This window comes from Acetobacter farinalis (genome assembly GCF_011516935.1).
In the GTDB taxonomy this organism is placed as follows: domain Bacteria; phylum Pseudomonadota; class Alphaproteobacteria; order Acetobacterales; family Acetobacteraceae; genus Acetobacter; species Acetobacter farinalis.
This window is the reverse complement of record NZ_WOTF01000001.1, coordinates 230,687-288,357: the sequence shown is the minus strand read 5'-3', so window position 1 is coordinate 288,357 and position 57,671 is coordinate 230,687. Positions and strand designations below refer to the sequence as shown.

The window sequence follows — 57,671 nt, the reverse complement described above, 5'->3', positions numbered from 1 at the left end:
CGGTGCATAAAATGTCCCGCGGGAACGGAACAGATACCGGTCACGCAGAGCCTGATAGACACGGTCTGTCACCTGAATGGTGCCGCCTTCTGTCACACCCTGCGCCATGAGTTCCGCCAGAGAGACTGTCTGCCCCCACAGGTTGAACACTTTGGGCTCTTCCCCCACAGCCCCGCCAAAAGCCGCACCGTAATCCAGCCCCATGGCGAACACAGGCTCCAGATCCGCCGCAGCCAGAGCCGCCATGAACGTCTCCCGCATGGTCAGCGCGGCATCCGCAACGCGGATGATGGCCGTGGGGTCTTCCTCCTGCGTGCAGCCTGCCATGCAGATCATCCGGTGGCCCGCCACTTCCACCGCGAACAGCCCGCGCTCTCTGGAAATGCGCTGAACATCCGTCGCAAGCTGATTGATCAGATCCAGCAGAGCGTGTGTCTGCGTCTCTCCATCCACCACCGGGTCCGAGAACGTGATCACCAGCACGGCAACGGAGGGATAAATGCCGGATGAGACCGCGCCGCCTGGCGCACGCACCAGCATGTTATCAAAACTCGGTTCGGCGCGGGGGGCTGCGATGGCCATTGCCCCGGGCACCTCATCAGCCGGCAGTGTGAGCGCCCCTCCGGCATCCTGACCGGTTTCAACCAGCCTGATCCCCGCAATGGACGCCATCAGGCTCACAAAATAGACCACATGCGGCACCATGGCCGCATCTTCCAGCACCACCGCCCCCACAATGCCTTTCGGCCCCTGAATGGGGTATACGGCCAGCATGTGTGTCCCGAGTTCACGCATGACGAGGCGCTCAAACTGCGTTGTCCGTTCATCCGTGGCGGCATTGGGCACATTCAGCACATCACCGGATTCAATGCTGCTGAACAGCCCGCCAAGCTCCGTGCGGGACATTTCAAATCCGCCGGAATGCGTATCCTCTTTCTGATCGTACGAATCCTCGCAGATTATGGCGGCCCCGTCATACAGCAGGCGCCAGATGCTGGCCCGCCGGGCATTCGTCACATGCGCAAGCTGCTCTGTCAGCACGAGCGGTTCCGCCGTGGGATCAAACAGGCTGGGCGTGGACGCCACCTGCTGGACCGCGGCACTTTCATGCGCAATCTGCATCCCCTGCTGCGTCAGCTTGCGGGCCATCCGTTCAGACCGCCGCACCTGCCGCACAAGGAAGCCGGCCAGCACCAGAGAGAACACGATGATAATGCCCGCAAACTGAAGGCTCTGCTGGCTGCTCTGCCGGGCAAAGCTTGCAAAATCATTTTCCGGGGCGGACAGCAGGAGGATCCAGCCTTTTGCTGAATTTTTCAGCGGAGAGGCAATGGTGACGTAACGCTTGTTATTCAGCTCAAAACTGTGGGGGCCAAAGCCGCGCACCCGGTAATGATCATACCCACGCGCAAAAACAGGATGCGTTTTGGGGTCCAGCACCATTTTTTCAGAGTCCCATCCTGCCGCTTCCGCCTGCTGCATGATGTTACGCCCGGCAATAACGCGCCCCTTGCTGTCCAGAATAATCGCGTTACCGGTTTTCCCGACCTTCAGGTGGTCAAGAAACGTGCTGAGTTCATTCAGGGAAATATTGGTTGCAAAAACATAGGTATGGCCGTTTGCGCCCTGAAAGCGCAGGGAACTGGTCATGACAAACTGGCGGGACGCCGGGAACAGGTAAGGCTGTGTCCACTGCGTGTCCGTCTGGTCTTCCGTATCAGTATACCAGGGGCGCTTGCGCGGGTCATATCCGGTGGCGTCCGTATATTCCTCGCCGGTTTTTACACCATCATCCGTGAAAAATTCACGATGATAGACCTGCTTGCCATCATGCACCTCAAACGTGGTGCGCTCCTGATTTGTGCCATCCGGCCCACGGGTAATCAGGCGGAAATGGCCTTCTTCATCCCCCAGATAAAAGGACTGCAACTGGGGCACGCTTTGCAGCATGGCCGCGCCGTAGGAATTGAAAACGCGGTCCACCACCTGAGTGGGGGCATGCGCGATCATGCCGCTGGCAATGGTGTTCCCCGCCACGGCCGGCATGATGTAATCCGAGACTTCCTGAGAAATATTGCGCTGCACAGCCCCCAGAAGTTCATGTGTCAGAGCGACAACCCCTGCCCGCGTGGAGCGGTAGGAATGCAGGCCGATGGCGGCAATGGACCCCACAACCAGAATCAGAGCGCCAAACGGCAGAACCAGATGCAGCAGAACACGCCGCACAGAGGCATCGTTCTGCACGGTCGGGTCGACTATTTCTTCAGAAGACACGCCACGTTTTCCCCTGAATGACTGCTCATAAATTCCCACTCCCACAGAACAAGCGCTCATGATGCCTGCCTGAAGAAGCAGGTGCCGCGGCCTCTGTCCGGACAGATGACTGAAATTTAAGGTGCCCAGAACGCCCCGGCTTGTCCAGCCCTGTCACAGCGGCGCGCCTACGCAGGGCTCCCATGCTCACCTAACGGCGCGGAAAAGCCCCGGCTTACAGATCAGCCTCAAACCGGGTGGGAACATTCAACGCCTGCCCAAGGCGGGACAGGCCCCGCCCCACGGTTTCCCCCCGCACGGCCACGCGGGAGGAGACCAGTTTCAGAACCAGTTCCTTGTTCTGCCACAGCAGGGCTGTGCCCTCGAGCAGGACAGCCGTCCCGCCGGAGAGGGAATAGGCCAGACGCAAGGCATGCCCCAGCGCCACGGCACGCCGCCAGGCGGCATCACTCAGCAGCATGCGGGATGTGGAGAGGAATTCGGCATTAAGCTCCGCACCATACCGCACGGCCAGCGCCAGCGCGAGCCAGGCCCGTGCTTCGTGGTCAAACCCCACGCCCTGCACCCGCAGGATACGCCAGTAGGTCTGCTCCGCGCGGTATTCCGGGTGATCGTGGCTCCCCACATCCGAAAGAAAGCAGGCAATGCGCCGCAGATGCTGCTCGGCCGCACTTTCCTTGGAAAACAGGTCCGCCGTCCAGCGGCAGAGCACGTCGGGTAGCGTATTGCTGCGGCCCAGCCGGGCGCACATATCCCGGGCGACCACATCCATCGGGTCCTGCGGCAGGCAATCCGGGGCGACATTCAGCATGTACCACCCCTCCCGCAGGCCATCCACACAGAACACCACGCGCTCGGGCTGCACCCGGCGCAGCAGCCGACGCAGCACGGTGGCCGCGAACGGCACATCATCCAGACGTTTTTTGGGAGCACCGGGCAGGCGCTCCAGACTGCGGCGCTGCGCGTGCAGGAGCCAGCCGGTCATCTCCCGCGCTTCCTCCAAACCCAGCGTATAATAATGCACGATGTTCAGCGGATACTGCATCCGGGCGATATGCAGCCGGGCCAGCGCACGAAAGGCTCCGCCCACAAGATACAGCGTGCCGCCCTTGACCTGCGAAAGCCATTTGACCGCGCCGATATCCTCATCCGCCAGCGTGCGGGCAACGCCGAGATCTCCATTTGCGCGGTCACTCAGGCGAATGACCCCCAGAGGCAGGGTATTGGCATCATGCCGCCCATCTTCGGCAAGGCGGATCAGCTCCAGAGAGCCTCCCCCCACATCCGCCACCAGACCATGCGCGCCGGGAATGCCGCACATGACGCCAATGGCGGAATGATCAGCCTCTTCCTCTCCGCTCAGGATACGGATTGGCACCCCCGGCATGTTCCGCCGCAGGGCTTCCACAAATTCAGGCCCGTTCAACGCATCCCGCACGGCGGCGGTGGCCAGAATTTCAAACGGCTCGGCATTCATGGCCCGGGCAATGGCGTGGAAGCGGCTGAGCACTTCCATGGCCATCTGCACGCCTTCCTCATTCAGGCGGCCCGTTGCCGTCAGGCCGCGCCCCAGACGCAGAACGGCCTTTTCGTTAAAAATCGGCACAGGATTCCGCGAGACGCCCTCGAACACCACGAGGCGCACAGAATTGGAACCAAGGTCAACAACGGCCGAGCGGCGCGGCATATCTATCTGCATGAGCGGCACTCTACTCCTGAAAACCGTTCACGAAAACAGAGAACCTGCCAGAACACGGCATCCCGGTTTTTCACGCGCGCGCCACTGGGCTCAGTCGTCAAACATCAGGGTTTTCGAGGCCGGGAGGGACGCCGGCGCGCGAAGAGGCGTTTCATGCGCGGCAGACCCCCGCCCGGAGAGGGAGGGATATGTCATGAACCAGTCATGCGCGGAGAAGGGCCGGCTGCCCGGAGTGAGCCTGCGCCATGCGCCGCTGGCTTCCAGCCCCCAGGACTGGAGATTGTCCTTGAGGTTAGAGACCATGATCTGCCCCAGCATCTGCGCATGCACGGTGGGGTTGGTAACCGGCACCATGCTCTCCACCCGCCAGTCCATATTGCGTGTCATCCAGTCCGCGGAGGAGAGATAGACCTTCGCATAGCGAGACGGCAGGCGGTGGCCGTTCCCAAACGCGAAGATGCGCGAATGCTCCAGAAAGCGCCCGACAATGGATTTGATGCGGATATTTTCCGAAAGACCCGGCACCCCCGGACGCAGGCAGCAGATGCCACGGATGACACCGATAATCCGCACCCCGGCGCAGGACGCCCGATACAGGCAATCTATCAGGTCAGGGTCCACCAGCGCGTTCATTTTCAGCCAGATGGTGCCCGGACGCCCGGCTTTGACATGAGCCATTTCCTCCTCAATCAACTCCCGCAGCGTGTTGCGGGTGGTGATGGGGGAAAAGGCTATGGCCTCCATTCTGGCGGGCATGGCGTAGCCGGTTACATAATTGAACAGCCGGGCGGAATCCCGCGCCAGTTCCGGCTTGCAGGTGAAGAAGGAAAGGTCCGTATAAATACGGGCTGTGATGGGGTGATAGTTCCCCGTGCCAAAATGCGCGTAAGAGCGCACCTGCGTGCCCTCCCGCCGCACCACAAGGCTGAGCTTGGCGTGGGTCTTCAGGTCCGCAAAGCCGAACACCACCTGCACCCCGGCGGCTTCCAGCGCGCGGGAGAGGCGGATATTGGCTTCCTCATCAAACCGTGCCCGCAGTTCCACCATGGCGGTTACGGATTTCCCCGCCTCGGCCGCCTCGATCAGCGCCTTGACGATGGGGGAGTCGCGCGAGGTGCGGTAGAGTGTTTGCTTGATAGCGATCACATTCGGGTCGAGCGCTGCCTGCCGCAGGAACTGCACCACCACATCAAAGCTTTCAAACGGGTGGTGAACCAGCAGGTCCTTCGCCCGGATGGCGGCGAAACAGTCCCCGTTGAAATCCAGAATCCGTTCGGGAAAACGCGGCGTATAGGGCGGGAACAGCAGATCGGGCCGGTCATCCACAATCAGTTGCTTGAGGTCCACCACCCCGATCATGCCGGAATGGACGGCTATTTCCTCCGGCGGCAGATCCAGACCGGAGGCAATGGCATCCGCCAGTTCCGTCGGCACGCGCTTTTCCATGTCCAGATGAATCACCACGCCACGGCGGCGGCGCTTCAGCGCGCTTTCATAGGACCGGACAAGATCTTCCGCCTCATCCTCAAATTCCACATCGGTATCGCGCACCACCCGCAGCATCCCGCTCTCCCCCACCATCAGGCCGGGGAAAAGCTGGTCCATGCACAGGGTGATCAGATCTTCCAGCCGAATGAAGCGGATGGCCCGGCTGCCTGCCGCATCCCGTGCGGGCAGGCGGATAAACCGCTCAACCTGCGCAGGCAGCAGAATCAGCGCGTTCATCGCAAACGCGCCGTTTTCCACCAGAAGCAGGCGCAGGCCCAGCGCCAGACCCATATTGGGAATAAAGGGCAGCGGGTGTGCAGGATCAACCGCCAGAGGTGTGAGCACCGGAAAAACGCGGTCCATAAAGCAGGCATGCAGCCAGACGCGGTCCGCTTCATCCAGATCGGGCAGCTCACACAGAACCACATCATCTTGCGCCAGAAGATCACGCAGTTCCACCCAGATACGCTGCTGCTCACGCAGGAGCTGGGCGCAGCGTTCACGCACGGCATCAAGCTGCTGGGAGGGGGTCAGGCCATCGGGTGAAAGCGCCACCAGCCCTTCCCGCACCTGCCCGACAAGCCCCGCAACACGCACGGAATAGAACTCATCCAGATTGCTGGCGCTGATGGACAGAAAACGCAGGCGCTCCAGCAGGGGGTTTCGCGGGTTATCCGCCTCCTCCACCACGCGCTGGTTAAAGGCCAGCCAGGAGAGTTCACGGTTGATGAACCGCTCGGGCATCTCCAGCGTCATGCTTTTCTGTGAAGATTTTTTCCGGGTCCGGCCTGAGGCCGGGAGGCGTTTGCGGGCGGGCACGCTGGCACTGGCTGACTGGCCCTTTTTCTTGTCCTGCACCGTCGTCACACCCATTCTCCCTTTTTATCTTGTTCCGTTATCCGCATCAGCCCTTGCGGACAAACGGCCCTGCTTCTTGACGTCAGGCCACCACCATACTGCACAGGCATCTGGCAGGAAAAGAATGGCATATATTACGCTTTTGTGTCTGCCTTAATTGCTGAGACTCATCACGAATATGCAACAGGCCCGCAGGGCATTCCGCCCTGCGAGCCTGTTTTCTGGACCGGATATCCAGCATTCCTGCCATTCAGGCCCCGCGCCAGCCTGGCGGCGGGAGCCTGAAGACCTGACTTCAAAACTCAGAGATGACCCTGAGAAAGTTCATTGGCCAGAGGCTGATTTTTATAAACGACCTTCAGCGCTTCCATAATGGCGGCGGCATCCACCGCCACGGCGCGGTTGGTGCTTTCATCATAATAGAAGTCACCCCCCAGAGAATGGATGTTGCCATCAAAAATCAACCCCACCGCATGGCCTTGGGAATCAATCACCGGAGAGCCTGAATTGCCGCCGATAATGTCGTTGGTTGTGACAAAATCATACGGGGTCTGCATGGCAATATGCGCCTTGGCATCCAGCCACGGCTTTGTCAGCCGGAACGGGTCAGACCCGGTTGCCCGATCATACAGGCCTGAGAAATATGTAAACGCCGGAACAGCTTTCCCGTTTTCATCCCATCCCTTGACCTGCCCGAAGGAAAGGCGCTGCGTAAACGTGGCATCCGGGTAGGAGGACACACCATCCCGCGCGAAGCGGGCCTTGGCCATGGCTTCCGTTGCCTGACGGGAAGGAGCGGCCACCTCATCATCCATCTGCTTGCGCAGGGCGCGGGTTTGCGGTTCCAGACTGCGGGCCAGCACAATCATCGGATCATGCGAGGCGGCAATTGCCTGCACGCCCCCTTTCCACAGGGTCAGGCGCACCTTCGGGTCCGCCAGCTTGGTGCCCTTCACCAGCGTTTCCGCCAGATCATCCGGGGAGGCCTTGCCCAGAACCAGCTTCACCATCTCATCATCCGCGCCCAGCACCTGCCGCAGCTTGCTCAGAGAAAAGGCGAGTTCTGTTTTTTCCAGATCAGGATACACCGGAGCCGTAGAGCCAAGTTCGGCCTCCAGCGCGGGCAGTCTGGCATCATGATAGGCGGTCAGACGCTCCGCATCGGGCTTCTGGCGTTCATTGGCAGCACGCACCAGCAGTTTTGCATACTGGAACAGCTCTCCCTGAAGGCCGAAAGACCCTTCCAGCATCACATACTGTTTGAAAATACGATTTTTTACAGCCAGCGCCTGTGCGTTTTTCGCCCACGGGTCCCCATAGGTTTCCTTGCGTTTGGGGTCTGCGTTGATCCAGTCGCGCAGGTCGGCTTCGCTTTTCGCCTTGGCCTCCAGCAGCTTCGGGTCGGACAGAACAGCCACACGCCCGCGATAGACTTTCAGGCTGTTCTCAATCCCGAAAACACGTTCCTGCGCTTCCTGACGGTGCGCGGCACTTTCCCGGCTATACTGCCACAGGGCACCATCCAGCGCGGAATAATTATCCAGAATGAACGGCACCATCACGTTTCTGGAAAATTCCAGATCAGCCAGAGGCACTTCGCGTTCCGTTGACCCCGGATTACCGGAGGTGAACACAAGCTGCCCCTCTTTCGGCCCGGCGGCATCAAACGGCAGGAACGCCTCAACCCGCGCGGGCTTCCCGTTTTCGTAAACACGCAGGAACGCCATATCCAGATCATAACGCGGGAAATTGAAGTTATCCGGGTCTCCCCCGAAAAACGCCGCGTTCTGGTCCGGTGCCATCACCATGCGGACATCCTGATACCGGCGATACCGATACAGCGCCGTGCGCCCGCCGTGATACAGGCTGATCACATCGCAGCGCCATTTCTTGGCGTCATCCCCTGCGCATTCCTTCTCAATCGCACTTTCCTCAGCCTGACGCGCTGTGGTGTAGGCTGCGCCGTCCTTGCCGCGCAGGGCCTGCTGCATGCGGTCTGTCACATCGGTAATGCGGTCAAGCTGGTCCAGCTCCATGGCAGGGCAGCGCTGCTCATCCGCCGGAGTTTTCGCGCTGTAGCCATCCTGAAAGTAGTTTTTCCCTTTCCCTGAAAGCTGCTGAAGGCATTCGTTCGCGCAGTGGTGGTTTGTCATCACCAGCCCGTCCGCAGAAACGAACGAGGCCGAACAGCCCAGCGCCAGACGGGCCGAAGCCTTGGTCACGCGCTCTGTCCAGGCGGGGGTGGGGGTAAAGCCGTAGCGCTGCTTCATGAGGTCCACAGGCAGGTGGTCCATGGTCCACATGCCTTCATCCGCATGTGCGAACGGAATAGGAGGCAGAAGCACCGGAGCACAGGCCAGCACGGCCAGAGGAAGAAGGGAACGCTTGAAGAAGCCGCTCATGATGTAGAAATCACCTTCAGGTTAGGTGTTACACTATAACAAAAAGACAGCGCACAGTGACCCAGATGCGCCCGCGGAGCAAGACTGATAAAGGCGGTTATCAGACCCTTTATCAGACCCGGCCCCTCCGCCAGCTCTCCCGCCCGGCATACGGCCTCTAAGGAGCCTCTTCCGCCAGCAGGGCTTCCAGCACGCTGGCCGCCAGCGCCCGTGTCACTTTTTCGCCCGAGGCCAGCGCCGTCTGATCCAGCCGGGCGGCCATTTCCCGAATCGCGCCTGCGTTCCGGGGCAGCCGCCGCAGCACCCATTCTGTCACCGGTTGGGCTACCACCATCTGCCGTTCCGCCAGCAGACGCAAAAACAATCGTCTCAGCAAGTCTTCTTCCGCCTGCCCGATCGGCACGGAGGCCGTGGCCCGCAGGCGGCTGGCCAGATCGGGCAGGCGCACCGGCCACCGCGCCGGGGCCGCCCGCCCGGCCATGAGCAGGGCCATCCGCCGCTCCCGCACCAGATTGACCAGATGCAGCAGGTCCGCCTCTTCCCGCACCCTGTCCGCATTATCCAGCGCCAGAGCGCGAAATCCGCCCTCACTGAACAGGTCCGCCACATCCCGCTCATTCAGGCGGCTGCCTTCCACCACAGGCGCGCCATGCCGCGCCGCCCAGACGGAGAGCAGATGCGTCTTGCCTGTTCCACCTTCCCCCCACAGGGCCATGCGGCCTTCCGGCCAGCGCCAGACGGCTTCCGCATCCAGCACCCAGCCACGGGCCGCGGCATTGGAAGGGGCCGCAACAAAATCCGACCGCCCGAATCGGGGGCGGTAGGCGAATGGCAGGGCGATCTGCCCGGAGGTGCCGCCCTCCACTCCCTCCGCCGCCTGCCGTGCGGCTTCATTTGTTTCCATATTCCGTTTCATGCCGCTTTGCGTGTTGCTTCACCTGCCGTAAAGACTGTCCTCAGGGATTCCTACCCTACCCGATCCGTTACATCGACCCCTTTCAGACCAAGAGCACCCGTCATGACGTCTTCTTCCAATTCTTCCTCTTCCCGCCTCACTTATCGGGATTCCGGCGTGGACATCGAAGCAGGAGAAGCCCTGATTGACGCGATCAAACCCGCCGCCAAGGCCACGGATCGCCCCGGCACCATGGGCGGGCTTGGCGGATTCGGCGCGCTGTTCGACCTGAAGGCCGCAGGCTTTAAAGACCCCGTTCTGGTCTCCTGCACCGATGGTGTCGGCACCAAGCTGACACTGGCCATTGAAACCGGCCTGCATGAAACCGTGGGGATCGATCTGGTTGCCATGTGCGTGAACGACCTGATTGTTCAGGGGGCCGAGCCACTTTTCTTCCTGGATTATTTCGCCACGGGCCGCCTCTCTGTTGAAAGCGCCGCCAAGGTTGTGCGCGGCATCGCGCAGGGTTGTGAACAGTCCGGCTGCGCTCTGGTGGGCGGTGAGACAGCGGAAATGCCGGGCATGTATGCGGACGGGCATTATGATCTGGCCGGGTTCTCCGTCGGCGCGGCGGAACGCTCCGCCCTGCTGCCCGCAGGCATTGCGGAAGGCGATACGCTGATTGCCCTGCCCTCCAGCGGTGTGCATTCCAACGGCTATTCTCTGGTGCGCCGTATTGTGGCCGATGCCCATCTGGCATGGACAGACCCGGCTGCCTTCGCACCGGGCAAAAATCTGGGTGAAGCCCTGCTCACGCCCACAAAGCTCTATGTACGCACGGTGCTGGACCTGCACCGCGCGGGCCTGCTGCATGCCGCAGCCCACATTACCGGTGGCGGCCTGCCGGGCAACCTGCCCCGCATTCTGCCCGAAGGGCTGGATGCCGTGATTGACCGGACATGGCCGGTGCCGCCGGTGTTCAACTGGCTGGCCCGCACGGGCGATGTCGCCAATGAGGAAATGCTGCGCGTGTTCAACTGCGGCGTGGGCATGGTGCTGATCACCCCCAAACCGGACGATGTTCTCGCCCGCCTGAAAGATCTGGGGGAAGAAGGCACCGTGATCGGCCATATCGCCAAAGCGGCGGACGCCACAGCCAAGCCCGGCCTGACCATGGTAGCCTCCCCGGATTTTCACGCAGCATGAGCGAGACGCCTAAAACCCCGGTTGCCATTCTGCTCAGCGGCCGGGGCAGTAACGCCACGGCACTGATCGAAGCCTGCAAACAGCCGGATTTCCCCGCCCGTATCTGCCTTGTGCTGAGCAACAAGCCGGACGCGCCGGGGCTGGATATGGCCCGCGCCGCAGGGCTCAGGACACAGGCGATTGATCATCGCCCATTCAAGAAAGACCGCGAGGCGCACGAACGCGCCGTGCATGCGGCTCTGCAGGACGCCGGTGCGCAGGCCGTGTGTCTGGCAGGCTACATGCGGCTGCTCACCCCGTTTCTCACCACGCAGTGGGCCGGGAAAATGCTGAACATCCACCCCAGCCTGCTGCCGCTCTTCCCCGGCCTGCATACGCATGAGCGGGCGCTGGAAGCTGGGGTGCGCATTCATGGCTGCACCGTGCATCTGGTTACGGAAGGTATGGATGAAGGCCCCATTCTGGGGCAGGCGGCCGTGCCGGTTCTGCCGGGGGACACAACCGAGGCGCTCGGCGCACGGGTGCTCCGGCAGGAACACCGGCTCTATCCGGATGTGCTGCGCCGGTATCTGGACAAGAGCGCCGCCCCCACCCCGGCGGATGCCGCCCTGCTGGTTGCCTGATGCACCTGACCTGATCTTCCGGCAGGCCCCGCCTGCCGCTCCACCCCCCGCCACCTTTTGGCCTGACCAGATTGCCTGAACAGATAGTGAGTTGATGACAGCAGAACCCCGCCGCCCCCGTAATACCAGACGCAGTGCATCCCGCAGGGAGAACGCCCCCCAGCCTGCCGACCCCACGCGGGATGTTGCGTTTGATATTCTCTGCGGCGTGGTGGAACACCGGCGCATGCTGGAAAACAGCCTCTCCCGCTCCGCCAATGAGCATGAGGCCCCCGTGCGGGACCGCGCCGCGGCCCACCGTCTGGCAGCGGCCACACTGCGGCATATGGGCACGCTGCGCACTGTGCTTGAACCCTTCCTGCGCAAGGAACCCCCGGAGCCTGTGCGCGTGGCGCTGATGATGGGCTGCGCACAACTGCTGTTTCTTGAAACGCCGCCGCACGCTGCAGTCGGCACCACGGTTTCCCTGCTGCGCCGCCGCAAGCTTGCTCCCTTCGCCGGTCTGGCCAATGCCGTGCTGCGCAAGGTGGCTGATCAGGGCCCGGCCCTGCTGGAGGGGCTGGATCAGGCCCGCCTGAACGTGCCCTCATGGCTGTGGAGCTCCTGGAACGTGCTGGGCAAGGGAACCGCGCGCGCCATTGCAGAAGGTATCAGCCACGAGGCACCGCTCGATATCACCCTGCGCCCCGGTGCCGCTGCCCCTGAAGGCGGCGTGCTCCTGCCCAACGGGTCCATCCGCCTGCCTGCGGGCACCCGCGTGGCCGAGCTTCCGGGCTATGAGGACGGCGCGTTCTGGGTGCAGGATGCGGCCGCCACCCTGCCTGCCCGCCTGCTGGCGGCCCAGCCGGGCGAGCGCGTGGCTGATCTGTGCGCCGCCCCCGGCGGAAAAACCGCACAGCTTGCCGCCGCCGGCGCGGATGTGACGGCTGTGGAGCAGAATGCCGCCCGCATGCTGCGCCTGAAAGAAAACATGGCGCGGCTGGCCTACCCTGTGCACACCGTGCAGGACGATGCCACCACATGGAAGCCCGAGGCGCTGTTTGACGCCATTCTGCTGGACGCCCCCTGCTCCGCCACGGGCACAGCGCGCCGCCACCCCGATGTGCTGTGGGTCAAACGCCCCCGGGATGTCACAGCGCTGACAGCCGGGCAGGACCAGCTTCTGGCCGCGGCAAAATCCATGCTCCGCCCCGGCGGCAGGCTGATTTACGCCGTGTGCTCCCTGCAGGAGGAAGAAGGTCCGGCCCGCGCCCGCGCGGCACAGGAAATGGGCTTGATTCCCTCCCCCTTCACGCCGAAAGAACTCTCCTTCCTGCCGCAGGCGCTCACACCGGAAGGCTGGCTGCGCACCCATCCCGGCATGTGGCTGGATGAAGGCAGCATGGACGGATTTTTCGCCGCCCGCTTCATCCTGCCTGCGTAATAATACCGCCAAGCCACCTCTCCAGAGTTGCGTCGGGCGGCGGGATTGCGGATAACAGCTGTTATGCGCCCTGTAACACGCCCCCTTATTGCTCCGAGCCTCCTTGCCGCTGACTTCGCCCGTCTGGGGGAAGAAGTGGAGGCTATTGCCAAGGCCGGAGCAGACTGGCTCCATCTGGATGTGATGGATGGGCATTTTGTGCCCAACATTTCCTTCGGCCCGCAGGTTGTCAAAGCCCTGCGGCCCTACAGCACGCTGCCGTTTGACGTGCATCTGATGATTGAGCCCGCAGACCCGTATCTGGAAGCCTTCGCCAAGGCCGGGGCGGACCATATCCTGATCCATATCGAGGCCGGGCCGCATTCCCACCGCTCGCTCCAGATCATCCGCGCACTGGGGGCCAAGCCCGGCATTGTGCTGTGCCCGGCTACCCCGCCTGAAGCGGTGAGCGAAATTCTGGACATGGTGGACATCATTCTGGTCATGACCGTGAACCCCGGCTTTGGCGGCCAGAAGTTCCTGACCAGCCAGCTCTCCAAAATCCGCCGCCTGCGGGAGATGATCACGGAAAGTGGCCGCTCCATCCGTCTGGCTGTGGATGGGGGAATAGACCCGCAGACGGCACCGCTGGCGCTGGACGCTGGCGCAGATGTGCTCATAGCCGGGAGCGCCATTTACGCCCAGCCGGACTATGCTGCGGCAATCGAGGCTCTGCGCCCCCCTGTTCTGGCGTGAGTCTTCAGTCCCTTTCCTTCAGAACAGGTTTCTTCCGCCGCTAACAGACATCATTTCACCCCATTTTCGGAGCACCCCCTGCCTGATGCCCCTGCGCCGCTGGACCCGTGATGCCCGTCTGACCTTTGCCATGCGTAACCCGCTGGGCGGTTTTAGCCGTGTGCCTGCCGCACCGGCCCTGACATTACGAGACCTCTGGCCGGGGAACCCCATGGTCGGGGAACGGCTGGTGCGGAACCAGAGTGTGTTTGAAGGCACCGTGCGCCCCCTGCACCACCTCCAGTGGGACAGCCCCGGTTGGCCCGATGCCTACCGGCGCTGGTTGCAAGGCTTTACCTGGCTGCGCGACCTGCGTGAACTGGGTGCGGAATCGGCCCGCATCAAGGCCCGCAGCATGGTGGCCACATGGATCAGCCAGCCCGCGCCGGACCGCCCGGTGGCAGATCCTTCCATTACCGGAACCCGTCTGGCCGCATGGCTCTCCTATTACGAATTTTTCGCAGCCGCGGCGGATGATGATTTCCGGCAGAACCTGATGGCCGCGCTGATCATGGAAGCCCGCTCCATCATGGCGCTCATGCCGGAGGCCGCACAGGGCTGGCGCGCTCTTGCCGCTCTCAAGGGCCTGCTGGCCGTGGCCGTGGCCATTCCGGACCATCAGGAATTTCTCTCCCGCTATCTCAGGCTGATTGATCAGGAGATCGAGCAGCAGTTTCTGGCCGATGGCAGCCACATTACCCGGTGCCCGGAAGACCAGTTTCAGGCCGTGCGGGAACTGGCGGAAATGCTCAGCATTCTCCAGACCGCCCGCCTGCCGCTGCCCACCCGCCTGATGGAAGCGGCAGACCGCGCCGCCCCGGCCCTGCGCGCGATGCGCCATGGAGATGGCGGGCTGATGCTGTTCAATGGCAGCCGGGAGCGTGACCCGCAGTTGATTGAACAGGTGCTCACCCGCGCCTCCCGCAGCCGCGTGGTGGCCTCCAGCCTGCCGGAAAGCGGCTATATGCGCCTGACAAGCGGGCGCACCATGCTGTTTGCCGATGCCGCAGGCCCAGCCCCCGCCGGATATGACAGGACGGCTCATGCGGGCATGCTCTCCTTTGAATTTTCATCCGGCCGGCAGCGGATTATTGTGAATTGCGGTGCCAGTACCCAGCGCGCCTGGGCCGAGGCCCTGCATGTCCCGGCCGCCCATTCCGTGCTGGAGATGGGGGGTGCCGGCCCCCTCCGGCGGGACCAGAACGGCACTATTCTCCGCAGGCCCACCGTCACACGGGCACATGCCTCGCAGGATGGCGCACACTGGCTGCATATGACGCATGATGGCTACACACCTCAGGGCGGGGGCGTGTATTCCCGCCAGATCTATCTGGGGAAAGATGGCCAGACCCTGCGCGGGGAAGATGCCTTGCAAGGCACGGACACCCGTAATTTCTGCGTGCGGTTTCACCTGCACCCCGAGATCACGGTGGAGGAAATCGCCCACGGCTTTCTGCTCTATACGCAGGAAGAAAGCTGGCTGTTTCAGGCCAACGTTCCCGCCTGTGTGGAAGACAGCATCTATCTGGGCAGCGGGCAGCCTGTGCCCTCCCTCCAGATTGTTCTCTACCCGCCAGACCCACCGGCAGAGCCGGAAGCTGATCCTGCCGCGGAAGCCGAGGAGGATGCCGAACGCGACCTCTACACCGAAGCCGATGCGGAGGCTGAAGCCGCTTCACACGCCATGCAGGACTATGGAGAGGGCAGCCCGTATCCTTCTGAACAGCCTGCGGAAGACAACGCCCCATACTCCCCCGACATGCCTCAGCCACAGGACCAGCACCGGACCGAGGGCGCCGAGGCCGGGTATGACAGCTCCTCCGCCCCCGGATATCATGACCCTGCCTCCGGCCTGCCTTACCCGGAAGAGGAAGCCGGGCACACGGCTCCCTCCGGGCCATCTGCGCCACACGCTCACGAAGAAGACGCCTTTGAGCCTTTGCTGCGTGATGCCCCCCCTGCTGATAGCTGGCCCTATCAGACCGCAGGCTCCGCGCAGGCGGATATGGCCGCACGACCCAGCCAGCCGGAACAGGCCGCGCCCACCATGGCGCAGGCCCTGTTTGCCGAGCACGAGCCCTCTGCCGGACAGCACCCCACCCACCAGACTCCACCCGGTCAATCGGCGCAGGGTCAGGTGAGGTCTGGTGAGGCAGGCCCTGCTCACGCCGCGTCTGGTCAGGCCGCAGCAGGCCGCCCCGCCTCTGGCGCGGCATCCAAAACCACACCGGAGGCCGGGCCTCCGCCCAAGCCTGCCATGCGGCCGGTTCGCTGGGCCTTAACCCTGATGACCGAGTAAGGCCGGGCGTGAAAATTCTTGAAATCACGAACGTCGATTTTTCACTGAACCACTTCCTTCTGCCCCTGATGCACGCCCTGCGTGACGAGGGGCACGAGGTCGTAGGGGTCTGTGCCGATGGTCCGCTGGTCGCGCAGCCCCGCCGGGACGGCTTCCGGGTGGAAACGCTGCCGTTCGCACGCTCCTTTTCCCCACCGGCACAGATACGGGCGTTTTGTGCGCTGGTCCGGCTCATCCGGCGGGAAAAGCCCGATATGGTGCATGCCCATATGCCCATCAGCGGTATTCTGGCCCGGCTGGCGGCCAGACTGTGTGGCGTGCCGCGTATTGCCTACACCTGCCATGGCTTTCTGTTCAATCAGCCCGGCTCCCTCTTGCGGCGCGGGCTGGCGCTGGTGCTGGAAGTGCTCTGCGGGCGCATCACGGATGTGTATCTCACCGTCTCGAGCGAGGAAGCACAGGATGCCCGGCTGCTGCACATCGCCCGCAACCCCATTGCCATTGGCAATGGGCGGGACAGCACCCGCTTCCGGCCAGACCCAGCCGCCCGTGCCCGTATCCGGCAGGAGCTGGGCACGGCGGAAGAGACTCCCGTGATTGTCGTGGTCTCCCGGCTGGTGCGGCACAAAGGGTATCCGGAACTGCTGGAGGCCATGCGCCTTGTGCCCGATGCCGAACTCTGGGTGGTGGGAGAACGCCTGACCTCAGACCACGGGGCCACGCTGGATGCCTGCTTTACGGAAGCACAGGCCCATCTTGGCGCACGGCTGAAATGTCTGGGCTACCGGGCGGATACCCCAGCCGTTCTGGCTGCGGCCGATATTTTCACGCTGCCCAGCCATTTTGAAGGGCTGCCCATGTCCATTATCGAAGCGATGATGACTGGCCTGCCGGTGGTCAGCACCGATATCAGCGGCCCGCGTGAACAGGTTATCTCTGGGGAAACCGGATTCCTGGTGCCCCCCGCCACCGTCGCGCCTCTGGCGGAGGCACTGCTGCGACTGGTGCAGGATGCTCCCCTGCGCGCGCAGATGGGACAGGCGGGACGCAGCCGCGCCCTTGCTCTTTTTGAAGAGACACAGAGTATTCAGAAAACCGTCAGGCTGCTCACCGCCACCAGCCCCAACGCCGCGCACACCCTGTAACCATCAGGCATCAGGCATCAGGCATCAGGCATCAGGCATCAGGCATCAGGCATCAGGCATCAGGCACATTCTCACGCGGGCAGGCACATCCGTCCAGCGCGCTGAGGCAGCAGATGTCGGGGGGCTTTGCACCGAGCACCGAGCCCCTACCCCCGTCATCCCGTGCGCAAGACACCGGATGACGCGCGCAAAGTCCTTACTGTGCGGCTACGCCTGCTTTTGCGCTGTCACCGCTCTTGGCGGCGGCCTGATCAGGCTTGTTGAGCATGCGAATGGTCAAGCGTGAGGGAGAGGCCGCGATGCGCGCGCCGCCCCGCGTGTAATCCAGACGGATCCGCACGCCGTTATCATTTTCCATGAGCTGGCCGCTCACACCCCGGCCCACCGTGGCCTCGCCCGAGAGCGCCCAGAATGTGCCCGGAAAATCTTCAATCCGCTGGAGATTATAAACCTTGCCGACACTATCCCCGGAGGAATAGCCCACAGCCGCGGCGGAGGCACCGCTCACAGAGAAGGGGTAGGTGCGGCCGCCATAAGTCAGAACCCCGTGGCCCCACGTATATCCGACACCCAGATCAGCCGAGCTTGTGTGAAATGTAACCGTACCCGTGACTGGCCCAAGTACAGTCTGGGCGCAGGCTGTAAGAGACCATACACCGCAAAGGGCCAGGGCAGTCGCAATGTGAAGGGATGCAGAGCGCATCAAAAGGCTCCTTGCTTCAGGATGGCGGCCGCCAAAGTCCGGGGGATCCAGATGCAGCGCTTTTTCGTCTTGCCATGTTTCACCGAAAGAAGAAACACGGCAAGCCCACAAAGACCGTACCCTTGTTAAAAAGTTTTTCCTTTTTTCTACTCGGCCTTCCACACCGCGTCCTTCAGTTTTTCCACAAAAGCGCCGTGCCGCACCAGTTCATCCTGCGTGGGCTCCACGCGCACCGCGCGGCGGTTTACCGGGCCTTCATACATCACGGACGGGCCGTGGCTACCATCAGCCATCAGCCCCAGCCCGTGCTGGCGGCCGCCCATAAGCTCCACATACACATCAGCCAGCAGCTTGCAGTCCAGCAGCGCGTTATGGGTGGTTCGGGCAGAAAGATCGATCCCGAAGCGGCGGCACAGCGCATCAAGGCTGTTGGGCATGCCGGGAAAGCGCTCCCGCGCCATATCCAGCGTGTCCACCATGCGGGCCATGTCCAGCGGCTGCCGCCCTGCCCGCTTGAGTTCCGCGTTCAGGAACCCGAAATCGAACCGGGCATTATGGGCTATAAGCTGATCATCCCCGATGAACCCCAGAAATTCATCCACAATCTCGGCAAACTTAGGCTTCCCCTCAAGGTCCGCCGCCGTAAAGCCATGCACGCGGGAGGCCTCTTCCGGCACATCCCGTTCCGGGTCAATCAGCACACGGAAGCTCCGGCCTGTTGGCAGGTCACTCACCAGCTCCAGAGCGGCAATCTCAATCACCCTGTCCCCAGTCGCCGGGTCCAGCCCCGTGGTTTCCGTATCAAACAGGATGGATCGTTTCATGCCTTCAGCGCCTTGATCAGAGAGCGGACCTGCCGCTGTGTTGCTCCCAGAGAAACCCCGGTGTCTATCACCGTATCCGCCAGCCGTCTCTTCATGGCATCAGGCATCTGCCGGGCTATCAGCCGCCGGGCTTCCGCCCTGGGCAACCCGCGCCGCCGCGCCACCCGCTCGGCCTGCACACGGGCCGGGGCGGAAACCACCAGAACCTGATCACACACCCGCTGCCCGCCTGTTTCAAACAAGAGCGGAATATCCAGCAGCACACACCGCGCGCCCTGCCGCCGGTTCCGCGCCAGAAAGACAGTCCGCGCGGCCCGCACCATAGGGTGCAGAATGGCCTCAAGCTGGCGCAGCAGGCCCGGCTGCTCAAGCACGGCGCGCCTCAAGACTCCCCTGTCCAGATGCCCGGCTGTTACAGCCTGCGGCACCAGCTCCGCAATGCGCCCGAGGGCCGCACCATGGTCGGCCTGAAGCTGGCGGACAACGGCATCCGCATCAAACACGGGAATACCGGCCTGCCGGAACATGGCGGCCACGGTGCTTTTCCCCATGCCCATGCCCCCTGTCAGCCCGACGACCTTCATCTGCGGTTTCTATCCTTCATGGTTCCGTGTGGTGAACGTACCTGCGCAAACCGCGCAGGCGGAGTGGAACTTCAAAGCACATCCGCGCACCATTTGTCTCAAAAACCGGGAAGCTCAGAAGCTGGCTGTCACGCTCGCTTCTGTTTCCGCATCCACCTCCGGGTCCTGCCCGAACCATTCACGAAACCCGAGCCGCGCCTGATGCAGCAGCATACCAAGCCCCCCCAGCGTTTTCAGTCCGCGCTGTTCCGCCTCGGCCAGCAGGGGCGTCAGGCGTGGCACATACACAATATCCGCAACCACAAGATGCCGGGCGGCGGCTTTCAGGGAGGGGCGGAACATCGGGTCCGGCCCGCCCTCCATGCCGAGAGACGTGGTGTTCACCAGCAGGTCATACGCCCCCAGCCCGGCCTCCCACGCAGCCCAGGGCACCGCCTCCAGCCCCGGCAGAACCTCCGCAAGGCTCTCTGCCCGCGCCGGCGTGCGGTTGGTAACGGCAACATGCAGCCCCCGGTCCTGCAACGCCGCGGCGACAGACCGCGCCGCCCCTCCGGCCCCCAGCAGCAGCGCACGGCCAGACGCCGGAAGCGTAAGGCCTTTGGCATCCATGCTGGCCACAAAGCCATCACCGTCCGTCGAAAGCCCCCGAATCCGGCCATCCTCTTCAAAAACCAGCGTATTCACCGCGCCAGCCCGCCGGGCGGACGGGTCCAGATCATCCGCCAGCGCACAGGCGGCTTCCTTGTGCGGGATGGTGACATTCGCCCCCCGGAACCCGGCAGCCTGCAGCCCGCGCACCGCGGTTTCAAACTGCTCCGGCCGCACCGGCAGCGGCACATACGCGCCATCAATCCCATACCGCCGCAGCCAGTAGTTATGCAGCGCGGGGGAACGGGAGTGCGAGACAGGCCAGCCCAGCACCCCGGCCAGACGCGCCTTGCCCGTAATACGTTGGCACGGTGCTGAAGCGGACTCGGGTTTCTTGGTCATGCTGTTTCTCTGGTTCTCATTCTCTGAATTCTCGGGTCTTCCAACTCTCGGCGGCCCCGAAGCCTGAACGCCCGGCTCCGGGCCGCTCAAACCGGGCACGGCGTGGCTCTCAACCGTGCGCCTGCCCCTGTGTGTGGGCTGCCTCCGCCCCTGCAGCATTGCAGGAATTCCCGCCCGTCTGCCCACTGCCATGGGTGGCACAAAACAGCGCCCAGGCTTCCGGCAGCAACCGCGCCAGACGCTCCGCCCACGCTTTCTGCCCTTCCTCCCCGGCAATCAGATCCTGCCGGATTTCAATTTCCAGATGCGGAATCTGCCGTTTTTCACCGTGGAGCGGAATGGTGTAGTCTGACGTATCTGTCAGCGCATATGGCTCATTATCCCCCACTGTCAGGCCCTCGGCCCGCAGCAGATCAAGCATGATATGGGCCAGACGCGAATCATGATTATGCAGAATGCCCGCATGCCACGGGCGTTTGACCCCCCGCATTTCCGGGGTGAAGCTGTGCAGCGCCACCACCACCGTCGGGCGGCCAGCCTGAAGGCGGGCGTCCAGCTCCTGCGTGATGCGGGCGTGATAGGGATGCAGGATGGACTCATGCCGCCGGGCAATCTGCTCGGGTGTCAGTCCTTCATTGGCAGGGACAGGCGTGCCGTCACTCACCGTCACGATGGAGGTCGGGTGGCCGGGGGCGCGGTTACAATCAATCACCAGCCGGGAATAAACCTGCTCGATCAGCACCGCAGGCAGCAGGGCCGCCAGATGCCGCCCCACACCGTCAATCCCGATATCCCAGCCGATGTGGCGCGCACGGTCCGCCGCACTCACGCCCAGATCCCCCAGATCAGGCGGCACGGCACGGCCGGCATGATCACTCACCAGCACAAACGGCCCGCCCTGATCTGTTCCATAGACAGCAAAGCTTGACGCTGCTTCCGCGTTTCTGCCCGTCATCCTGCGCCCTTCATCCCCCTGTTACCCGCGCCATCTTTGGAGCTGGTCACTTTAACCACCCGGCTCTGCGCGCATCATTCAGGCATTCCTGCCTGAAACGCAAAAGGCCGCCACGGGCACAGCCGGGCAGACAAAGGCTAACCGGCTGTGCCCGTCCGGCGCTCCGGCTCTACGCCAGAGATCCTGTGCCTTACGCTTTGTCTGAAGAGACGATAATCCCGGCTTCATCCGCCTTGGCCCGCACCTGACCGGCATCATCCCCCGTCAGGCCTTCTTCATCCAGCCCGGAGTCTGTCAGGTCATACACCAGATAGACGGGGTCCGTGCCTTCAAGCGAGTCTTCACCACCCAGATCATAGGAGCGCGCGGCCACATAGTCAGCGCCACGCATTTTCTCTTCCGTTTTCTTCACGGCTTCAATCGGGCTGGCGGCCCTCAGCACTTCCAGCAGCGCGTTCGGGCCGGGATCAATCACGCCATAGCTGGTGAGCTTGCCTGATACACTCATACTCTTGAACTCCTGTTTCTCTTTCTAAAAGATAGGGATGTTCCGGGCTGACGAAAAGCCTTGCCGCACAGCAGGGCAGCCACGCCCCCGCAACAGTGCAGGAAAAACGCTCCTGCTGCGCCCTCATGGTTTGCGCCATGGCGCGTGCATCAGTAGGGTGCCGCCTTGCACGCTGCATCGGGGGGCCTGACCCGCCGGATGCGGTATACGGATAACCAAGGATACGGGTTGGGGCATGACATGTCTCTGAGCAGCACGAACACCAACAGCACGGACACCGGCAGCGCGAACACCGCCCCCAAAGCGGAAACCCGGCCAAAGGCCGATGCCAACATGCAGTGGGGTGGCCGTTTTGCCGGTGGCCCCTCCCAGATCATGCAGGCCATCAATGCCTCCATCGGGTTTGATAAAGCCATGTGGAAGCAGGACATTGCGGGCTCTCTCGCCCATGCGGCCATGCTGGCCCATACCGGCATTATCTCCGCTGAAGATGAAGCCGCCATCCGCGCGGGCCTGACGGCCATCGGGCAGGATATTGAAGCAGGCCGCTTTGAATTTTCCGAGGCGCTGGAAGATATTCACATGAATATCGAAGCCCGCCTGTCCGAACGGATTGGTGAGCCCGGCAAACGGCTGCACACCGCCCGCTCCCGGAATGATCAGGTTGCAACGGACTTCCGCCTGTGGACGCGGGACGCGCTGGACGGGCTGGACCAGCAGGTGGCCTCCCTCATGCGCGCCCTCGCCCATCGGGCGGAAGAGCATGCGTTTGACCCGATGCCCGGCTTTACCCATCTGCAGACAGCCCAGCCCGTGACCTTCGGCCACCACCTGATGGCCTATGTGGAAATGCTGGCGCGGGACCGCGGCCGTCTGGCGGACACGCGCAAACGCCTGAACGAATGCCCGCTGGGCTCTGCCGCCCTTGCTGGTACGTCCTTCCCCATCGACCGGAAAATGACAGCCAGCACACTGGGTTTTGACCGCCCGACCGCCAACTCGCTCGATTCCGTATCAGACCGGGATTTCGCGCTGGAATATCTCTCGGCCCTCTCCATTATGGCCATGCACCTCTCCCGTCTGGCGGAAGAGATTGTCATCTGGTGTTCCTCGCCGTTTTCCTTCATCCGGCTGTCCGATGCCTTCACCACCGGCTCTTCCATCATGCCGCAGAAGCGCAACCCGGATGCCGCCGAACTGGTCCGCGCCAAAACAGGCCGCGTGAACGGCAGTCTTGTCGGCCTGCTGACGGTGATGAAAGGCCTGCCGCTGGCCTACGCCAAGGACATGCAGGAAGACAAGGAACCGGTTTTTGCCGCAACCGATGCCGCCGCCCTCTCTCTTGCGGCGTGTGATGGCATGATCCGGGACATGACTGCCAACACCGAGCGGATGCGCGCGCTGGCCGGGTCAGGCTTCTCCACCGCCACGGATATTGCGGACTGGCTGGTACGGGTGCTGAAGGTGCCATTCCGCACAGCACACCATGTTACGGGCCGCCTTGTGGCGAAGGCCGAAGAAAAAGGCGTGGATCTGGCGGATCTTTCTCTGGCAGACATGCAGGCGGAAGAACCCGGCATTACGGAAGACATCTATTCCGTGCTGACGGTGGAAGCCTCCATTGCCTCCCGCACCAGTGAGGGCGGCACGGCAGGCAGCAATGTGCAGCGTGAAGCCCGCCGGTGGCTTACCGCACTGAATGCCGAACCGTGCGCCCAAAGCAAAGGAACCCCGGCATGACACTCCGCCTGACCCTCAGTTTTCTGGCGCTGGTTCTGCTGGCCCTGCCGCTGGCCGCCTGCGGCAAGAAGGGCTCGCCCCACGCGCCGGGGCCGCAGGATAAAATCACCTTCCCGCAGACCTATCCGCCAGCAGACTAAGTCCGGGCGAATCAGGCTCGGCAGATCAGGCCCGACACACGCCCCAAAGCCCCGCCGCGCACCCTGCCCCACAGGGGGCGGCGGGTGCTGGCATGAAGGGTGGCAATGTGTCAGGCAGGCGGTATAACAGAACCAGAGAGGCTCCGGGCCAGGCAGACACCGCCCTGCCCTGTGGTACCGGAGCAGTATGTGATTTCAAGGCTCAAAACGCCCCATGGCCGACGCGACACCGTTTCTTGACCCGGACCCCTCCGTAGCCGAGCTGCTGGCCAGCCACCCATCCCTGAAGATGGACCCGCTGTGCGGCCTGATGCTGGACGGTGTGGCGCTGAACGCCATTGCCGATGCCGTGGGCACACCCTGCTGGGTAATGGGCGGTGATACGTTGCGCACACGCGTGCGCCGCATGCAGCAGGCCATGCGGGATGCCGGGCTGAATGTTTCCCTGCATTATGCGGTGAAAGCCAATGATCATCTGGCCGTGCTTTCCCTTCTGCGTGAGGAAGGGGCCGGGGCGGATATTGTCAGCGGCGGAGAACTCGCCCGCGCCCTGAAGGCGGGCATAGCCCCCGCGCACATCGTTTTTTCCGGCGTGGGCAAAACGGATGCGGAGCTGGAGCGCGCCATTGGTCTGGGCATCGGGCAGATCAATGTGGAAAGTGCTGAAGAGCTGGACATTATTTCCAGTATCGCCAGCAGGCTGGGCACCCGGGCCACCATCACGCTGCGCGTCAATCCGGATGTGGATGCCGGAACCCATGCCAAAATCACCACCGGGCTGGCCGCCAACAAGTTCGGCATTCCCTATGACCATGCCGCCGCCCTTTATGCCCGCGCCGCCAGCCTGCCGGGCATTCGGGCCGTTGGATTTGCCACCCATATCGGCAGCCAGATTCTCTCCGTCGCCCCCTATCGCGCCGCATATGCCCGCATTGCTGATCTGGTGCGGACTGTCCGCGCCGCAGGCCAGACGGTCGAGGTGGTGGATTGCGGCGGTGGTCTTGGTATTTCCTATCGCACGGAACCCGAAGGCCAGCCGGAAGCTCTGGCCGGAGCCATGAAAGCCGAGCTTGGCGGGCTGGACGTGCGTCTGGCCATTGAGCCGGGGCGCTGGCTGGCAGCCCCCGCCGGGCTGCTGCTCAGCAGCGTGATCCTCAACAAGGCCCGTGGGAACGAAGCCCCCTTCCTTGTGCTGGACGCCGCCATGAATGACCTGCTGCGCCCCAGCATGTATGATGCCTGGCATGGTATTGTTCCCCTCAGCCCGCATGTGGCCACCCTGCCCGCAGGCCCGGCCCATGTGGTTGGCCCGGTATGTGAAAGCGGAGATACGTTCGCTCGTGACCGCCACCTACCCCCCATGCAGCGCGGGGCGCGTGTGGCCATTCTGGACACCGGGGCCTATGGCGCGGTGATGAGTTCCACCTACAACAGCCGCCCTCTGGCGGCGGAAGTGCTGGTGGAGGATGGCACATGGCACGTCATCCGCCCCCGCCAGTCGCTTGAAGCCCTGTGGCAGGGGGAAACTGTGCCCGCCCACCTGGCCGGGACCGCATGAGCCCGGCAGATCTGAAACAGGATCTGGCCTCCTCCACTGCGGGGGGAGGCTCTCTGGCGGCACGGCTGGCTACCGTCCGCCAGCATGCCGCTTTTGTGCTGCATATCGAACAGCTTTGGCCTGCTCTCCAGCCCACACTCGGCCTGTTGGGCCTCTATGCGGTGGCAGGGCTGCTGCGCCTGCCCCAGCATCTGCCGGACGGGCTGCGCCTTGTGCTTGTGGCCGGGTGGCTCAGCCTGTGCGGCTGGCGGCTGCATACTGACCTCTCCCGCCTGAACGCCCCCACACCGGAAGCGGTGGACCGCCGCATTGAGCATGCCTCCGGCCTGCAGAACCGCCCGCTCGCAACACTGACAGACCACCCGGCAGGAGCGCGGAAAGGGGCGGCCCAGCCCCTGTGGCAGGCGCACCAGCAGCGCGTGCTGGCCTCTCTGGGTGCATTGCGGGCCGGGTGGCCCCACCTTCTGCCCGCCAGCCCCGTGCGGCGATGGGCCGCCGTAGCCCTGCTGGCAGCCTGCCTCGGCACCGGTGTAATGGCGGGCACCTCCGCTCCCGGCCGAATTCTGGCCGCCTTCATTCCGGGGCGGGATGACCCCGATGTACCGATGGCGCATGTGGAAGCATGGATCACCCCTCCGGCTTATGCGCCCGAAGCCCCGGTGTTTCTCAGCCCGAATGCGCCGCCGCCCTCCGTGCCGGAGGGCGCGAAACTGACGGTTATTGTCACCGGCCTGTCCTCTCACCCTGTCCTGCGCAGTGCGAACGGGCTGGTGATGCAGGATGAAACCCGCCAGACACTGGACCCGCAGAGCTGGAAGGTGGATGTCACACTCCAGCATAGCGGTGTGGTGCGCGTGGCCGGGCGCGGGCGCACCCTCGCCCGCTGGCCGATTACGGTGGTGCCCGACACCCTTCCCACTGTTGCATGGGGGCCATCCCCCGGTGCGGACAAGGTAGACTGGCGCACCCGCCTGCCGTGGGAGGCCGCGCATGCCTACGGGCTGGCATCGCTCTCCGTGCAGATGCATCTGGTGCATCCGGGGCGCGGGCCTGCCCGCACGCTCACGGTGCCGCTGCCTCTCAGCGGGCACCCCAAATCCACCAAGGGCGTGATAACGCCCGACCTTTCAGAAGACCCCTGGGCGGGGGAAGAAGTCACGGCCCGTGTCGTGGCCACCTCTGTCAGCGGGCATGAGGGGCAGAGCGCGCCCGTTACCTTCCGGCTGGGGGCGCGCGTATTCCACTCCCCCGTGGCCCGGGCCGTGCTGGACCTGCGCAAACGCTTTGCACTGGGGCGTGAAAGCCGGAGTGACACCGCAACGGAGCTTGCCGCGCTTGGTGAAACACCCGGTCCGGTCACTGAACACACGGGTATGTTCCTCGCCCTGACCAGCCTTGTCGCCATGCTGGATAACAAGGATGTGGATACGGACACAGCCCGCGCCAGCGCCACCAACCTGCTGTGGGATCTGGCTCTGGATATTGAAGACCGCCGCAAGGGGGATGATGCCAGCGCGCAGGCCTCTCTCGATGTCCGCGCGGCGCAGGCCGCCGTGGCCCAGCAATTGCGCCATATGCGCGAGAGTGGCCAGCACACGCAGGAAGAGCGGGAAGAGCTGGAAGCCCGGCTGAAAACCCTGAAGGAGGCCATTGCCCGCAAGATGCAGGCTCTGGCCGCGCAGGCCCTGCGGGACCATACGGCCATTCCTGATCTGCCCGGCTTTTCCAGAGCGGGAGATAAAGCCTTCTCCCGCCTGATGCAGCAGATGCAGCGCGATGCCGCCAACGGCCATTCCGCCGATGCGCTGGAACGCCTGCAGCAAATGGAAGACGCCACCGAGCGCATGCGTAACGCCACGCCACAGGACATGGCCGCCATGGCGCAGCAGATGATTGCGCAACAGAAAGCCCGTGAGCAGGCCGCCGCCCTGCGGGACCTGACAGGCAAGCAGACCTCCCTGCTGGACCACGCCCAGTCCCGTCTGGATGAAACGCTTCGGGCGCAGTCCCGCCAGCAGAACGCGATGGACGATGAAGACGCTGACGGCGATGACAATTACGGCGCCATGTCCACCCCTGAACTGCTGCGCAGGCTGGGCCTGCCCCTCCCCCCCGGCGCGGACCAGAATGCGCCGCCTGCCCCTCCTCCGCCTCCGGGCGCGGCCTCCCCTGACCAGCCTCCCCCGCTGGACCCGGCCAAGGCTGAAGCACAGGCCGCCGCACGGCGGACGGACCGCGCCACCCAGCACGCCCTGAGCCGCGCGCTGGACGAGCTGAAAGATGAATTCAAGGAACTGACAGGCAAAGCCCCTGCGGCGTTTGCCGATGCGCAGAAAAGCATGCAGGACGCCCGCAAGGCTCTGGCGGATGGGGATGACGCCGCCGCCGCCACTGCGGAAGAAAAAGCTCTGGAAGCCCTGAGCAAAGGCCGCCAGCAGATGCAGGACACCATGAAGGGTAACGGCAGGAGCGCCACCCCCAGCTTCCTGCCTGCCTTTGGCGGCAACAGCGGTGGCCAGTCCGGCAGCCCGCAGGACGGCGCGCAGGGGGACTCCTCGCAAGGGCAGGACAGCGCGGACGATGGGGATGACGGTAACACCCCCACTGATGACGCGGATGAAACCGGTGGCCGGGACAAAAGCCACGACAAGCGTGACCCGCTGGGCCGCCGCATGGGCGAAGGGGGAGATCAGGCCCCGGATGACGGCACGCATATCCCTGATAACGTGGCCCGCCAGCGCGCCCGCGAGATCGAGCAGGAACTCCGCCGCCGCGATTCAGATCGCACTCGCCCCCAGCAGGAACTGGACTATCTGGACCGCCTGCTCAAACCCTTCTGAATCAGGAAAAACCCTGCCCCGGCCTTGCACCGGGCCGCCTGAACGCTCTAGGGTCTCGTCCATCTTTTACTGGATGAGTATCAGCTTTCATGGCTCGTTTTCTTGTGACCGGTGGCGCCGGATATGTCGGCAGCCACGTTGTTCTTGCCCTTCTGGACGATGGGCATGACGTTGTGGTGTTTGACAGCCTGCGCACGGGCCATCGCGCTGCGGTGCCGGAAGGGGCACACTTCATCCATGGAGATCTGGCTGATCTGGAATGCCTGAACCGCGTTCTGGCCGATGGCCCGTGGGATGGCGTGCTGCATTTTGCCGCCCTTTCACTGGTGGGAGAGAGCATGCAGGACCCCATGCTCTATATGTCCGCCAATGCGGGCATCGGGTTCGGGTTGATTGATGCCTGCGTGCGCCACGGCGTAAAGCGCTTTGTGTTCTCCTCCACGGCGGCCCTGTTCGGCTCCGCCGGAGATGCGCCCATCAGCGAGGATACGCCCGTTGACCCCGGCTCTCCCTATGGTGAGAGCAAATACATGGTGGAACGCGCCCTGTACTGGGCAGACCGTATCCACGGGCTGAAAAGCGCATGCCTGCGCTACTTCAACGCAGCCGGGGCCGACCCCGCAGGCCGCGCGGGCGAAGACCACCGCCCGGAAACGCATCTGATCCCGCTGGTGATTGATGCCGCTCTGAAGCGCCGCCCGGCCCTGACACTGTTCGGGCAGGATTACCCCACGCCGGATGGCACCTGCATCCGGGATTATGTGCATGTGACAGACCTTGCGCGGGCACATCTGGCCGTTCTGCCGCTGCTGAACGAAAAGAGCGTGACTTTCAACGTGGGCACCGGGCGCGGTAACTCCAACCGGGAAATCATTGAAAGCGTGGCCCGTGTAACCGGGCTTGAGGTGCCGTGGCAGGCGGGTGACCGCCGCCCGGGTGACCCGGCCTGCCTCGTTGCAAGCCCGGCCCGCCTGATGGCCGCCACAGGCTGGGCACCGGAATTCACGGATATTGACCGCATTGTGCAAACCGCCTTTGCATGGCGCGAAAACCACCCACAAGGTTATGCAGACTAAGCGGCCCGCCCGTTTCTTCGCCCTGCGGGCGGGTGGCTCTTTTCTGAAGAGCCGCCTGAGCGCAGGCGCACTTGCCCTCGCGGCCGGGGTCGGCCTTACGCTTCCCCCGCACCCTGCTGCAGCCGTCGGGCCGGACTACCGCACACATCTGGCCGGGGTCACCCCCTTTGCGGACCCACGGCAGCGTGTCTCCACCGCCCGCCCTCCGTGGTCCGCCATCGGGCGGGTGCAGACAGAGCTTGGCTCACGCTGCACCGGCTTCCTGATCAGCCCCGTGCTGGTGGAAACCGCCGCGCACTGCCTCTGGCTGGCCCACCCCCAGCGCTTCATTCAGCCGGGCAGCGTGCATTTCCTGCGCGCCTACAGTGGTGACAGCTTTACCGCACATGCCCGTGTTGTCCGCTTTATTGTGCCGCCCGACTACTCACCCAATCGGGAAACCCAGAGCGCCGGGCTGGACCACGCCACCCTTGTGCTGGACCACCCCGTGGCCCGCCCGGATGAGGTCTTTCACATCACCACAACACCAGAGGACATCAAGCCCGGCATGGCCGCGATACTGGGGGGATATGAGCAGAATATGCCCGATGTCATCACGGCGGATCTGCACTGCCACATGACGGGCCTGACACAGGACGGCACAGGCAACCTCCTGCTCTCACATGACTGCGCGGGAACCCATGGCAGCAGCGGTGCGCCCCTGCTCTATCAGAACGCATCAGGCTGGCATGTGCTGGGCGTGCAGGTTCTGGCCAACACGGCCCATGCGGGCGGCAAGGCCGTGCCCCTGCTCGCACTCCCGAACGCCGTGCCCGCTCAGGCGGGAACACAGTAACGCAGGAACACGGGCGTGTCGGGGGCGCGGCATCCGCCCTGCCTCGTCTGCCAGTGCGGGTAATCCCCGCCTGTCGCCCGGCCAGCCTGTCACTGTCTGCTGCCTGTCACTGCCTGACTGTAACTATCTGCCTGTAACTATCTGGCTGGAACTGCCCGACTGTATCCGCTTGGCCGTTTCGCGCGGCCGCCCCAGCCTCACTCCGCGCCCTGACACTCCGCACTGTGGGCCGCAGCGGCAAGAATCGTGTCCAGAAGGCCGGGAAAGCGGGATTCGAGTTCAGCATTCCGCAGGCTGTTCATGTGCAACACGCCTTCCACCACGGTGCGCACCAATCCTGCTTTTCTCAGCACATTGAAATGATGTGACACAGAGGATTTCGGCCGGTTGCCCTGCAAGGGGGCGCACGGCTGAGGCTGCAAAACCGCGAGTTTCTGCACAATGGAGAGCCTATACGGGTCTGACAGCGCATGCAGGATGGTGGTCAGCAGGAATGCTTCTGCCGGGGGGTGCTCGTACTGCTTCATGCGGGGTCTCTGCTCATTGCCTCTTGCATCCGATAATGGTTCGATTATTGTCGAACTATTCGCTCACCGGCACCATCTCAAAAAAAGGGCCCTGGTTCATGCCAACTCTGTTTGACCCGTATAGCTTAAAAGATGTCACTCTGCGCAACCGCATTCTTGTGGCCCCCATGTGCCAGTATATGGCGCAGGACGGCGTGCCGAATGACTGGCACCACGTGCACTATGCCAGCCTTGCCCGTGGCGGCTCCGGTCTGGTGATTGTGGAAGCCACGGGTGTTTCCCCGGAAGGCCGCATTACCCCCGGCTGCCTTGGCCTGTGGAATGATGAACAGGCCGCGGCCTTTGCCCCGATTGTGGAGTCCATTCGCAAGGCAGGCGCTGTGCCGGGCATCCAGATTGCCCATGCAGGCCGCAAGGCCAGCGCCAACGTACCGTGGGAAGGTGATGACCATATCCCGGAAGGAGACCCGCGTGGCTGGCAGCCCATCGGTCCTTCCGCCATTCCGTTCGGCGCGAACCTGCCCCGCACGCCCACGGAAATGACACTGGACGACATTGCCCGTGTGAAAGCCGATTTTGTAAAAGCTGTTGAACGCGCACGGGATGCCGGATTTCAGTGGCTGATGTTGCACTTTGCGCATGGCTATCTGGCCCAGAGCTTCTTTGCGCCGAATTCCAACACACGCACGGACCAGTATGGTGGTTCTCTTGAAAACCGCAGCCGCTTTCTGGTGGAAACACTTCAGGCCGTGCGCGCTGTCTGGCCGGAAAACCTGCCGCTGAGCATTCGTTTTGGCGTGATTGAGTTCAACGGCCATGACGATGAAAATCTGCGTGACTCCATCGTCCTTCTCAAGAAACTCAAAGAGTCAGGTCTGGATTTTCTTGATGTCAGCATCAGTTTTTCCACACCTGAAGCACAGATCCCGTGGGGTCCGGCCTTCATGGCCCCCTATGCGCAGCAGGTGAAGCAGGAAACCGGCCTGCCTGTTTCCACATCCTGGTACATCAGTGATGGTCGGCAGGCCGATGCCCTGATCCGCACCGGAACACTGGATGCCGTAGCGCTGGGCCGCCCCCTGCTGGCTGACCCGCACTGGCCCTATGCGGCGGCCCGCGCCGTGCACAAAAAGCAGCCTGCCGATGTGCTGCCGCCACCCTATGGCTGGTGGCTGAACCGCTACCAGTAAAGCCTGCGCTTGAAACACTGTGTGCCCGCCGTCCAATCTGGGGGCGGGCACAGAGCGCGCACGGGGCAAACGCGGCCAGAAAACGTCAGCGCCGGGCACGAAGCTCGGCGCTCCTGAAAGTGTAACGGCTCAGGCGGCTCCGCCAGCCGCCTTGGCTGCGGCCCGCGCGGCCTGCTTTTCTTCCTCGGTCCAGACTTTTCGCACGCGCTTTTCTTGCGGCTTGACTTCCTTGGGGGGTGTGCCGCCCAGCAAGGGAGGGCGCATGGTCGAGTTGCGTGCTTCTTCCGAGTGCCAGGGATGGTCCTCATGAACACTCAGGCTGCGGCCAATTTCCCGTTCCACATCCCGCAGCCACGCCCGCTGCTCGGCATCGCACAGCGTGATGGCAAAACCGGTGCGCCCGGCGCGGCCGGTTCGGCCGATACGGTGCACATAGCTTTCCGGCAGGCTGGGCAGATCATGATTGAAAACATGCGTGACAGTATCAACATCTATGCCGCGCGCCGCGATATCTGTTGCCACCAGAACCTGCGCCGTGCCGGCACGGAACGCATCAAGCGCGCGCTCCCGCTGGCCCTGAGATTTGTTCCCGTGCAGGGCCTCCGCCGTGAAGCCGGCCTCGGTGATGAAAGTGCAGACTTCGTTTGCAATATTCTTCTGCAAGGTGAAAACCACCGCCTGCCCGATACCGGGCGTGCGCAGCAGTTCCAGCAAGGCCGTTTTTTTGTTGGCGGCATCAACAAACATGACGGACTGCTCAATCCGGTCAACCGTGGTTGAGGGCGGAGCGATTTCGACCTTTGCCGGGTCACGCAGCAGGCTTTCGGCCAGTGTCGCAATGGATTTCGGCATCGTGGCTGAAAGCAGCACGGTGTGCCGGTCCTGGGGCAGCGTTGCGACAATACGTTCGATCGGCTTGGCAAAGCCCATGTCGAGCATCTGGTCAGCCTCATCCAGCACCAGCGCTTCAAGCTGTGACAGATCACACAGACCCTGCGAGACCAGGTCCAGCAACCGCCCCGGTGCCGCCACGATAATATCCACCCCATCCCTGAGTGCATTGGTCTGATGCATCTGGCTGACGCCACCAAAGATTGTCGTCACACTGATATTGAGATGGCGACCAAAGCTTTCAAACCCATCCGCAATCTGGGAGACCAGTTCGCGCGTGGGCGCAAGCACCAGAACGCGCGCCCCGTTCCTGGGTGCCGGGCGAGGAGACGCTGCAAGACGATGCAGCAGCGGCAGCGCGAAGGAGGCCGTCTTGCCCGTGCCGGTCTGGGCCATGCCCAGCAGGTCACGCCCTTCCAGCAGCAGCGGGATGGACTGTGCCTGAATCGGGGTGGGGGTGACATACCCGGCCTCAGCCAGTGCGCTCAGCAGGGCCGGTGCCAGAGAAAGATCGGCAAAAGTCATGGACATGGTCATGCGGCGCCTCCGGCGCTTCACTCAAGGCTGCGCCTGTTGGGGCTCGCGGGTTGGGGAGGAGGTGTTCTACGGGTGATGGGGGTTTGCGTCAACGCGGAGAGTTAAGCAACACACAGCGGTTTTTTATTCCACCTGCGTCCGCTATGCCGCCACCCTCCAAACCGCCCCCACTCCATGCCAAGGCCTCCCCCCAGAACAACTGACAGGAGGCCAATGGCTGGCTCCCCCAACCATACGCAAGGGAAAACCAGCCACCAGTTTCAAGAGAAAGACTCTTTTGAAAATACCCGACTCAGGCGTCTTTTTTTGGCATCCCAACGCATTGTTCCGGACCGGGGAAGCTCCGGTTGCGCACGGCCTCGGCATACTCTGCCACGGCCTTGTCCACCTGCTCCCCAAGGTTAGCAAAGCGTTTGACAAAACGTGGAGTAAAATCAGGGAAAAGCCCGAGCATATCTTCCGCCACCAGCACCTGCCCGTCACACGCCGGAGAGGCCCCGATCCCGATGGTCGGGATAGAAAGCGCTTCCGTAATCTCACGCGCCAGCGGCTCCATGGTACTTTCAATCACCAGTGAAAAAGCACCTGCTTCTTCAATGGCTTTTGCATCCTGCATGACCTGCTCTGCCTCACTGCCACGGCCCACGGTGCGAAAACCACCATGCGTATGCACAGATTGCGGCTTCAGCCCGATATGCCCGATAACCGGAATGCCACGCTGGGTGAGGAAGGCCACAGTCTCGGCCATTTCCACGCCGCCTTCCAGCTTCACGCACCCGGCGCCGGTCTTGGCCATAATCTCGGCGGAGACGGCAAACGCCTGCTGCGGGCTTTGCTGGTAGCTGCCAAAGGGCAGGTCAATGGCCACACAGGCGTTCTGGCTGCCGCGCACAACGGCCTGCCCGTGGGCAATCATCATCTCGGGCGTGACAGCCAGAGTGGAGTCCATGCCGTAAACCACCATCCCCAGAGAATCCCCGACCAGCAGCAGGTCACAATGCGGGTCCATCAGGCGCGCCATAGGCGCTGTATAGGCCGTAAGGGCAACAATGGGTGTATCGAGCGCCGCCAGTGAGCGCGGGGTGTGCCGTCTGGCCATCACATGTTTGCTCAAGAACTACTCTCCTGCTCAAAAAGCTGCTGAGCCGCACCTTCCCTGACAACACATGGGGCTGTCCACCCACCGGGCCAAAAGTTTTTTCCTGAATAGGGAAAGAGAATGAAAACACAGTGTTGACAACGGGCCACATGACCTCTAATTCCTCCCTCAACAACCCGGAGGGATGCCCGAGTGGCTAAAGGGGGCGGACTGTAAATCCGCTGGCGTACGCCTACGTTGGTTCGAATCCAACTCCCTCCACCATTTTCCCAAATTTCAAATAAGAAGCAAAACCTTTCGGAAATCCGAAGTGTGTTTCAGCGTCTTTCACCGTTTCAGAGTCTGCCCGAGCAGAGTGTCTGACCGGAGCGTTCCGCCTGCCCGCAGGACTGTGCATTCATTCCGCATCTGTCACAGGCACGGACCGCTTCTTTCCAATCCCGAAGTTCCCATCAGATCGCATAATGCGGACCCACCTGAACGCCGGTTCAGCATTTCTGATTCACTGTTTCTGGTCGCTCAGGGTTTCGTGAAGTTCCGTGTTTCCTGAACTTCAGCGTTTCAGCATCTGCCGGGACTTAGCGTTTCTGGCCCGCCAGATATTTCTGTAACCCCTTGCGGCCCTTTTTAAGCAGGATCGGCAGGATCAGCCGCCAGACGCGGGGCATCATCAGCATGAGCTGCGCCAGAATGCCGTCCCCACCACTGGGGCAGAACACTTCCGCCCGCGGGCGGCGCAGCAGGCCCATCACCAGACAGGCAATCCCATCCGCCGTGGCCGGAGCCGTCACGAAATTCAGAGGGGAGCCTCCGCTTTCAATCTCGCGCCGGAGCATGGGCGTATCGACCGCACCGGGAAACACGGAAGAGACATGAATGCCGCTCTTCCGCACATCCTGCGCCAGAGAAAGAGCAAACCCGCGCAGCCCGAACTTGCTGGCGGTGTAGATGCTGCTTCCCTCCAGCGGCACCAGAGCCGCCATGGAGTTCACGAACACCACATGCCCGCCGGAAGGAATATGGGGCAGCAGCCTCATGGTCAGCAGAATGGGCGCTTCAAGATTGACCATAATCTGGCTGGAAACAGAGGCCGTATCTCCCCCGCCCATGCGCTGCGGCACAATCACGCCCGCGCAATGCACCAGAGCCTGTACAGGGCGGCCCAGCGCCACAACCTGCGCCACAACCTGTTCAATCTGTTCAGGCTTGGTCAGATCACACGCAAGGGGGGTGACAAACGGCTGCCCCTCACCGCCCCCGCTCAGGCTGAGCGCCAGAACATGGTAGCCCGCCGCCACCAGCCGGGTGACAAGCGGTACACCAATGCCACCCGCAGCCCCGGTTACAAGGGCCAGCGGGCGGGCTGAAGAGCGAAGGTAGTCAGGAATCGTCACGCGTGCAAAGCCATTCATTCTTTTGGCTAGCATTCGCCCGTTTTGCCGAGACACGCAAGAGAGGCTGTATGGGGCACCCCTTACAGCACACGCCCGGCAATGGCCTTCAGTTTGGTGAGCAAAGCAGGGTCCCGTGCTTCGGGGGCGGTAATCAGGGCGTATTCCAGTGCCCGGTCACACCCGGCGGAGCACAGGTCACGCGGCTGGCCCAGTGCGGGAATCACGGCCTTGACCAGCGCCTTGGCTCTGGCGGAATTGCCCTGCATGATTTTCACCACGCTTTCCACTGTCACGTTGTCATGCTCTGTGTGCCAGCAGTCATAGTCCGTCACCATGGCGACTGTCGCGTAACAGATCTCGGCTTCACGCGCGAGGCTGGCCTCGGGCATGTTGGTCATGCCGATCACGGAGCAGCCCCAGCTCCGGTAAAGCTCGCTTTCCGCACGGGTGGAAAACTGCGGGCCTTCCATCACCAGATATGTGCCGCCGCGTGTGGCCTCAAGGCCGAGCTTTTTAGCCTGCTCTTCCAGCACATCGCCAATGCGGGCGCAGAGCGGGTCCGCCATGGAAATATGGGCAACGCAGCCGGTGTCGAAAAAGCTCTTTTCCCGCCAGACCGTGCGATCGATAAACTGGTCAACAATCACAAAATGCCCCGGCGGCAGTTCTTCCTTCAGGGAGCCGACAGCGGAGAGTGACACAATATCCGTCACGCCGGACATCTTCATCGCGGCGATATTGGCGCGGTAGTTCAGGCGGCTCGGCGGGATGGGGTGCCCCCGGCCGTGGCGCGGCAGAAACACGCAGCGCACGCCGTCCAGCCTGCCAAACATGAGCTGGTCCGAGGGCAGACCCCACGGGGTTTCAACGGTTCGCCATTCCTTGTCTTCCAGCCCGTCAATATCATACAGGCCGGACCCGCCAATAAGACCGATGACAGGTTCCACAAGTTCACTTTTCGACATGAGACCAGATTCTCCGTTTCAGGATGACGAGAAGACAGGCGAGAAAACACAGATACAGCACAACCCCAACCCCCAACCTGCGTTTATCATCCGCATGCGGGCTGGAAATCCACGCCAGAAAGGTTGTGACATCCCGCGCTTCCTGCTGCGCGGTGGGCCGGGTGCCATCCGCATACACCACGGCATTTTCCCGCAAGGGCGGCGGCATGGCCGTGCGGTGCCCGATTGCATAAGGGTTGGCAAAGCCCGCCTCGGCTCTGGCCGCCCCGGCACCCGGCGCGGAAGCTGAAGAGGCATAGCCGGTCAGCAACGCATACACACGGTCTGCCCCGCCGGGGTAAACCTGCACAATACGGGAGAGGTCAGGCGGCACGGCACCACGGTTTGCCGCGCGCGCGGCCTCCGGCCCGGTATAGGGCGCGGGCAGCGCATCATCCGGCAGGGCCTTGCGGTGCGTGAGGCGCCCTTCCGCATCCCGCCCCGCCACAACCTGCCAGGATGCGGCGAGAGCCGACACCTGCTCCGGTGTCAGCCCCATGCCGCCAAGATCGGAAAAATGCACCTGCGTCAGGCTGTGGCAGGAGGCACAGACCCCGGCAAACACCGCATACCCGCGCTGCACGGCGGCCAGATCAAAATGCCCGAGCGCCCCCCGGAAAGACCAGTCCTGCGCAGGCGCATGCGCCGGTGCTCCCGCGAAGGACTCAGCCTGCGCGGGGGGCGTAAAGCTCCAGCGCCCCTCCGGTACGACAGCACTCACCCCCGTCAGCACAGGCCACAGCAGGCCGCCTGCAGCAAGAACACCCGCACACCGCTGCACAACCGGCCGCAAAGCCGGAGGAAGGCACACGCTCAAGACCGCAGCTCCTTCTGTGCCAGCCGCGCATAAAACGGCAGAAACGCGAGGAAATAGAGGTAATAGCCCAGTGTTGCCAGACGCCCCACCAGCATCCACCCCCCCTGCACATGGTGCCGCCCTGCAAGACCGCAGAGCACAAAGGAACAGGCCAGCACGGCCAACGCCACACACGGCAGCCAGCGCAGGCCTCCCCACCGGCCCGCGGCACAGGTGGCCGCCGTGCCACGGTCCAGCCACGGCACCAGAAACAGGATAGCCACCGCCCCGCCAGACACCAGAAGCCCGCCAAACTTGGAGGGCACAGCCTGCAACATGCCGTAAAATGGCAGGAAGTACCATTCCGGTTCGATATTGGCGGGTGTGTGCAGCGGGTTGGCCGGGCGATAGTTTTCCACCTCGCTCACCAGCCCCGGCCAGAAGCACATCACCAGTGTAAACAGAATGGCCAGAACCACCACGCCAAGCGTGTCCTTGACGGTAAAATAGGGATGAAACGGCAGCATGCGGCTCCGCCCCGCAGCATCCGGGAGTGTCGCGCCGGAAGCGCCCCCAGAGCCGGGGCGATAACTGGGGCTGGTGCTGCCTTTGGCGTGCAGCACCGCCACATGCAGAACCACCATGCCGACAATGGTGAACGCCAGCGTGAAATGCAGCACGAACATCCGGTGCAGCGTGGCGGAACCCGGAGCATCTCCGCCCAGAAAAACCTGCTCCAGCGTGCCGCCTATCAGCGGGATAGCCCCCACGGCCTTGCTGGCGACATCCGCCCCCCAATAGGACATCTGCCCCCAGGGCAGCACATAGCCCGCGAACGCCGTGACCATCACCAGCACCAGCAGCAGGGTGCCGATCGTCCACAAACCCTGACGCGGCGCCCGGTAGGACGCATAACACAGCCCACGGAACACATGCAGATACAGTGCAGCCATGAAAAACGTGGCCCCTGTCATGTGCAGGCTGCGCAACAGCCAGCCGGAGGGCGCACGCCGCTCCAGCGCCTCGACAGAGCTGAAGGCCAGTGAGGCATCCGGGGTGTAAGTCAGCGCCAGTGTCAGGCCGCTCAGCAGCATCAGGGCCAGAAGGGCCACCAGCATGGCCCCCACGGTCCAGAGAAAATTCAGGTCTCGCGGCAGCGGAAACGCACCATATGCACGCACAAATGCTGCCACTCCCACCCCTGCGGGCATGGGTGCGGCCTCGGGCGCGGATGCAGGCTCAGCCCCACCCGGCGGCTCCGGCGCAAGCCCCCCGTGAGCCTGATCCGCCTGCTCCCGGCTGGATGGTATCTCCGCCATCTGGTTCCCCTCTCCCCTGCCCGACACGGCATCCCGAACGCCATGCAGACCAGTGTTCCCGTGTTTAACGATGAACGGCATGATCTTGCAATGATCGCCAGGAAGGGGCACCTCTAAAGGCTTTAGCAGGCCCGGCTGAGCTTCCAGCCGGGCGTGAGAGGAAAAAAGAGCCGGTTATGACTCCCACAAAAGCGTATTCTGTGCCCGCCCACACAGCCCTGAAGGCCGACGCCCAGACATGGTTTGAAACGCTGCGCGACAGGATCTGTGCCGCTTTTGAACAGATTGAAGAAGACGCCGTAGAGCAGAATACGCCCGTCCTGTCCGGCCATGAGGCCGCTGGCCGGTTCGAACGGAAAAGCTGGCAGCGCCAGAATGAAGATGGCACCCCCGGTGGTGGCGGTGTCATGAGCCTGATGCGAGGCCGGGTTTTTGAAAAAGTGGGCGTGAATGTCTCCACTGTGGAAGGCCGCTTCTCTCCCGAATTTGCCGCGACCATTCCCGGAGCTTCGGAAGACCCGCGCTTTTTTGCAACCGGCATCAGCCTTGTGGCGCATCTGTGCAGCCCGCTGGTACCCGCGGCACATTTCAACACCCGCATGATCATCACCACGCAGGGCTGGTTTGGCGGCGGTGGGGATATCACCCCCATGTTCCCCGAAAGTGCTGAAGCCATTGAGGATGCCGCGCGCTTCCATGCCGGGTTCGAGCAGGCCTGCGCCCGCCATAACCCGGAATATTATCCGCGCTTCAAAGCATGGTGTGACAAGTATTTCTATCTGCCGCACCGCAATGAACCGCGCGGGCTGGGCGGTATTTTTTATGATCGGCTGGATAGCGGGGCCACCGCGCAGGACTTCGCGTTCACCAAAGATGTCGGCCTGGCCTTTCTGGAAACCTACCCGGAAATTATCCGGGGCCGGATGCAGGAAGAGTGGACCCCCGAGCAGCGTGAAGCCCAGCTTGTGCGCCGTGGCCGCTATGTGGAATTCAACCTGCTGCATGACCGCGGCACAACCTTTGGCCTGAAAACCGGAGGCCATACGGAAGCCATCCTCATGAGCATGCCACCCGAAGTCAAATGGCCCTGAGGAAACGAGGCCATGAAACAGAACGACCGTAATTTTGCCGCAGAAATCTGATGCGATCAGGCTGGTCCAGTAAGATTGATCTCCCTGATTTTATCGGGCCGCCTTTCAAGGATTCTTGGACAGACAAGACGACAGGGAGTTTTCCGCACTTGCCGCGCACTGATCAGCCGGATCTTCCATCCTCCGCCAGACCGCTCTCCCGCCGCCTGCTGCTGGGCGGCCTTCTGGGCAGTGCTGCCGCCTGTCTTGCCCCCTCCCGGCCCGCCCGCGCGGCTTTACCGGTGGATGATCAACCACCAGCCCCGCTTATTGTCGCTGGCACGTCAGACAGCCTGTGCGGCCAGTGGGCTGCCCTTCTGGCCCCGGCTCTGGCGGACGAACTGCGCTATACAACTCCCTTCCCCCTCCGCATGACCACCGGGTGGGACGGCGTAACCGGTGCTAATCTTTTTGACATTCAGCAGGAGCAGGCCACGCCCCCTTCCGGGCTGGTGGCCCCCGGCACAGCCCTTCTGGCGGCCCTGACCGGTGACCCCCGCGTGCATTATGACGCCCAGCGCTGGCTGCCTGTCTTCATGAGCCGCCAGCCCACCGTGGCCGTGGGCAAGGTCAGCCTGCACCGCACCTTTGCCAGCATCCTGCAGGGTCGCCCTCTACGGGTGGGCGTTTCCACCCTTTCAGGGCCTGAACTGCCTACGCTTGTCGCGCTGGACCTGCTGGGCATGCGCCCTCTGCCCTGCCCCGGCTATGGCACGCCGGATGCCGCCCTGACCGCCCTGAAGGCGGATGAGGTGGACATGATCCAGCTCCCGTTTGATGATGCCTATGAAGAACGGATGGCCGCCCTTCAGGATGAAGAGCAAGGCAGCCTTGCCCTGTTTTCCAACATCCTGCCCACAGAGGTTTCCCCCCGCCTGCGTCTGCCGCCTGATTTTACAACCATTTTCCGGCAGGAAAGAAAGCGCGTGCCCTCCGGCCTGCTCTATGATGTCTGGAAAACCACAGCCACCGCTGCCAGCCTGAAAGCCGGGCTGATGTTACCGGTCCTGACACCGCCGGACGTTGTGGCCCGCTTCCGCCATGCCGCGCAGGTCGCTGCAGGCACCCAGCCCCTGCGGGCCCATGCGCGTGAACAACTCCAGACACTCACCAGCGGCATGCCCTGCGTTGCCGCCTATGCGGACATGATGCCGGGCCTGGACCGCATTCTGGCCCTGCGGCGCTGGCTGGCGGTCAATACACCGCGCTGGACACCTTACTGGACGCCCCGCGCGCATGATCCTTCAGGACGCCCCCTGCCCGCGGCGGCGGCGCAGTAGAATACGGACTGACCCCTTATTGCCCGCATGCGGGTAGGCCACCCCTAATATTCTCTGCCGGATATCGGGCCGGGCCAGCCAGTGCGGCAGTTCCCGCCGCAAGATACCGCCCTCAAGCCCCGAACCAAGCCCCGTGACCACTTCCACACAGCGCAGGCCGCGCACCGTGGCGACATCCATGAATTCCATCAGCCGACGATAAGCGTCCTGCGCCACCATGCCGTGCAGGTCCAGCCGCCGCTCCACCTTCATCCGGCCATCCGTAAAGGTGCGCCAGCTGTAGGTATCAACACCGGGCAGACGCTGGCCGATCCCCTCTGCGGGATGCGGATCGCGCTGCACCTGCACGGGCGGTGTTGTTGCGGAGGAGAGAGCTGGAGGCACGAGCAGCAGGGGCTCCACAGTCTGTAAACGGCGCTTGTGCCGGGGCACCTTCTTCTCCACCGGGGACAGGCGCTTTCCCTGAGCCTGAGCCTGAGCCTCAGCCTCGGCCGCAGCTTCTTCCGCTCCCGCGGCGGAGCGTTCCGGCCGGGGGGCGTGCAAAGGGGCCACGTCCCGCACCACCATGGACCACAGCGCCTTTTCTTCTTCCCGGAGATGACGCCGCCTGACCACTGGCTTTCCTTCCCTTTATGCCCTCTCCCAACAGAAAACGGCCCATCTGCAAGCTTATCACCTGCTGATGGGCCGCTTTTCAAGGGATCAGTCCGTTTATCGGGATGATCCCACTCTTTTTATAGCATCAGTGCGCCGGGGCGGGCTGAGCCAGATCGGCCAGAGAGCGGCCTTCATATGTCCCGGTCAGGCTCTTGAGGAAGGCCACAATGTCCTGCACATCCGCATCGGAAATCGCGCTGTCCGGCGTCTGATATTTTGCCATTTTGCGCACGGCGTCTTTCAATGTCTGCGTGCTGCCATCATGGAAATACGGTGCTGTCAGCTCAATATTACGCAGGTTGGGCACCACGAAGCGGTGAAGGTCCGACTCTTTATGCGTCACATTGTAACGGCCTTCGTCCGCTGCGGTGATCTTGCCGCCCCGATCCTTGAAGTAATCGGCTTCCAGACCCATGACTTCATAGGCGCCACCACCCAGCCCAATGCCGCTATGGCAGCCCGAGCAGCCGATGCTCTTGAATTTTTCATATCCGCGTTTTGCCTGTTCGCTCAGCGCGCTGGCATTGCCTTTCAGATACTCGTCAAACGGGCTGTCCGGCGCGATCAGCGTTTTTTCAAACTCGGCAATGGCGGTGGTAATGGTGTTCTGGTCCACCTGCGCATCCGGCCCGTAAGCGGACTGGAACATGGAGGCGTAGTCCGGGTTGGCAGTCAGCTTCTGCGCCACGGCAGGCCAGTCATGCGAACCCATTTCAACCGGGTTCATGACCGGACCGGCCGCCTGGGCAACCAGATCAGGCGCGCGCCCGTCCCAGAACTGGGCGATCTTGAAGTAGGCATCATACACGCTCGGCACGTTGATGGGGCCTTTCTGGCCGCCAATGCCGGTTGCCGTCACCAGATGGTCCACACCACCATGGTTCAGGTCATGGCAGCTTGCGCAGTTCAGTGTGCCATCACCAGACAGGTTTTTATCGAAGAACAGCTTGCGGCCCAGAGCCACCTTTGCGGCATCCACCGGCACGCTTTCCGGCACAGGGCGCACCGGCTCTGCTGCGAACTGTGGTGCGGCCCCAGTGGTGGCGTAGTTCTTGCGGCGCGTTTCCTCCACCCATTTCAGCACAGCCTGACGCTCACCGTCAGACAGATGCGCATGCCAGTGCATGAGCAGATACAGGGTGGGCGGCATGCGGTTCTGGGTGATGACTTCCTCAATACGGGAAAGCTGCTCTTCAGAGGGCGGCGTCCCTGCGTTGAACGCTTCCAGCACAGGCTCGATGCGGAAGTGGCGCAGCCCTTCGTGCAGATCCTTTTCCATCAGCCTGTTGGCAATGGGCAGCTTGAAGTAAAAAGGCAGATCACGGCCAACAGCATGGCAGTAATCACACCGTGCTTCCCTCACGACATTGAACGCCGCCAGAGCCACCGGGTCCTTTAAAGTGGGGGACGCCGCAGGAAGTTCGGGGGCAGTTACATGGTCAAAGTGGGTCAGGAACGCGACTGTCCCGCCATAAGCCAGAACACCCACCCCTACCAATGAAACTATTAATCTGCGCAACGCCACAACTCCTGAGCTTCTGGAAATACCGAATATCTTTTATTCTCTGCTATCAGGGTTGTGTTTGATACATATCAAAATGTCAAAACGATTATTTTCATGAAAATCATTCAGACATTCGATTATCAGTCTTCCCGCGTCTCCCTGTCCTCTTTCAGGCGCTGGCGCGCGATGGCCACATAATCGGGGTCAATTTCAATTCCCACACCAGAACACCCCATGCGCTGCGCGGCCAGAAGCGTGGTGCCTGTCCCCATGAACGGATCCAGCACCTTTGCCTGCTTCCGCCCATGCAGCAGAAGACACTGCTCCGGCAAGGCGACGGGAAAAGTGCCCGGATGATCGAACTTCTCCTTGCGGTCCCGCACGGTTTCATACGGGATAAACCACGCATCCCCCCGGCACCGCCGGTCCTGCTCATGCCCACGGCGGGCGATGTTGGATTTGTCCTTGTACGGCACACCAGCGCTCAGCCGGTCCAGCTTCACTGTCCCGCCCAGCGTGAAGTGAAACAGGTGCTCGTGCCCACGGTGCAGGAAACGCTGGCTGTTCATGGGCTTGAAATGCCCGAAGCTGTCATCTCCCACAGAAATGGATTTCACCCATGAGATATGGTTCTGCAGCACAAACAGCTCGCGCAGCCGCACCGCCAGTTCAAACGGTAGCCAGGGCTGGGCGGAAGAGCCCGAAATATTCAGGAAAAAGGAGCCATCAGCCCGCAGCACCCGCTTCAGGGCACGGGCGACATCCAGCATCCAGTCCAGATAGTCAGCCTCTTCCTTCCTGTCCGGATAGCTCCGGTAGGAGAGGCCGATATTATAGGGTGGAGAGGTAATGATAACGTCCACAGACCCGGCCTGCATCCGCCGCAGGACGCGCAGGCAGTCTCCCCGGACAATCTGCTGCTGGCCAACCTTGTACCGCTGCGAACGCGCAGGCGGCTTTGGCTCAGCCCCGTTCCGTGCTGTCACGCACTCCGCGCCGAAGCCAGACGCCAGCCGGTGCCACTCACACCCAGCAGCCGTTCAAACGTCCACAGATCAGAAAATTCGGTAACGGCGTCGGTCCCGGTTACAGGCTGGCCCTGCGCATCCACCAGCAGGCTGACCTGATCTGACACGATACGCACATCAATGGCGGCACCGGTGCCCACGTCCAGCTTCACCAGACGCACATCCTCAATGGCCAGAGAACGAATCGCCTGAATTTCGCTGCGCTGCTTTTCACCCGCAGCGTCCCGTGCGGCAATGGCCGCCTCGAAGGACGCATAAACAGCAGGTGTCAGGCGGGCCTGCAGGGTTGCGCGGTCTCCTTCCGCAAAGGCCTTCACCACCTGCCGGAAGGCTTCCTGCGCGCCTGCCAGAAACTGCTGTGGCGTAAACCCGGCTTCCTGAGCCTGCACCTCGGCCAGAAGCTGCCCCACGCGGGTGCCCGGTGCCGGAATGTCATACTCCGCGGCGGCGGGAACCTGCTCGGCCTTGCCGTCTATCACTTTCCCCGCGGTATCAGGGTGCTGCGGCACAGGCATGGGGGCGGGCTGAAAGCCAACCCGCCGCCCCAGCACACTGCGCAGGCGCAGGACCAGAAAGGCCGCCACAAGAGCGAAGAGAATCAGATCGACCGGAAAATGGCCGAAAGAAAAATCCATTTGTCACACGTCCAATTTCGACCGGCCCGGGCTTCAGGCATGGTCTTATCGTTCAGGAAGCTTCTTTATACATAGACAACCCCCCGCCCCGATACAATGCGCCCCCATGCGCTCCGTGCCCCTTGCCTAATCCGGAACGCTGCTCCTATCTGCTTGTCTCATGATCATTCTGCGGCACTGCGAAAGCGAATTCAACCGGCTGTACACGGCCACAGGGCGTGACCCCGGCCTGTCAGACCCCCCTCTTTCCACACAGGGGCGCGTGCATGCGCAGCGCCTTGTGCAGGAACTGGCGGGGGCTGGCATTACCCGCATTCTGGTCTCCCCCTTCACCCGCGCGCTGGAGACAGCCACCCCCCTTGCCCGCGCCCTGAACATCACGCCGGAAATTACCCCGCTGGTGCGCGAACGCGCCATGTATTCCTGTGATGAAGGCTCCCCTGCCTCGACCCTGTGTGAAAGCTGGCCGCACCTGAATTTTGATGTGCTGGAAGAAGTCTGGTGGTCGGACGCGCCGGAGAGCGATGCCATGCTGCACAGCCGCGTGGGGCATTTCCGCCGGTTCATGGCGCAGCAGCCGGATGCTGGAGAAACACTGGTTGTCTCACACTGGTGGTTTCTGCTGGGCCTGTGCGGGGAAAGTCTGGAAAATGGAGACTGGATACATCTGCCTGCCTGAAAGCAGAATACCGTAACGCAGGCACGCATGACCCTTTAGTTATTAATGTCGCGCCGTCCTATTCTTGCGGTTGGCGAAGCTCTGGCAGCATGCTACCGCTGAAAGCCTCAGTGTGACCTGATTAAGAAAGCGTAATTTTCCATGTCTGACTCTGAACACTCCACGCCGCCTGCTCTTCCCCTGGCCATTAACCTGCAGTACACGCGGGATCTGTCATTTGAAGTGCCTGCCGGCGCTGAAATTTTTGCCACACTGCGCTCTCAGCCCAACATTGCCGTGAACATTGATGTTCAGGCCAGCCGCCTTCAGGAAGACCAGTCTGTCTATGAAGTGACGCTGGTCATCAAGACCGAAGCGAAAGAAGCTCCGGAAACCGAAGGTGGCCCCGCTGGCCGCACGGTTTTCATTGCCGAACTGGCCTACGCTGCCGTTGTCACGCTGACCAACCCGCCGCAGGAACTGATCGAGCCGATGCTGCTGGTCGAAGTCCCGCGCCTGATTTTCCCCTACGCTCGCAACATCATCAGCGATGTCACGCGTGATGGCGGCTTCCCGCCCATCGTGCTTCAGCCGATCGACTTTGTTGCCCTGTGGCAGGCCAAACGTGCGGAATTCCCCCAGACCGCTGGCAATGCCTGAGAATACTGGCTCTGAGAATGCTGGCCTGCGGTGCTGACGCACCACGGGCCTCGCCTTCCTGATGTGAAAACGGCTTCCGGATTTTTCCGGGGCCGTTTTTTTATGCCCGAGTTTTTATACCCGTGGCCCCGGCCCAAGCGCCTCCAGCACAGCCTGTGCCGTGGGCTGCGCCGCGACCATAACGCGCGACCATCCGGCACGCTGCACGACTGCGGCTGTGGCCTGCGAGATGACAATACCGGTTGTTCGACTCGCGGCCTCGCGCTCGGCCTCCGGCAGGGCGGCAATCCAGGCCGCCGCACTTTCTGAAGAAAAAAACAGACTGTGGCTGATCACCCCCGCCTTCAGGGCGGACAGGATTTCCGGGGCAACCCGCTGCACGGGCCGCGCCGTGTAGGCCACGCGCCGCACCACCTGAAATCCCGCCAGCCGGAGCCGGGCCGCCAGCGCCACCCCCTGCCGCGCGCCGGAGAGCAGAAGCAGCGTTCCGGCGGAGGGAGCGTGCGTACGGGTTATCAGGGCTACCAGAGCCTCGGCATCCCCCTGCGCGCTGCGGACATCTATGAACCCGGCCGCCCGCGCACGCTGCGCAGTGCGATCCCCCACCGCAAAAACGAGGCATGAGGAAGGAAGGCTGGCCTGTGCGGCCTGCACCGCCTGCCCGCTTGTCAGCACACAGGCTGCGGGCTGCGCGGGCATGCACCGCACCACCTGCGGGGTGATATGGAGGGCGGGCGCCGCATAAGGCACCCACCCGGCCGCGGCAACAGCCGCGCATGTTTCAGAAAGCCCCGGCTCCGGCCGTGTGACAAGCACACCGCAGGGCACGGCGGGGTCTGACATCAGGGCGGCAGGTTCACTCTTCAAAAATGTCGGAAGGGCTGTCAGCCCGCAGGCTTTCACCCAGCTCCCGGCCCAGACGCGCCGCATCTTCCGGCGCACCGCTGATATCCCGCTTGAGCAGGAAAGAGCCATCCTCCCGCGCCACAAGGCCGGTCAGGTGCAGCTTCGGGGCTTCCCCCGCCACAACCGGAATTAACTGCGCATATCCACCAATAGGCGTGCGGCAGGAGCCATCCAGCTCCGCCAGAAGCGCACGTTCCGCCGTTGCCACGGCGCGGGCTTCATAGTCTTCAATAGCGGCAAGCAGCTCGCGCAGCTCGACATCATCCTCACGCACCGTCACCCCCACAATGCCCTGCCCTGCGGCAGGCACCATCACGGTGGGAGACAGCACCAGAGACGCACGCTCCTCCATGCCCAGACGGCGCAGGCCAGCCAGAGCCAGCAGCGTGGCATCACACTGGCGCGCCACCAGCTTATCGAGTCGCGTCTGGACATTGCCGCGCAGCAGCCCGAACTTCAGGTCAGGCCGCACATGCAGCATCTGTGCCTGACGGCGGACGGAGGCACACCCGACCATCGCACCCTGCGGCAGGGCGGAATACGGATCATCCGGGTCCGTCGGCGCGAGCGTGGGGCCGAGAATCAGCGCATCCCGCGCATCTTCACGCCGCAGCGTGCAGGCCAGCACAAGCCCGGGCGGCAGGGTGGTTTCAAGGTCCTTCAGGCTGTGGACGGCAAAATCAATCCGCCCATCAGAAAGAGCCTCATGAATTTCCTTGGCAAACAGCCCCTTGCCGCCAATCTCGGCCAGACGCCGGTCCTGAACCTGATCACCCGTGGTGTTGATCTGGTGCTCCTGAAACGCCCCCATGTCCCGCAGAACGGGGCAGAAGCGTGTGAGCATGGTCAGAAAGGCACGGGTCTGGACCAGCGCGAGGGGCGAACCGCGGGTTCCGACACGGAGGGGCAGAAGACGACGGGACGAATGCCCGGAGGTCTTTTTCTGGCGGGCCGCCGCTTCCGCTGCAACTTTCTGCAGCGCGGGCGAAGGGGCAGTCGAGGAAGGGTAGGCTGAGTCCATAAGATGTGTCTATTACCGGGAATGGAGAAAGGACAAGAAGCCATCATGTCAGAAAGGTCTGAAAAACTTGCGCCCCAGAGGCGCACGGCACGCGCAGCATACCGTTTCGGACCCGGATCACACACGGAATGGCACGGTTTGTCCACCCTTGCAGCACACGGAACCACAGAGCCATGACAGATGGGAACACGCAGAAAAACAGCCCTGTATCTGGCCCCGCACAGGGGTTTGCAGGCGGCCCGGTTCTAGCCATCGAATCGTCCTGCGATGAAACTGCCTGCGCCATTCTCTCTGCCGAGGGCGTGTGTCTGGCTCAAAAAATCGTGTCTCAGGACGGGCATGCGGAATTTGGCGGTGTGGTGCCGGAAATTGCCGCCCGCGCCCATCTGGCCCTGCTGCCCGGGCTCGTACAGGCCACGCTGGACGCGGCGGGCATGACACCGCAGGAGATTGGTTTTGTAGCCGCCAGCACCGGGCCGGGGCTGATTGGTGGCCTGATTGTGGGGGCCAGCTTCGCCAAGGGGCTGGCGCTTTCACTCGGGAAGCCCTTTGTTGCCGTCAATCATGTGGAAGCCCATGCGCTGACAGCCCGCCTGCCGGGGCTTGTGCCCGATGGCGCGGCCTTCCCATACCTTCTGCTGCTTGTCTCGGGTGGCCACTGCCAGTGCATTGCGGTGGACGGCGTTGGCCGATACCGCAAGCTGGGCGGCACGATTGATGATGCTGCGGGAGAAGCGTTCGACAAGGTTGCCAAGATGCTCGGCCTTGGCTGGCCCGGTGGCCCGGCACTGGAAAAGCTGGCTCTGGCGGGCAACCCGAACGCTATCCCCCTGCCCCGCCCGCTGATGGGCCGCGCGGGGTGCGATTTCTCCTTCTCCGGCCTGAAAACAGCCCTTTCCCAGAAGCTGGCCCCGTATGGTCAAGACCCTCTGCCGCACCAGTTCGCGGCGGATCTTGCCGCCTCCTTCCAGCAGGCCGTGGCTGATGTGGTGGCAGACCGCATTACCAACGCCCTGCATATGATGCCCGAAGCCAGCCTGCTGGTGGCCGCAGGCGGTGTGGCCGCCAATAGCGTGCTGCGCGCCCGGCTGGAGCAGGTGGCGGCAGGTGCCGGCCTCCGCTTTGCCGCCCCGCCACTGCGCCTGTGCACGGATAACGCCGTGATGGTCGGCTGGGCGGCCCTTGAAACCTGCCGGGAAGCCGCCGCACTGGGCCTGCCCCAGCCGGAAGACAGCACCACGCGCCCCCGCCCCCGCTGGCCACTGGAAGACATGGCCAGCCGCTTCGCCCCGCTAGAGAGTATTGCATGAACTATCGCCACGCCTTCCACGCCGGAAACTTTGCGGACTGCATGAAGCATGCGCTTCTGGTCTCGCTGCTCGGCCATTTTCTGCGCAAACCCAGCCCGTTCATGGTGCTGGACACACATGCCGGCCTTGGCCGGTATGACCTGACCAGCGAGGAAGCGGAAAAAACACAGGAATGGAAAACGGGCTTTGGCCTGCTGGAGGGAGAAGGGCCGGAAAGCCCCCTCGCCCCTTGGCTGGATCTGGTGAAACAGGCCGGTGGCCCCCGTATCTATCCCGGCTCCCCGCTTCTTACCGCCCTGATGCTCCGCCCGCAGGATGAACTGCTGTGCTGCGAGAAGCACCCGGAGGACAAGCGCAAGCTCTACGGCCTGTTTACCCGCACCCCGAACGTGTTTGTGCATGAGCGCGATGGGTATGAGGCCCTGCGTGCCCTGCTGCCCCCCAAAACGGCCAAACGCGGTCTGGTTCTGATTGATCCGCCCTTTGAGGAACCCGGCGAGTTCAACCGGCTGACAGACGCCGTGCACACCATCCGCACGCGCTTCCCCACCGGTGTTATTGCCATCTGGTACCCGATCAAGCACCGCACACCTGTCCGGGCGTTCCATACCGCCCTGCAGGAGGCCGAAGTGCCTGATGTTCTGGCGGCTGCACTGCTGATGCGCAAACCTGTGGACCCGGACCGCCTGAACGGCGCGGGGCTGGTTGTCATCAACCCGCCTTATGGATTTGCGGAACAGGCTACGGCCCAGCTCAACCGGCTGAAAACCCTGCTGCATGCGCAGGATGCCACGGTAACGCGGATTACCGCCGAATAGACACAAAAAAGGGCAGCGCGGCTCCTGTGCCGCCTGCCCTCACAAACCCCGGACGGAGAAAACCCGGCCCGGATTTTCGCCTCAGCCTGAAGCCTTGATGTGGTGCCACATGTCCACAGCAAACCCCTGCACACCGGAGGCCAGAATCTGCACGCCAATACACAGCAGCACGAGAGCGGCCATACGGCTGACAATACGGGTTCCGGTCACACCCAGCATGGACACCAGTGTTTCTGAGCCGGCATAGGTCGCCCAGACAATCAGCACCACGCACACCGCCGCGAAGGTAATACCCCCTTCATACGCCAGAAACGGCTCACCCGGCGGGCACCCCGAACCCAGTGCAATGGCCACGGCAATGGTCCCCGGCCCCACGGTGAACGGCATGGCCAGCGGAAAAAACGCGGCATCAGACCAGTTGGGAGAGCGCACGGTCTTGCCACCCTGAAGAGCCTGCTTTTCCTTTTGCGCTTCAATACTTTCCGGGGTTTGCAGCAGCCCCCACGCCCGAACGGCCACCACCGTTCCGCCCGCAACGCGCAGGGCGTTCAAGGTCACGCCGAAAAACACCAGCACCTTCCCGCCGCACCAGATGGACACCACCATCAGGACGAAGGAGTAAAAGGCCACCAGCCGCGCCAACGCAAAAATCTCACCACGGGAACGGCCAGCCGTGGCTTGCGCAAAAATCAGCGACGCCCCGAACGGGTTTACAATGGAGAAAAGTGCCGGAAAGGACAGCAGGAAAGAGGTTGTTGCCACACGGGCAGCCCCTCCGCTGAACAACGAGGCAGTAAAATCAGCCGACATGCACGTACCCAGCAAAGCCGGCTTCTGAGAAAGCACCTGAACAGCGCCTCCGAAACCCGGCACATAAAATTTATTGCCCGGCGGATGCCGGAGACGTCTCTCTACCGTTCTTATAGGTGGCAAAAAACCTGGAGGCGAGAGCAATGTCTTCCGCCGGATAGCAGAAATGCAGCCCCGTGCCATCCTCCATCGGCCAGACACTTTGGCCAATATCGTCATAAATACGCAAAAACGCGCTTCCCACCTTCCAGAAAACAGGCTTGATGCCTTCCTGCAGCGCCAGATCGCGCAGGCGCCAGATGGCGGACACGCTATCTTCCTGTTCTCCGGCCGGGTCTCCCAGCCCTACAAGAAACTCGCCACGGCGGCAGACGGGAATCACGGCCTCACCAGTTTCGCCTGTCACAAACCCTTCAGGGTGAAAATCCTGCACGCATGGCAGGGCATGATCCAGCGTGAGGTACTGCGCATAGGCGGCCTCATCCCACGGGCGAACAGTAACCCGCCCCGGCCACATCAGCCGGCCGATCACAACCAGTGCCAGCAGCACAGCCAGAGCAATGGTCCAGCGGACCGCACCCGATGAGGGGAAGACAAACACCATCTGCCACCAGCTTCCCGCCCCATGCCGGTTTGCCAGCGCCACCACGCACGCGAACAGCAGCAACAGGTAGAGCAGCGTGGAAGTTGAAAGCGGTTCACTCAACAGGCGGGAGCGCCGGTAATAGCAGGCCCGGAAGGGGGCAACCAGAAACGCGGAAAGCCCCAGCATGACCGGCACCAGCACCGTATTGCCACGCAGGAAGGTCAGCACCGCCGCTGTCACCAGCAGCACCAGTGTCCCGCGCCACGCCAGAGTGACACGCTGTGAGAGACCAATAGCCAGACCAATCAGCGCAACGCCCATCAGGGAGAGAAGGTAATTGCTGACAGACCCGGCCGCTGAAAAAAACAGCCCCTGCACCACACCGAGCTTGGGCACGGGGTCCAGCAGCACGAGGCAGATCAGCATCAGGCCGCACAGAGAGACTGTTCCGGTTGCCACCGCCACGGAAAAATCGGCCTCGCTCTCGCGCACCACCTGACTGGGGCGGATACGCACGGCGCTGACGTTTTTCTGCTTACGTCTTTTCTTCCGTGCCAGCGCGTCATCCCCACGCAGGAACAGCTCATGCCCGGCGAACATCACCCCCGCCATAAACAGTGGAATAATGTAGTAAAACAGCCGGAAAATGAGCACCACACCCAGAATTTGCGGCGCAGGCATATACGGCCCCAGCGCCAGCAGCATCATGCCATCAAACACGCCAAGCCCACCCGGCACGCTGGCAATCAGCCCGGCAGTGTAGGAGGCAATATAGATTGCCAGAAAGGACGGGTAATCCACCCCCACACCCGGCGGCAGAAGCACATAGGCAATGGCCGCCGTGGCCGCCACATCCGCCGCGGCCACCACAGTCTGCATCACGGCCATCCGGGGGGATGGCAGGTCAACCGTCCATTTGCGCATGCTGCAGGTCCGCACCCGGAAGGCCATGCCGATATACGCCAGCACGCCCAGCCACAACAGCACACCGGCCAGCGTGAGCACCAGCGGCGGCACATGGGAGCCCGCCATGGGAATAACCTGCGGCTTCCACACCAGCACGCCACCAATCAGCACAGCCGCGCCCAGCAGATACGTGGCCGAACAGAAGGCGATAATCTGCGCTATGGCAAAAGAGCCTACCCCCCAGTTCCGGTAGAGCCGGTAGCGCACCGCAGCGCCAGACACAGCTGAAAAGCCGAGATTGTGGGAGAGCACATAAGAGCAGAATGCCGCGAACGCCGTGCGCCGGAAGGGGATCTGCCGGTAGCCGACCTGCATGACGGCAAGCCGGTCATAAAAGGACAGGACAAAATAGGAAAGGAACGTGCAGCCCACCCCCAGCCAGAGCTGGCGGGGGGGGATGGCCATCATGGCTTCCTTGATATCGGCAAGCCGCAGATGGCGCAGTTCATGCTGCACCACCCCGATGGCAGCCACCATCAGCAGCAGCCCCAGAAGATGAGGCAGATGCTTCAGGCACCGCTGCCACCACGGTCTCTCCGGAGGCAGTCCGGGCACCTCTCTCTGCGGTGATGACGACACGTTCTTCACCATGGAGACAAGACTCCCGCGTTTAAGCCTGAGGCTCTCGCAGCAGTGCGGCTTCAATCAGCGCAACCGTTTCTGTCACGCCATAGAGGGCCACAAAGCCGCCAAAGCGCGGGCCTTCCTTCTGGCCCAACAGCACTTCATACAGGCACCCGAACCAGTTCCGCAGCGGCTCGAACGCATGCCGCTTGCCAATTTCGAATACCAGATTCTGCAAGGTTGCGGCATCGGAGGCCTCACCGGTGTACCCGCGCAGGGTTTCGGCCAGATCCACCAGCGCCGCGCGTTCCTGATCCGTGGGTGCGCGGAAGGTTTTGGCAGGCCGCACGAAATCCACATAATAGGCAATGGCGTGGCGCACGAGGCACGCCAGCATCGGGTGGCTTTCGGGGGAGACGGAGGCATCATACCGCCGGATGAAGCCCCACAGCACTTCCGGCGTTTCCGCATTGGCCACGCTGGCCAGATTCAGCAGCATGCCAAACGGCACCGGGCTGCCCGCATCTGCGGGAATCAGCCCTTTATGAATGAACCATGCCGGGTTGGCCTTCAGGTCCGCACTCTCACTGTTCTCGCCCTGAAGGGCTTTCGCCTTTTCCACATGAGCCAGATAGTCATCCGCCGTTTTGGGGATCACATCAAAAAACAGGCGCTTGGCGCGCTGGGGCTGATTGAACATAAACTGGCCAAGGCTTTCCGGCGGCGCATAGCGCAGCCATTCCTCCACCGAGAGACCATTGCCCTTGGATTTGGAAATTTTCTGGCCGTTTTCATCCAGAAACAGCTCATAGGTCAGGCCTGCGGGCGGTGTGCCCCCCAGAATGCTGCAAATGCGGCCTGAGAGGCGCACACTGTCAATCAGATCCTTGCCGGACATTTCATAGTCAACGCCCAGAGCATACCAGCGCATGGCCCAGTCGGCCTTCCACTGCATTTTGGCATGACCGCCCGTGACCGGTGTTTCAAAGGTTTCACCGTCCGCATCGGTCCAGCGGACCGTGCCTGCCGCGGCATCAATGGCATCCATCTTCACCTGCATCACCTCACCCGTGCGGGGGTGCAGCGGCAGAACGGGCGAATAGGTCGCACGGCGGTCCGGCCCGAGTGTCGGCAGGATGACCGCCAGAATCTCGTCATGCACTTCCAGCACACGCTTCAGCGCGGCATCAAACCGGCCAGAAGTGTAATAGAGGGTGGAAGAGGCAAATTCGTAGTCAAACCCGAAACTGTCCAGAAAACTGCACAGGCGGGCATTGTTATGCGCGGCAAACGACTCGTGCGTGCCGAACGGGTCCGGCACACGGGAGAGCGGCTGACCGATGTATTTTTCCAGCATCTCGCGGTTCGGCACATTGTCCGGCACCTTGCGCAGGGCATCCATATCATCCGAAAACGCCAGCAGGCGGGTCGGGCGACCTGTCAGCGCCGTATAGGCCTGGCGGACCCAGGATGTGCGGGCCACTTCCCCAAAAGTGCCGATATGCGGCAGGCCGGACGGCCCATAGCCGGTTTCCAGCAGCGCGGGAGCAGCCGCCATATCAGGTTTGGACGCCGCACGCGCAGTCACATGCTCGGCAAGCTTTCGCGCCTCCTCAAAAGGCCAGGCGCGGGGAAGAACGGGTTCGGAAGATGTGCGGTTTTCGGACATGCGGGGGAAGCTATGAACTGCACCGCTCCCGGTCAATCCATAAACACGCACTCCGGCCCTCTCCCGCTGGCTTCCCAGGCCATTGACCGCGAGCAAACAGGGCTTCATTTTCCCTCAAGCCGCTTGCTCCCACCCACGGGACCACGCTGAAAGGACCGGTTTTTCATGCGTCGCACCGCAGCGCTTATCCTGATTGGCAATGAGATTCTCTCCGGCCGCACCCGCGATGACAACATTCAGTTTCTGGCCACACGGCTGGGCGAACTGGGCATCCCCCTGCGGGAAATCCGCGTTATTCCGGATATCCGCACAACCATTGTGGAAACCGTGACGGAACTCCGCGCCCGGTTTGATGAAGTCTTCACCACCGGTGGCATCGGCCCCACGCATGATGACATCACCTCCCCCTGCATAGCCGAAGCGTTCGGTGTGCCGTGGGAAATTCATCCCCCCACCTTCGCGCTGCTGGAGGCGCATTTTGGCGCGGAAAATTTCAATACTGCCCGCCAGCGCATGGCCAAACTGCCACGCGGCGCAACGCCCATCCCCAATGCGGTGTCCATCGCGCCGGGTTTCAGCATAGGCAATGTGCATGTCATGGCCGGGGTGCCCCGAATTATGCGGGCCATGTTTGAAGCCCTCGCCCCGACCCTGAAGCAGGGAGCCCCGGTCTTCTCCCGCACATGGCACACGACATCCCTGTTTGAAGGCGCGCTGGCCGATGGGCTGGAGGCCATTCAGAACAGGTTTCCCGATCTGGATCTCGGGTCTTACCCGTTCCATCGGGACGATGGCCGCAAGGGCGTGGCTCTTGTCGCCAAAGGACAGGACAGGGACGCCGTGGAAAAGGCCGCGCAGGCTATTTATGAGCTGCTCAAAGAAAAAGGCGGCGCTCCCGTGGAAGGGGAGCTGCCGCCCTGAAAATCGGGACCGGTGAGGCCTGTCCGCTCAGGACAGGTTCTCACGCCCCATGGCGAGAAATTTCTCGCGCCGCAGTTCCTTCAGCCGCGCCGGAGCCAGCGGCAGAAGTGCTTTCAGTTCTTCAGCCAGAGCATCATGCACGGATGCAAGAGCCGCCTGCGGGTCACGCTGCGCGCCACCCACCGGTTCCGGAATAATCCGGTCAATCAGCCCGAGGCGGGAGAGATCCTGCGCGGTCAGCCGCAGCGTTTCCGCCGCAGTGCTGGCCTGCTTGGGGTCACGCCACAGGATGGAGGCGCACGCTTCGGGAGAAATCACGGAGTAGATGGCATGTTCCAGCATCATCACCCGGTCCCCGGCCCCCAGAGCCACCGCCCCGCCTGAGCCGCCTTCACCAATCACGGTGGCAATCAGCGGCACCGGGGCTTCCAGACAGACTTCAATGGAGCGGGCAATGGCTTCAGCCTGCCCGCGCTGCTCGGCATCAATACCGGGCCATGCGCCCGCGGTATCGATAAAGGTCAGAATCGGCAGGTTGAAACGGCCAGCCAGCTTCATCAGCCGCTGGGCCTTCCGGTATCCTTCCGGCCGGGCCATGCCAAAATTATGGGACAGGCGGGTTTCAAGGTCGGAACCACGTTCCGTACCAATCACCACCACAGGCTGGCCATCAAAGCGGCCTATGCCGCCAACAATGGCTTTATCATCCGCATACAGCCGGTCACCCGCCAGAGGGGTGAATTCGGTCAGCAGGGCGTTGATATAGTCCTGTGCGTGCGGGCGCTGCGCATGGCGCGCCACCTGCACCTTCTGCCAGGGCGTGAGCTTGGCATAAATGGCACGAAGATGCTTCTCCGCCTTTTCTGAAAGGCGGGCTGTTTCTTCGGCGATATTGACCCCGTCGGGGTCGGTCATTTGACGCAGCTCGTCGATCTTGTTTTCAAGTTCGGCGACGGGCTTCTCGAAATCCAGGAACTGACGCATGGGCCAAGCGGATAGCACAGTCACACGTAAAACCAAGCCACTTCGTGCATGGTGTGTCGTTTAACCTGTTTTTTCACCCTGCCCGGCCCTCTCCGATGCCAGCGGATGGAAGGACTCCACGGCCTGTTTCAGCCGCTCAGTCTGCACGTGCGTATAGATCTGCGTGGTGGCGATATCCGCGTGCCCAAGCAGCATCTGCAAGGCTCTCAGGTCCGCTCCGTGCGCCAGCAGGTGCGTGGCGAAGGAGTGCCGCAGCACATGTGGGGAAAGCCGGGTGGGGTCCAGCCCGGCTTGAAGCCCGACCTCATAAAGAATCTTGTCAAATGCCTGCCGGGTCAGCGGTTTTTTCGAGTCACGCCCGGGGAACAGATACGGGCTGGCTCTGGGGGCGTCCTGCGCAAGCAGCGCCTGCGCGGCCTCCCGCGCACTGGCGGACAACGGCACCAGCCGCTCCCGCCCGCCCTTCCCGCGCACCACCAGCATCTGCCGCTCTCCTGCAAGCGCATCACGCGGCAGGGAGAGCAGTTCTGAAATACGCAAGCCAGACGCATAGAGCAGTTCCAGCGCCGCACGCGCCACCAGGCCCCGGCGCTGCTTCGCCTCCGAAGCAGCGGGCGGGACGGCACAGGCGTCAATCAACGCCACGACTTCCGATTCGGAGAGAAAATGCGGCAGGGAGGCTTCGGGCCGGGGCGCATCCAGATGCGCCGCCGGGTTATCCTGCCGCAGCCCTTCACGCAGCAGAAACAGATAGAACTGCTTGATGCAGGAAAGCCTGCGGGCCACGGTGCGGCGGGACTGGCCGCTGCGGCCCATCTCCGCCACCCACGCCGCCAGACCGGCGGCACTGGCCTGCATCAGGGATTCGCCCTGAGCGGCCAGAGAGTCCTCACAGCAGGTCAGATCTGCCGTATACGCGGCCAGAGTGTTCGGAGCGGCGGCCCGTTCAGCCGCCAGCATTTCCAGAA

49 protein-coding genes and 1 tRNA gene (2 of these 50 running past the window's edge) are annotated in these 57,671 nt (G+C 62.7%); 21 read left to right on the top strand and 29 right to left on the bottom strand.

All coding sequences use genetic code 11. From position 1 onward, the window contains the following. The 5 genes from GOB82_RS01275 to GOB82_RS01255 form a co-directional block, all read right to left on the bottom strand. Positions 1–2,334, bottom strand: the 5' portion of a protein-coding gene (locus GOB82_RS01275) for an adenylate/guanylate cyclase domain-containing protein (protein WP_194300300.1). Its footprint begins 45 nt before the window's first position; the window shows 2,334 of its 2,379 coding nt (coding positions 1–2,334); its start codon is at positions 2,332–2,334; its stop codon lies beyond the left edge, outside the window. A gap of 154 nt (positions 2,335–2,488) precedes the next feature. Further along, on the bottom strand, positions 2,489–3,973 hold the full coding sequence (locus GOB82_RS01270) for a Ppx/GppA family phosphatase (protein WP_166118629.1): 1,485 nt from the start codon (positions 3,971–3,973) through the stop codon (positions 2,489–2,491). A gap of 90 nt (positions 3,974–4,063) precedes the next feature. After that, positions 4,064–6,334, bottom strand: a complete 2,271-nt coding sequence (locus GOB82_RS01265) for an RNA degradosome polyphosphate kinase (RefSeq protein ID WP_166118626.1) — start codon at positions 6,332–6,334, stop codon at positions 4,064–4,066. A 287-nt stretch (positions 6,335–6,621) separates the two neighbouring features. Next, a complete protein-coding gene (locus tag GOB82_RS01260) occupies positions 6,622–8,721 on the bottom strand; it encodes a S46 family peptidase (protein ID WP_166118623.1) in 2,100 nt (699 codons plus the stop codon). A gap of 157 nt (positions 8,722–8,878) precedes the next feature. After that, a complete protein-coding gene (locus GOB82_RS01255) occupies positions 8,879–9,625 on the bottom strand; it encodes a P-loop NTPase family protein (protein ID WP_166118621.1) in 747 nt (248 codons plus the stop codon). Positions 9,626–9,739: 114 nt separating this feature from the next. On the opposite strand from GOB82_RS01255, the gene purM reads away from it, so the two are divergent. The 6 genes from purM (at position 9,740) to GOB82_RS01225 (ending at position 17,086) form a co-directional block, all read left to right on the top strand. Next, the gene (gene purM / locus GOB82_RS01250; protein ID WP_166118618.1) at positions 9,740–10,822 is read left to right on the top strand and encodes a phosphoribosylformylglycinamidine cyclo-ligase; all 1,083 of its coding nucleotides are present in this window, start codon (positions 9,740–9,742) and stop codon (positions 10,820–10,822) included. Continuing rightward, positions 10,819–11,445, top strand: coding sequence for a phosphoribosylglycinamide formyltransferase (purN, locus tag GOB82_RS01245; protein ID WP_166118616.1), 627 nt, complete (start codon positions 10,819–10,821; stop codon positions 11,443–11,445). The genes purM and purN overlap by 4 nt, the downstream gene beginning before the upstream one ends. Positions 11,446–11,539: 94 nt before the next feature. After that, on the top strand, positions 11,540–12,868 hold the full coding sequence (locus GOB82_RS01240) for an RsmB/NOP family class I SAM-dependent RNA methyltransferase (RefSeq protein WP_166118613.1): 1,329 nt from the start codon (positions 11,540–11,542) through the stop codon (positions 12,866–12,868). A gap of 63 nt (positions 12,869–12,931) precedes the next feature. Continuing rightward, positions 12,932–13,603 (top strand): ribulose-phosphate 3-epimerase, encoded by a 672-nt coding sequence (gene rpe / locus GOB82_RS01235; RefSeq protein WP_166118611.1) that lies wholly within the window; start codon positions 12,932–12,934, stop codon positions 13,601–13,603. An 85-nt stretch (positions 13,604–13,688) separates the two neighbouring features. Then, entirely contained in the window at positions 13,689–15,941 is a 2,253-nt protein-coding gene (locus GOB82_RS01230; RefSeq protein WP_166118609.1) for a heparinase II/III domain-containing protein, read from the top strand. An 8-nt stretch (positions 15,942–15,949) separates the two neighbouring features. After that, the gene (locus GOB82_RS01225; protein ID WP_166118606.1) at positions 15,950–17,086 is read left to right on the top strand and encodes a glycosyltransferase; all 1,137 of its coding nucleotides are present in this window, start codon (positions 15,950–15,952) and stop codon (positions 17,084–17,086) included. A 196-nt stretch (positions 17,087–17,282) separates the two neighbouring features. Here the strand turns inward: GOB82_RS01225 and GOB82_RS01220 are convergent, their stop codons facing one another. From GOB82_RS01220 to GOB82_RS01195, 6 genes are all read right to left on the bottom strand, one after another. Continuing rightward, positions 17,283–17,789: a hypothetical protein gene (locus GOB82_RS01220; RefSeq protein ID WP_166118604.1), complete on the bottom strand. Its 507-nt coding sequence runs from the start codon at positions 17,787–17,789 to the stop codon at positions 17,283–17,285. A gap of 146 nt (positions 17,790–17,935) precedes the next feature. Then, positions 17,936–18,613 (bottom strand): DNA polymerase III subunit epsilon, encoded by a 678-nt coding sequence (gene dnaQ / locus GOB82_RS01215; protein ID WP_166118601.1) that lies wholly within the window; start codon positions 18,611–18,613, stop codon positions 17,936–17,938. After that, positions 18,610–19,197, bottom strand: a complete 588-nt coding sequence (coaE, locus tag GOB82_RS01210; RefSeq protein ID WP_166118599.1) for a dephospho-CoA kinase — start codon at positions 19,195–19,197, stop codon at positions 18,610–18,612. The genes dnaQ and coaE overlap by 4 nt, the downstream gene beginning before the upstream one ends. A 114-nt stretch (positions 19,198–19,311) precedes the next feature. Beyond that, positions 19,312–20,187, bottom strand: a complete 876-nt coding sequence (locus GOB82_RS01205; protein WP_166118597.1) for a shikimate dehydrogenase — start codon at positions 20,185–20,187, stop codon at positions 19,312–19,314. Between the two features lie 109 nt (positions 20,188–20,296). Beyond that, positions 20,297–21,142, bottom strand: a complete 846-nt coding sequence (locus GOB82_RS01200) for an N-formylglutamate amidohydrolase (RefSeq protein ID WP_166118594.1) — start codon at positions 21,140–21,142, stop codon at positions 20,297–20,299. Between the two features lie 190 nt (positions 21,143–21,332). Continuing rightward, positions 21,333–21,650: a hypothetical protein gene (locus GOB82_RS01195; protein WP_166118592.1), complete on the bottom strand. Its 318-nt coding sequence runs from the start codon at positions 21,648–21,650 to the stop codon at positions 21,333–21,335. Between the two features lie 333 nt (positions 21,651–21,983). On the opposite strand from GOB82_RS01195, the gene argH reads away from it, so the two are divergent. From argH to GOB82_RS01165, 6 genes are all read left to right on the top strand, one after another. Then, entirely contained in the window at positions 21,984–23,390 is a 1,407-nt protein-coding gene (gene argH, locus GOB82_RS01190; protein WP_166119633.1) for an argininosuccinate lyase, read from the top strand. Further along, entirely contained in the window at positions 23,387–23,530 is a 144-nt protein-coding gene (locus tag GOB82_RS01185) for a hypothetical protein (protein ID WP_166118589.1), read from the top strand. The genes argH and GOB82_RS01185 overlap by 4 nt, the downstream gene beginning before the upstream one ends. A gap of 214 nt (positions 23,531–23,744) precedes the next feature. Next, positions 23,745–25,088 carry a diaminopimelate decarboxylase gene (gene lysA / locus GOB82_RS01180; protein WP_166118587.1) on the top strand — a complete coding sequence of 448 codons (1,344 nt, stop codon included), beginning with the start codon at positions 23,745–23,747 and terminating at the stop codon, positions 25,086–25,088. Beyond that, the gene (locus tag GOB82_RS01175) at positions 25,085–27,928 is read left to right on the top strand and encodes a DUF4175 domain-containing protein (RefSeq protein ID WP_166118585.1); all 2,844 of its coding nucleotides are present in this window, start codon (positions 25,085–25,087) and stop codon (positions 27,926–27,928) included. The genes lysA and GOB82_RS01175 overlap by 4 nt, the downstream gene beginning before the upstream one ends. A gap of 89 nt (positions 27,929–28,017) precedes the next feature. After that, on the top strand, positions 28,018–29,004 hold the full coding sequence (gene galE, locus GOB82_RS01170; protein WP_166118583.1) for a UDP-glucose 4-epimerase GalE: 987 nt from the start codon (positions 28,018–28,020) through the stop codon (positions 29,002–29,004). Next, complete coding sequence (locus tag GOB82_RS01165) at positions 28,994–29,839, top strand: trypsin-like serine peptidase (protein WP_166118580.1); 846 nt, start codon at positions 28,994–28,996, stop codon at positions 29,837–29,839. Before galE ends, GOB82_RS01165 begins: the two co-directional genes overlap by 11 nt. Positions 29,840–30,036: 197 nt before the next feature. Here GOB82_RS01165 and GOB82_RS01160 read toward each other — a convergent pair whose 3' ends face one another. Then, on the bottom strand, positions 30,037–30,366 hold the full coding sequence (locus GOB82_RS01160; protein ID WP_166118578.1) for an ArsR/SmtB family transcription factor: 330 nt from the start codon (positions 30,364–30,366) through the stop codon (positions 30,037–30,039). Positions 30,367–30,464: 98 nt separating this feature from the next. Here GOB82_RS01160 and GOB82_RS01155 point away from each other — a divergent pair, with 98 nt between their 5' ends. Beyond that, positions 30,465–31,556 carry an NADH:flavin oxidoreductase/NADH oxidase gene (locus GOB82_RS01155; protein ID WP_166118576.1) on the top strand — a complete coding sequence of 364 codons (1,092 nt, stop codon included), beginning with the start codon at positions 30,465–30,467 and terminating at the stop codon, positions 31,554–31,556. A gap of 129 nt (positions 31,557–31,685) precedes the next feature. Here the strand turns inward: GOB82_RS01155 and GOB82_RS01150 are convergent, their stop codons facing one another. After that, positions 31,686–32,978, bottom strand: a complete 1,293-nt coding sequence (locus GOB82_RS01150; protein ID WP_166119630.1) for a DEAD/DEAH box helicase — start codon at positions 32,976–32,978, stop codon at positions 31,686–31,688. A gap of 298 nt (positions 32,979–33,276) precedes the next feature. Then, on the bottom strand, positions 33,277–34,083 hold the full coding sequence (gene panB, locus GOB82_RS01145; RefSeq protein ID WP_166119627.1) for a 3-methyl-2-oxobutanoate hydroxymethyltransferase: 807 nt from the start codon (positions 34,081–34,083) through the stop codon (positions 33,277–33,279). Between the two features lie 178 nt (positions 34,084–34,261). On the opposite strand from panB, the gene GOB82_RS01140 reads away from it, so the two are divergent. After that, positions 34,262–34,347 (top strand) — tRNA-Tyr (locus GOB82_RS01140). Positions 34,348–34,661: 314 nt separating this feature from the next. Here GOB82_RS01140 and GOB82_RS01135 read toward each other — a convergent pair. From GOB82_RS01135 to GOB82_RS01120, 4 genes are all read right to left on the bottom strand, one after another. Continuing rightward, positions 34,662–35,510, bottom strand: a complete 849-nt coding sequence (locus tag GOB82_RS01135; protein WP_242007137.1) for an SDR family NAD(P)-dependent oxidoreductase — start codon at positions 35,508–35,510, stop codon at positions 34,662–34,664. 47 nt (positions 35,511–35,557) lie between these two features. After that, a complete protein-coding gene (locus GOB82_RS01130) occupies positions 35,558–36,442 on the bottom strand; it encodes an S-methyl-5'-thioadenosine phosphorylase (RefSeq protein ID WP_166118573.1) in 885 nt (294 codons plus the stop codon). After that, positions 36,429–37,214: a cytochrome c1 gene (locus tag GOB82_RS01125; protein ID WP_377792159.1), complete on the bottom strand. Its 786-nt coding sequence runs from the start codon at positions 37,212–37,214 to the stop codon at positions 36,429–36,431. Before GOB82_RS01125 ends, GOB82_RS01130 begins: the two co-directional genes overlap by 14 nt. A gap of 80 nt (positions 37,215–37,294) precedes the next feature. After that, positions 37,295–38,488, bottom strand: coding sequence for a cytochrome b (locus tag GOB82_RS01120; RefSeq protein WP_166119619.1), 1,194 nt, complete (start codon positions 38,486–38,488; stop codon positions 37,295–37,297). Between the two features lie 284 nt (positions 38,489–38,772). On the opposite strand from GOB82_RS01120, the gene hemF reads away from it, so the two are divergent. Both hemF and GOB82_RS01110 read left to right on the top strand, forming a co-directional pair. Further along, positions 38,773–39,687, top strand: a complete 915-nt coding sequence (hemF, locus tag GOB82_RS01115) for an oxygen-dependent coproporphyrinogen oxidase (RefSeq protein ID WP_166118571.1) — start codon at positions 38,773–38,775, stop codon at positions 39,685–39,687. Positions 39,688–39,836: 149 nt separating this feature from the next. Continuing rightward, positions 39,837–41,006 (top strand): hypothetical protein, encoded by a 1,170-nt coding sequence (locus GOB82_RS01110; protein WP_166118569.1) that lies wholly within the window; start codon positions 39,837–39,839, stop codon positions 41,004–41,006. Here GOB82_RS01110 and GOB82_RS01105 read toward each other — a convergent pair. The 4 genes from GOB82_RS01105 to GOB82_RS01090 all read right to left on the bottom strand — a co-directional run bounded on the left by GOB82_RS01105 (position 40,971) and on the right by GOB82_RS01090 (position 44,830). Further along, positions 40,971–41,573, bottom strand: coding sequence for a Smr/MutS family protein (locus tag GOB82_RS01105; protein WP_166119616.1), 603 nt, complete (start codon positions 41,571–41,573; stop codon positions 40,971–40,973). The genes GOB82_RS01110 and GOB82_RS01105 overlap by 36 nt on opposite strands. A gap of 175 nt (positions 41,574–41,748) precedes the next feature. Then, positions 41,749–43,182, bottom strand: a complete 1,434-nt coding sequence (locus tag GOB82_RS01100) for a cytochrome-c peroxidase (protein WP_166118567.1) — start codon at positions 43,180–43,182, stop codon at positions 41,749–41,751. Between the two features lie 125 nt (positions 43,183–43,307). Further along, positions 43,308–44,153 (bottom strand): DNA methyltransferase, encoded by an 846-nt coding sequence (locus GOB82_RS01095; protein WP_166118564.1) that lies wholly within the window; start codon positions 44,151–44,153, stop codon positions 43,308–43,310. Then, entirely contained in the window at positions 44,150–44,830 is a 681-nt protein-coding gene (locus GOB82_RS01090) for a Tim44/TimA family putative adaptor protein (protein ID WP_166118562.1), read from the bottom strand. Before GOB82_RS01090 ends, GOB82_RS01095 begins: the two co-directional genes overlap by 4 nt. Before the next feature lie 160 nt (positions 44,831–44,990). Between GOB82_RS01090 and GOB82_RS01085 the strand changes: the two genes are divergently transcribed. Together GOB82_RS01085 and secB are read left to right on the top strand one after the other, a co-directional pair. Next, positions 44,991–45,509: a histidine phosphatase family protein gene (locus GOB82_RS01085; protein ID WP_166118560.1), complete on the top strand. Its 519-nt coding sequence runs from the start codon at positions 44,991–44,993 to the stop codon at positions 45,507–45,509. A 141-nt stretch (positions 45,510–45,650) separates the two neighbouring features. Continuing rightward, on the top strand, positions 45,651–46,148 hold the full coding sequence (secB, locus tag GOB82_RS01080; protein WP_166118558.1) for a protein-export chaperone SecB: 498 nt from the start codon (positions 45,651–45,653) through the stop codon (positions 46,146–46,148). Positions 46,149–46,262: 114 nt separating this feature from the next. Here the strand turns inward: secB and GOB82_RS01075 are convergent, their stop codons facing one another. Beyond that, the gene (locus GOB82_RS01075) at positions 46,263–47,078 is read right to left on the bottom strand and encodes a uroporphyrinogen-III synthase (RefSeq protein WP_242007134.1); all 816 of its coding nucleotides are present in this window, start codon (positions 47,076–47,078) and stop codon (positions 46,263–46,265) included. Next, entirely contained in the window at positions 47,005–48,075 is a 1,071-nt protein-coding gene (gene hemC, locus GOB82_RS01070) for a hydroxymethylbilane synthase (RefSeq protein WP_166118556.1), read from the bottom strand. The genes GOB82_RS01075 and hemC overlap by 74 nt, the downstream gene beginning before the upstream one ends. 173 nt (positions 48,076–48,248) lie before the next feature. Here hemC and tsaD point away from each other — a divergent pair, with 173 nt between their 5' ends. Then, positions 48,249–49,385: a tRNA (adenosine(37)-N6)-threonylcarbamoyltransferase complex transferase subunit TsaD gene (gene tsaD, locus GOB82_RS01065; protein ID WP_166118555.1), complete on the top strand. Its 1,137-nt coding sequence runs from the start codon at positions 48,249–48,251 to the stop codon at positions 49,383–49,385. After that, entirely contained in the window at positions 49,382–50,203 is an 822-nt protein-coding gene (locus GOB82_RS01060; protein ID WP_166118553.1) for a 23S rRNA (adenine(2030)-N(6))-methyltransferase RlmJ, read from the top strand. The genes tsaD and GOB82_RS01060 overlap by 4 nt, the downstream gene beginning before the upstream one ends. A gap of 81 nt (positions 50,204–50,284) precedes the next feature. Here the strand turns inward: GOB82_RS01060 and GOB82_RS01055 are convergent, their stop codons facing one another. The 3 genes from GOB82_RS01055 to GOB82_RS01045 all read right to left on the bottom strand — a co-directional run bounded on the left by GOB82_RS01055 (position 50,285) and on the right by GOB82_RS01045 (position 54,798). Beyond that, entirely contained in the window at positions 50,285–51,013 is a 729-nt protein-coding gene (locus GOB82_RS01055) for a MarC family protein (protein ID WP_166118551.1), read from the bottom strand. A gap of 70 nt (positions 51,014–51,083) precedes the next feature. Further along, on the bottom strand, positions 51,084–53,156 hold the full coding sequence (locus GOB82_RS01050; protein WP_166118549.1) for a lysylphosphatidylglycerol synthase domain-containing protein: 2,073 nt from the start codon (positions 53,154–53,156) through the stop codon (positions 51,084–51,086). A gap of 19 nt (positions 53,157–53,175) precedes the next feature. Further along, the gene (locus tag GOB82_RS01045; protein ID WP_166118547.1) at positions 53,176–54,798 is read right to left on the bottom strand and encodes a lysine--tRNA ligase; all 1,623 of its coding nucleotides are present in this window, start codon (positions 54,796–54,798) and stop codon (positions 53,176–53,178) included. Between the two features lie 165 nt (positions 54,799–54,963). Between GOB82_RS01045 and GOB82_RS01040 the strand changes: the two genes are divergently transcribed. Next, on the top strand, positions 54,964–55,719 hold the full coding sequence (locus GOB82_RS01040) for a competence/damage-inducible protein A (RefSeq protein WP_166118545.1): 756 nt from the start codon (positions 54,964–54,966) through the stop codon (positions 55,717–55,719). 27 nt (positions 55,720–55,746) lie between these two features. On the opposite strand, the gene GOB82_RS01035 is transcribed toward GOB82_RS01040, so the two are convergent. Both GOB82_RS01035 and GOB82_RS01030 read right to left on the bottom strand, forming a co-directional pair. After that, a complete protein-coding gene (locus GOB82_RS01035) occupies positions 55,747–56,703 on the bottom strand; it encodes an acetyl-CoA carboxylase carboxyltransferase subunit alpha (RefSeq protein ID WP_166118543.1) in 957 nt (318 codons plus the stop codon). Between the two features lie 60 nt (positions 56,704–56,763). Beyond that, a protein-coding gene (locus GOB82_RS01030) for a tyrosine recombinase (RefSeq protein WP_265793754.1) crosses the window boundary here: on the bottom strand, positions 56,764–57,671 show its 3' portion. 31 nt of this gene lie beyond the right edge of the window; only the last 908 of its 939 coding nucleotides appear in the window; its start codon lies off the right edge, out of view; it ends in the stop codon at positions 56,764–56,766.

Excerpts from the sequence above, each read along its gene's own strand:
- panB (WP_166119627.1), bottom strand. The coding sequence starts at position 34,083 with ATGGCCAGACGGCACACCCCGCGCTCACTGGCGGCGCTCGATACACCC.
- galE (WP_166118583.1), top strand. The coding sequence starts at position 28,018 with ATGGCTCGTTTTCTTGTGACCGGTGGCGCCGGATATGTCGGCAGCCAC.
- GOB82_RS01075 (WP_242007134.1), bottom strand. The coding sequence starts at position 47,078 with ATGCGGCGCGTCTGGGCCGGGAGCTGGGTGAAAGCCTGCGGGCTGACA.
- GOB82_RS01150 (WP_166119630.1), bottom strand. The coding sequence starts at position 32,978 with ATGTCCATGACTTTTGCCGATCTTTCTCTGGCACCGGCCCTGCTGAGC.
- purN (WP_166118616.1), top strand. The coding sequence starts at position 10,819 with ATGAGCGAGACGCCTAAAACCCCGGTTGCCATTCTGCTCAGCGGCCGG.
- GOB82_RS01130 (WP_166118573.1), bottom strand. The coding sequence starts at position 36,442 with ATGTCGAAAAGTGAACTTGTGGAACCTGTCATCGGTCTTATTGGCGGG.
- GOB82_RS01085 (WP_166118560.1), top strand. The coding sequence starts at position 44,991 with ATGATCATTCTGCGGCACTGCGAAAGCGAATTCAACCGGCTGTACACG.
- GOB82_RS01135 (WP_242007137.1), bottom strand. The coding sequence starts at position 35,510 with ATGCTAGCCAAAAGAATGAATGGCTTTGCACGCGTGACGATTCCTGAC.
- GOB82_RS01205 (WP_166118597.1), bottom strand. The coding sequence starts at position 20,187 with ATGACCAAGAAACCCGAGTCCGCTTCAGCACCGTGCCAACGTATTACG.
- GOB82_RS01055 (WP_166118551.1), bottom strand. The coding sequence starts at position 51,013 with ATGTCGGCTGATTTTACTGCCTCGTTGTTCAGCGGAGGGGCTGCCCGT.
- GOB82_RS01255 (WP_166118621.1), bottom strand. The coding sequence starts at position 9,625 with ATGGAAACAAATGAAGCCGCACGGCAGGCGGCGGAGGGAGTGGAGGGC.
- GOB82_RS01260 (WP_166118623.1), bottom strand. The coding sequence starts at position 8,721 with ATGAGCGGCTTCTTCAAGCGTTCCCTTCTTCCTCTGGCCGTGCTGGCC.
- GOB82_RS01240 (WP_166118613.1), top strand. The coding sequence starts at position 11,540 with ATGACAGCAGAACCCCGCCGCCCCCGTAATACCAGACGCAGTGCATCC.
- secB (WP_166118558.1), top strand. The coding sequence starts at position 45,651 with ATGTCTGACTCTGAACACTCCACGCCGCCTGCTCTTCCCCTGGCCATT.
- GOB82_RS01045 (WP_166118547.1), bottom strand. The coding sequence starts at position 54,798 with ATGTCCGAAAACCGCACATCTTCCGAACCCGTTCTTCCCCGCGCCTGG.
- hemC (WP_166118556.1), bottom strand. The coding sequence starts at position 48,075 with ATGGACTCAGCCTACCCTTCCTCGACTGCCCCTTCGCCCGCGCTGCAG.
- rpe (WP_166118611.1), top strand. The coding sequence starts at position 12,932 with ATGCGCCCTGTAACACGCCCCCTTATTGCTCCGAGCCTCCTTGCCGCT.
- GOB82_RS01200 (WP_166118594.1), bottom strand. The coding sequence starts at position 21,142 with ATGACGGGCAGAAACGCGGAAGCAGCGTCAAGCTTTGCTGTCTATGGA.
- GOB82_RS01060 (WP_166118553.1), top strand. The coding sequence starts at position 49,382 with ATGAACTATCGCCACGCCTTCCACGCCGGAAACTTTGCGGACTGCATG.
- GOB82_RS01165 (WP_166118580.1), top strand. The coding sequence starts at position 28,994 with ATGCAGACTAAGCGGCCCGCCCGTTTCTTCGCCCTGCGGGCGGGTGGC.
- GOB82_RS01175 (WP_166118585.1), top strand. The coding sequence starts at position 25,085 with ATGAGCCCGGCAGATCTGAAACAGGATCTGGCCTCCTCCACTGCGGGG.
- GOB82_RS01195 (WP_166118592.1), bottom strand. The coding sequence starts at position 21,650 with ATGAGTGTATCAGGCAAGCTCACCAGCTATGGCGTGATTGATCCCGGC.
- GOB82_RS01105 (WP_166119616.1), bottom strand. The coding sequence starts at position 41,573 with ATGGTGGTGCGGGACGTGGCCCCTTTGCACGCCCCCCGGCCGGAACGC.
- GOB82_RS01155 (WP_166118576.1), top strand. The coding sequence starts at position 30,465 with ATGCCAACTCTGTTTGACCCGTATAGCTTAAAAGATGTCACTCTGCGC.
- coaE (WP_166118599.1), bottom strand. The coding sequence starts at position 19,197 with ATGAAGGTCGTCGGGCTGACAGGGGGCATGGGCATGGGGAAAAGCACC.
- GOB82_RS01040 (WP_166118545.1), top strand. The coding sequence starts at position 54,964 with ATGCGTCGCACCGCAGCGCTTATCCTGATTGGCAATGAGATTCTCTCC.
- dnaQ (WP_166118601.1), bottom strand. The coding sequence starts at position 18,613 with ATGAAACGATCCATCCTGTTTGATACGGAAACCACGGGGCTGGACCCG.
- GOB82_RS01265 (WP_166118626.1), bottom strand. The coding sequence starts at position 6,334 with ATGGGTGTGACGACGGTGCAGGACAAGAAAAAGGGCCAGTCAGCCAGT.
- purM (WP_166118618.1), top strand. The coding sequence starts at position 9,740 with ATGACGTCTTCTTCCAATTCTTCCTCTTCCCGCCTCACTTATCGGGAT.
- lysA (WP_166118587.1), top strand. The coding sequence starts at position 23,745 with ATGGCCGACGCGACACCGTTTCTTGACCCGGACCCCTCCGTAGCCGAG.
- hemF (WP_166118571.1), top strand. The coding sequence starts at position 38,773 with ATGACTCCCACAAAAGCGTATTCTGTGCCCGCCCACACAGCCCTGAAG.
- GOB82_RS01220 (WP_166118604.1), bottom strand. The coding sequence starts at position 17,789 with ATGCGCTCTGCATCCCTTCACATTGCGACTGCCCTGGCCCTTTGCGGT.
- argH (WP_166119633.1), top strand. The coding sequence starts at position 21,984 with ATGCAGTGGGGTGGCCGTTTTGCCGGTGGCCCCTCCCAGATCATGCAG.
- GOB82_RS01270 (WP_166118629.1), bottom strand. The coding sequence starts at position 3,973 with ATGCAGATAGATATGCCGCGCCGCTCGGCCGTTGTTGACCTTGGTTCC.
- GOB82_RS01035 (WP_166118543.1), bottom strand. The coding sequence starts at position 56,703 with ATGCGTCAGTTCCTGGATTTCGAGAAGCCCGTCGCCGAACTTGAAAAC.
- GOB82_RS01160 (WP_166118578.1), bottom strand. The coding sequence starts at position 30,366 with ATGAAGCAGTACGAGCACCCCCCGGCAGAAGCATTCCTGCTGACCACC.
- GOB82_RS01230 (WP_166118609.1), top strand. The coding sequence starts at position 13,689 with ATGCCCCTGCGCCGCTGGACCCGTGATGCCCGTCTGACCTTTGCCATG.
- GOB82_RS01120 (WP_166119619.1), bottom strand. The coding sequence starts at position 38,488 with ATGCCCGCAGGGGTGGGAGTGGCAGCATTTGTGCGTGCATATGGTGCG.
- GOB82_RS01050 (WP_166118549.1), bottom strand. The coding sequence starts at position 53,156 with ATGGTGAAGAACGTGTCGTCATCACCGCAGAGAGAGGTGCCCGGACTG.
- GOB82_RS01185 (WP_166118589.1), top strand. The coding sequence starts at position 23,387 with ATGACACTCCGCCTGACCCTCAGTTTTCTGGCGCTGGTTCTGCTGGCC.
- GOB82_RS01090 (WP_166118562.1), bottom strand. The coding sequence starts at position 44,830 with ATGGATTTTTCTTTCGGCCATTTTCCGGTCGATCTGATTCTCTTCGCT.
- tsaD (WP_166118555.1), top strand. The coding sequence starts at position 48,249 with ATGACAGATGGGAACACGCAGAAAAACAGCCCTGTATCTGGCCCCGCA.